The 57,671-nt window shown below is 42.7% G+C and carries 52 protein-coding genes and 3 pseudogenes (1 of these 55 running past the window's edge); 7 read left to right on the forward strand and 48 right to left on the reverse strand.

The annotated features are described in order from the left end of the window. The 8 genes and pseudogenes from JL57_RS09275 to JL57_RS09310 form a co-directional block, all read right to left on the reverse strand. Positions 1-1,596: efflux RND transporter permease subunit (locus JL57_RS09275; protein ID WP_291299891.1), on the reverse strand; the 1,596-nt coding region annotated here is incomplete at its 3' end. Next, complete coding sequence (locus JL57_RS09280; RefSeq protein ID WP_034141772.1) at positions 1,593-2,678, reverse strand: efflux RND transporter periplasmic adaptor subunit; 1,086 nt, start codon at positions 2,676-2,678, stop codon at positions 1,593-1,595. The genes JL57_RS09280 and JL57_RS09275, both read right to left, overlap by 4 nt. A 17-nt stretch (positions 2,679-2,695) precedes the next feature. Further along, entirely contained in the window at positions 2,696-3,247 is a 552-nt protein-coding gene (locus JL57_RS09285; RefSeq protein ID WP_034141773.1) for a TetR/AcrR family transcriptional regulator, read from the reverse strand. A gap of 316 nt (positions 3,248-3,563) precedes the next feature. After that, positions 3,564-3,806, reverse strand: a pseudogene (locus JL57_RS33975) (DUF3102 domain-containing protein); the annotation flags it as partial. A 351-nt stretch (positions 3,807-4,157) separates the two neighbouring features. After that, positions 4,158-5,033 (reverse strand): ATP-binding protein, encoded by an 876-nt coding sequence (locus tag JL57_RS09295; protein ID WP_034141775.1) that lies wholly within the window; start codon positions 5,031-5,033, stop codon positions 4,158-4,160. Next, positions 5,030-5,869, reverse strand: coding sequence for a 4Fe-4S binding protein (locus JL57_RS09300; protein ID WP_034141776.1), 840 nt, complete (start codon positions 5,867-5,869; stop codon positions 5,030-5,032). The genes JL57_RS09295 and JL57_RS09300 overlap by 4 nt, the downstream gene beginning before the upstream one ends. 7 nt (positions 5,870-5,876) lie before the next feature. Then, the gene (locus JL57_RS09305; protein WP_034141777.1) at positions 5,877-6,242 is read right to left on the reverse strand and encodes a NifB/NifX family molybdenum-iron cluster-binding protein; all 366 of its coding nucleotides are present in this window, start codon (positions 6,240-6,242) and stop codon (positions 5,877-5,879) included. A gap of 125 nt (positions 6,243-6,367) precedes the next feature. Continuing rightward, the gene (locus tag JL57_RS09310) at positions 6,368-6,748 is read right to left on the reverse strand and encodes a DUF134 domain-containing protein (protein WP_034141778.1); all 381 of its coding nucleotides are present in this window, start codon (positions 6,746-6,748) and stop codon (positions 6,368-6,370) included. Between the two features lie 379 nt (positions 6,749-7,127). Here JL57_RS09310 and JL57_RS09315 point away from each other — a divergent pair, with 379 nt between their 5' ends. Further along, positions 7,128-8,744, forward strand: a complete 1,617-nt coding sequence (locus JL57_RS09315; protein WP_034141779.1) for a (Fe-S)-binding protein — start codon at positions 7,128-7,130, stop codon at positions 8,742-8,744. A gap of 29 nt (positions 8,745-8,773) precedes the next feature. On the opposite strand, the gene JL57_RS33980 is transcribed toward JL57_RS09315, so the two are convergent. Continuing rightward, complete coding sequence (locus tag JL57_RS33980) at positions 8,774-8,902, reverse strand: hypothetical protein (RefSeq protein WP_291299892.1); 129 nt, start codon at positions 8,900-8,902, stop codon at positions 8,774-8,776. Between the two features lie 106 nt (positions 8,903-9,008). Here JL57_RS33980 and JL57_RS09320 point away from each other — a divergent pair, with 106 nt between their 5' ends. After that, positions 9,009-10,247 carry a M48 family metallopeptidase gene (locus JL57_RS09320; RefSeq protein WP_034141780.1) on the forward strand — a complete coding sequence of 413 codons (1,239 nt, stop codon included), beginning with the start codon at positions 9,009-9,011 and terminating at the stop codon, positions 10,245-10,247. Between the two features lie 178 nt (positions 10,248-10,425). Further along, the gene (locus JL57_RS09325; protein WP_034141781.1) at positions 10,426-11,226 is read left to right on the forward strand and encodes a ParA family protein; all 801 of its coding nucleotides are present in this window, start codon (positions 10,426-10,428) and stop codon (positions 11,224-11,226) included. A 206-nt stretch (positions 11,227-11,432) separates the two neighbouring features. Here JL57_RS09325 and JL57_RS09330 read toward each other — a convergent pair whose 3' ends face one another. The 5 genes from JL57_RS09330 to JL57_RS09350 all read right to left on the reverse strand — a co-directional run bounded on the left by JL57_RS09330 (position 11,433) and on the right by JL57_RS09350 (position 18,947). After that, positions 11,433-12,710, reverse strand: a complete 1,278-nt coding sequence (locus JL57_RS09330; protein ID WP_034141782.1) for a hypothetical protein — start codon at positions 12,708-12,710, stop codon at positions 11,433-11,435. A 119-nt stretch (positions 12,711-12,829) separates the two neighbouring features. Continuing rightward, the gene (locus JL57_RS09335; protein WP_034141783.1) at positions 12,830-14,086 is read right to left on the reverse strand and encodes a (Fe-S)-binding protein; all 1,257 of its coding nucleotides are present in this window, start codon (positions 14,084-14,086) and stop codon (positions 12,830-12,832) included. Then, entirely contained in the window at positions 14,052-15,464 is a 1,413-nt protein-coding gene (locus JL57_RS09340; RefSeq protein WP_034141784.1) for an FAD-binding oxidoreductase, read from the reverse strand. The genes JL57_RS09335 and JL57_RS09340 overlap by 35 nt, the downstream gene beginning before the upstream one ends. Positions 15,465-15,673: 209 nt before the next feature. After that, positions 15,674-17,134 carry an aminotransferase class V-fold PLP-dependent enzyme gene (locus JL57_RS09345; RefSeq protein WP_034141785.1) on the reverse strand — a complete coding sequence of 487 codons (1,461 nt, stop codon included), beginning with the start codon at positions 17,132-17,134 and terminating at the stop codon, positions 15,674-15,676. A 310-nt stretch (positions 17,135-17,444) separates the two neighbouring features. Further along, positions 17,445-18,947 carry a sodium:alanine symporter family protein gene (locus JL57_RS09350; RefSeq protein WP_034141786.1) on the reverse strand — a complete coding sequence of 501 codons (1,503 nt, stop codon included), beginning with the start codon at positions 18,945-18,947 and terminating at the stop codon, positions 17,445-17,447. A gap of 622 nt (positions 18,948-19,569) precedes the next feature. On the opposite strand from JL57_RS09350, the gene JL57_RS09355 reads away from it, so the two are divergent. Next, positions 19,570-21,402, forward strand: coding sequence for an LTA synthase family protein (locus tag JL57_RS09355; RefSeq protein ID WP_291299893.1), 1,833 nt, complete (start codon positions 19,570-19,572; stop codon positions 21,400-21,402). 218 nt (positions 21,403-21,620) lie between these two features. On the opposite strand, the gene JL57_RS09360 is transcribed toward JL57_RS09355, so the two are convergent. From JL57_RS09360 to JL57_RS33990, 24 genes and pseudogenes are all read right to left on the reverse strand, one after another. Next, positions 21,621-21,809, reverse strand: coding sequence for a ferredoxin (locus JL57_RS09360; protein ID WP_034141788.1), 189 nt, complete (start codon positions 21,807-21,809; stop codon positions 21,621-21,623). Between the two features lie 215 nt (positions 21,810-22,024). After that, positions 22,025-24,172, reverse strand: a complete 2,148-nt coding sequence (locus JL57_RS09365; protein ID WP_034141789.1) for an ATP-dependent helicase — start codon at positions 24,170-24,172, stop codon at positions 22,025-22,027. Positions 24,173-24,545: 373 nt separating this feature from the next. Further along, positions 24,546-24,968: a type VII toxin-antitoxin system MntA family adenylyltransferase antitoxin gene (locus tag JL57_RS09370; RefSeq protein ID WP_034141790.1), complete on the reverse strand. Its 423-nt coding sequence runs from the start codon at positions 24,966-24,968 to the stop codon at positions 24,546-24,548. A gap of 142 nt (positions 24,969-25,110) precedes the next feature. Further along, positions 25,111-25,809 (reverse strand): 4Fe-4S double cluster binding domain-containing protein, encoded by a 699-nt coding sequence (locus tag JL57_RS09375; RefSeq protein ID WP_291299894.1) that lies wholly within the window; start codon positions 25,807-25,809, stop codon positions 25,111-25,113. A gap of 44 nt (positions 25,810-25,853) precedes the next feature. Beyond that, positions 25,854-26,831 (reverse strand): tetrahydromethanopterin S-methyltransferase subunit H, encoded by a 978-nt coding sequence (locus JL57_RS09380; RefSeq protein WP_034141791.1) that lies wholly within the window; start codon positions 26,829-26,831, stop codon positions 25,854-25,856. Between the two features lie 6 nt (positions 26,832-26,837). Further along, positions 26,838-27,902 (reverse strand): MtaA/CmuA family methyltransferase, encoded by a 1,065-nt coding sequence (locus JL57_RS09385; protein WP_034141792.1) that lies wholly within the window; start codon positions 27,900-27,902, stop codon positions 26,838-26,840. 148 nt (positions 27,903-28,050) lie between these two features. Continuing rightward, complete coding sequence (locus tag JL57_RS09390) at positions 28,051-30,024, reverse strand: ASKHA domain-containing protein (RefSeq protein WP_034141793.1); 1,974 nt, start codon at positions 30,022-30,024, stop codon at positions 28,051-28,053. 88 nt (positions 30,025-30,112) lie between these two features. Then, complete coding sequence (locus JL57_RS09395) at positions 30,113-30,763, reverse strand: B12-binding domain-containing protein (RefSeq protein ID WP_034141794.1); 651 nt, start codon at positions 30,761-30,763, stop codon at positions 30,113-30,115. Between the two features lie 179 nt (positions 30,764-30,942). Beyond that, entirely contained in the window at positions 30,943-31,956 is a 1,014-nt protein-coding gene (locus JL57_RS09400) for an MtaA/CmuA family methyltransferase (protein ID WP_291299895.1), read from the reverse strand. An 85-nt stretch (positions 31,957-32,041) separates the two neighbouring features. Further along, on the reverse strand, positions 32,042-33,673 hold the full coding sequence (locus JL57_RS09405) for a methylamine methyltransferase corrinoid protein reductive activase (protein ID WP_034141795.1): 1,632 nt from the start codon (positions 33,671-33,673) through the stop codon (positions 32,042-32,044). Positions 33,674-33,680: 7 nt separating this feature from the next. Further along, complete coding sequence (locus tag JL57_RS09410) at positions 33,681-34,613, reverse strand: GTP-binding protein (protein WP_034141796.1); 933 nt, start codon at positions 34,611-34,613, stop codon at positions 33,681-33,683. A gap of 80 nt (positions 34,614-34,693) precedes the next feature. Beyond that, positions 34,694-35,437, reverse strand: a complete 744-nt coding sequence (locus tag JL57_RS09415) for a B12-binding domain-containing protein (RefSeq protein WP_034141797.1) — start codon at positions 35,435-35,437, stop codon at positions 34,694-34,696. Positions 35,438-35,464: 27 nt separating this feature from the next. Continuing rightward, positions 35,465-36,838, reverse strand: a complete 1,374-nt coding sequence (locus tag JL57_RS09420; protein ID WP_034141798.1) for a methyltransferase MtaB domain-containing protein — start codon at positions 36,836-36,838, stop codon at positions 35,465-35,467. 384 nt (positions 36,839-37,222) lie between these two features. Beyond that, a complete protein-coding gene (locus JL57_RS09425) occupies positions 37,223-37,777 on the reverse strand; it encodes a cob(I)yrinic acid a,c-diamide adenosyltransferase (protein ID WP_034141799.1) in 555 nt (184 codons plus the stop codon). A gap of 149 nt (positions 37,778-37,926) precedes the next feature. Continuing rightward, the gene (locus JL57_RS09430; protein ID WP_034141800.1) at positions 37,927-38,604 is read right to left on the reverse strand and encodes a corrinoid protein; all 678 of its coding nucleotides are present in this window, start codon (positions 38,602-38,604) and stop codon (positions 37,927-37,929) included. 78 nt (positions 38,605-38,682) lie between these two features. After that, positions 38,683-39,459 (reverse strand): helix-turn-helix domain-containing protein, encoded by a 777-nt coding sequence (locus JL57_RS09435; RefSeq protein WP_034141801.1) that lies wholly within the window; start codon positions 39,457-39,459, stop codon positions 38,683-38,685. Positions 39,460-39,517: 58 nt separating this feature from the next. Beyond that, positions 39,518-39,850 (reverse strand): DUF6951 family protein, encoded by a 333-nt coding sequence (locus JL57_RS09440; protein ID WP_034141802.1) that lies wholly within the window; start codon positions 39,848-39,850, stop codon positions 39,518-39,520. A gap of 521 nt (positions 39,851-40,371) precedes the next feature. Further along, positions 40,372-41,133 (reverse strand): B12-binding domain-containing protein, encoded by a 762-nt coding sequence (locus JL57_RS09445; RefSeq protein WP_034141803.1) that lies wholly within the window; start codon positions 41,131-41,133, stop codon positions 40,372-40,374. Positions 41,134-41,238: 105 nt separating this feature from the next. After that, on the reverse strand, positions 41,239-43,185 hold the full coding sequence (locus JL57_RS09450) for a sigma-54-dependent Fis family transcriptional regulator (RefSeq protein WP_034141804.1): 1,947 nt from the start codon (positions 43,183-43,185) through the stop codon (positions 41,239-41,241). A gap of 450 nt (positions 43,186-43,635) precedes the next feature. Continuing rightward, on the reverse strand, positions 43,636-43,737 hold the full coding sequence (locus JL57_RS36335; protein ID WP_366557005.1) for a methyltransferase MtaB domain-containing protein: 102 nt from the start codon (positions 43,735-43,737) through the stop codon (positions 43,636-43,638). 353 nt (positions 43,738-44,090) lie between these two features. Beyond that, a complete protein-coding gene (locus JL57_RS09455; RefSeq protein WP_034141805.1) occupies positions 44,091-44,600 on the reverse strand; it encodes an AmiS/UreI family transporter in 510 nt (169 codons plus the stop codon). Between the two features lie 485 nt (positions 44,601-45,085). After that, positions 45,086-45,467, reverse strand: a pseudogene (locus tag JL57_RS09460) (ferritin family protein). 413 nt (positions 45,468-45,880) lie between these two features. Next, positions 45,881-46,078: a hypothetical protein gene (locus tag JL57_RS33985; RefSeq protein ID WP_291299896.1), complete on the reverse strand. Its 198-nt coding sequence runs from the start codon at positions 46,076-46,078 to the stop codon at positions 45,881-45,883. After that, a complete protein-coding gene (locus JL57_RS33990) occupies positions 46,069-46,470 on the reverse strand; it encodes a hypothetical protein (RefSeq protein WP_291299897.1) in 402 nt (133 codons plus the stop codon). The genes JL57_RS33985 and JL57_RS33990 overlap by 10 nt, the downstream gene beginning before the upstream one ends. A gap of 347 nt (positions 46,471-46,817) precedes the next feature. On the opposite strand from JL57_RS33990, the gene atoS reads away from it, so the two are divergent. From atoS to JL57_RS09480, 3 genes are all read left to right on the forward strand, one after another. Then, entirely contained in the window at positions 46,818-48,650 is a 1,833-nt protein-coding gene (gene atoS, locus JL57_RS09470) for a two-component system sensor histidine kinase AtoS (protein ID WP_034141806.1), read from the forward strand. Between the two features lie 26 nt (positions 48,651-48,676). Then, positions 48,677-50,068 carry a sigma-54 dependent transcriptional regulator gene (locus tag JL57_RS09475; protein ID WP_034141807.1) on the forward strand — a complete coding sequence of 464 codons (1,392 nt, stop codon included), beginning with the start codon at positions 48,677-48,679 and terminating at the stop codon, positions 50,066-50,068. 441 nt (positions 50,069-50,509) lie between these two features. Next, positions 50,510-51,871 (forward strand): short-chain fatty acid transporter, encoded by a 1,362-nt coding sequence (locus JL57_RS09480; protein ID WP_034141808.1) that lies wholly within the window; start codon positions 50,510-50,512, stop codon positions 51,869-51,871. 96 nt (positions 51,872-51,967) lie between these two features. Here the strand turns inward: JL57_RS09480 and JL57_RS09485 are convergent, their stop codons facing one another. The 10 genes and pseudogenes from JL57_RS09485 to JL57_RS09530 form a co-directional block, all read right to left on the reverse strand. Then, entirely contained in the window at positions 51,968-52,828 is an 861-nt protein-coding gene (locus tag JL57_RS09485; RefSeq protein WP_034141809.1) for a carbon-nitrogen hydrolase family protein, read from the reverse strand. Positions 52,829-53,077: 249 nt separating this feature from the next. Next, a complete protein-coding gene (locus JL57_RS09490; protein WP_034141827.1) occupies positions 53,078-53,707 on the reverse strand; it encodes a 3-oxoacid CoA-transferase subunit B in 630 nt (209 codons plus the stop codon). 10 nt (positions 53,708-53,717) lie between these two features. Next, a complete protein-coding gene (locus tag JL57_RS09495) occupies positions 53,718-54,392 on the reverse strand; it encodes a CoA transferase subunit A (RefSeq protein ID WP_034141828.1) in 675 nt (224 codons plus the stop codon). Between the two features lie 88 nt (positions 54,393-54,480). Further along, positions 54,481-54,924, reverse strand: coding sequence for an ATP-binding protein (locus tag JL57_RS09500; RefSeq protein ID WP_034141810.1), 444 nt, complete (start codon positions 54,922-54,924; stop codon positions 54,481-54,483). A gap of 31 nt (positions 54,925-54,955) precedes the next feature. Next, complete coding sequence (locus JL57_RS09505; RefSeq protein ID WP_034141811.1) at positions 54,956-55,261, reverse strand: type II toxin-antitoxin system RelE/ParE family toxin; 306 nt, start codon at positions 55,259-55,261, stop codon at positions 54,956-54,958. Then, entirely contained in the window at positions 55,254-55,541 is a 288-nt protein-coding gene (locus JL57_RS09510) for a type II toxin-antitoxin system Phd/YefM family antitoxin (protein ID WP_034141812.1), read from the reverse strand. The genes JL57_RS09505 and JL57_RS09510 overlap by 8 nt, the downstream gene beginning before the upstream one ends. Positions 55,542-55,671: 130 nt before the next feature. Beyond that, positions 55,672-55,875 (reverse strand): hypothetical protein, encoded by a 204-nt coding sequence (locus JL57_RS09515; protein WP_034141813.1) that lies wholly within the window; start codon positions 55,873-55,875, stop codon positions 55,672-55,674. After that, positions 55,872-56,572: pseudogene (locus tag JL57_RS09520) on the reverse strand (response regulator transcription factor). Before JL57_RS09520 ends, JL57_RS09515 begins: the two are co-directional and overlap by 4 nt. A 132-nt stretch (positions 56,573-56,704) precedes the next feature. Then, on the reverse strand, positions 56,705-57,028 hold the full coding sequence (locus JL57_RS09525) for a hypothetical protein (RefSeq protein WP_034141814.1): 324 nt from the start codon (positions 57,026-57,028) through the stop codon (positions 56,705-56,707). A 227-nt stretch (positions 57,029-57,255) separates the two neighbouring features. Beyond that, on the reverse strand, positions 57,256-57,671 hold the 3' portion of the coding sequence (locus JL57_RS09530) for a DUF1638 domain-containing protein (RefSeq protein WP_034141815.1). Its footprint extends 238 nt past the window's final position; only the last 416 of its 654 coding nucleotides appear in the window; the start codon falls outside the window, past its right edge; it ends in the stop codon at positions 57,256-57,258.

The following is a 57,671-nucleotide window of genomic DNA, read 5'->3' on the forward strand; positions in this document are numbered from 1 at the left end:
TAAAAGAAGGGTCAGTTTCTTATACTTCATGCCGATCCTTAGGAAGCCTTGGTAGAAGCTTTTCACAGGGGATCGCTGATGAACTTTTCCCGGTTTGAGTTGATCAAAAAAGATATAAGCCAGGACCGGGGTAACAAAGATAGCAACTATAAACGAGGCAGCGACAGCCAAAATCACGACCTGAGGCAAGGCACGCAGGAACTCTCCCGCCGGACCGGGTACGAAGAGCATAGGGGTAAAAGCAGCCGCAGTGGTTAATGTCGCCGTGAATACGGGTAGGACAGCCCGCTTGGTACCGAGTACACAGGCGGACATTTTCTCCATCCCTTCGTCGATCAGCACCTGGATCGAATCAATAATCACGATAGCATCATCGATCAACATCCCTAAAGCAATGATCAAGGCCGCGATAGAGATCTCATGCACTCTGATCTGAAGGAGGTACATGGCGCAGAAAGCGATCAGGATGGAGATAGGGACGGCTGCAGAAGCGACAATGGCATTCTTTAGTCCCATACCAAGGAAAACCACCACTAGGACCAGGGCTATTCCTTCGAGGAGGTTTCTAAAGAAGTTAGTCACACTTTCATTGACATTAGCTGGTTGGTAGATGACCTCATCGACGGTTAAGCCGGGAGGCATTTGCTGTTGGAGCTGATTAAGCTTAGTCTGCAAGTCGTGGCCTATGAGAACGATATTCTTATTGTCAGAAAAAAAGGCACTTAACAAAATGGCCTTCTGGCCGTTTTCTCTGATCCGGGTCGTGGAATCTGACAACTGCCAGGACACAGTGGCAATATCCTTTAAATGCACGATTGCTCCGGTAGTTTGGGAGACTGACACGACGGAATTTTCAATGTCCTGAAGGGAGTTAAAACTGCCCGGGATGCTGACATTAATCTTGGTCGTTCCATTACTCAGGGAACCGGCGGGAATATTGACATTTTGGATCTTCAAAGCATTGACAATGTCATCCAAGGATAAGACAAATTGGTTTAGTCGGGCAGTATTGACTTCTACCTGGGCTTCTTTTTTTTGTACCCCATCCACTTCAAAACGGGCTAGGCCGTTGACTTTGCTTAACTCATTTTTATATTGATCAGCGAAGTCGGAAAGCTGTTCATAAGAATACTGCTCACCGGAAAAGCTGAGAATCATGCCGGGAGTACCCGCTAAATCCGTATCAACCTCAATCTTTTGGCATTCCGACGGCAGACTGCTTTGGAGCTCGTCCATAAAGCGGCGCAGATCGATCCAGGCTTTATCCACATCCGCATCATTTTGCAATTCCAAGACGACGATGGAAACGCTATTGCGGGAAAAGGAGGAGGAAGTCTTGTAACCTGGAACTTCGATGGTTTTATCTTCGATGACTTTAGTGACGAGCTTTTCCACATCGGCGGGTTCAGCTCCCGGATAGACTGTCTTAATAATCGCAAAAGGGGCATTTACATTGGGGCTTTCTTGTTTGGGTATGACATAATAACTGTAAAGTCCGAGCAACAGGATCACTAACGTGAAGAAAAGGGTAAATCGGCGATTATGAATGACTTGATAAATCAGACCCTTTTCTTTTTCTTTTTCCTTTTCCATCATTGCCCTCCTGCCGTCTGAGGAATCGTAACTTTCATGCCCTCACTCAGTTCCTTCATGCCGGAGGTGACTAGGTTATCTCCCGAATTAAGTCCTTCAACTCGCACATTAAAGCCCTGACTGTTTTTTAAGCTAATATTCTTTTTCACAGCCCGGTCAGCTTGGACAATAAAAACATAATCCTCGCCGTCATTCATCACTGCAGAGATAGGAATCCAAATGCCTTGCTCGGTACCATTAGCCAGTGAAACATCCGCTGTGGCACCAATAAAATAGGCCTGGGCCGGGATTTCTTTGGTTAATTTAATCTCGGTGTTATAGGTACGAGTCTCGGTATCCGGCACTTGATCGATGCGGGTTACTTCTCCCGTTCCGCTAAAGCTGCCGACTTTGACTTCAACTTGCGTCCCCAGCTTAATCTTCGTGACATCGGTCTGGTTAAGACCGACATTGATCACTTGCTTTTGGCTGCGGACGACGATAACAGGATAGCCAGCGGCTAAATTTTCCCCTTCCTTATAGAGGATATCCGTCACATAGCCCTCCATATCTGCATAAAGCTTCGTATCGTTGAGACTATTTTGTTTGGCTTCCACATCGACTTGAGCCTTCTGGTAAGCAGATTCTTTAACATCCCTATCCAGTTTGGCTTTATCCAGATCAATTTGGGCCATGGCTCCGGCCTTTAAGAGTTCCTGATAATTGGTATATTGGGACTGGGCATCCAGATACACTTGCTCAGCCTGAGAAAGGTTAAGTTGAGAATTGCGCAGGGCTAGGTAATGATCCGTCTGATCCAGGCTGGCGAGCAGTTCACCCTGATGAATAGCCTCTCCTTTGCTTACCTTCAGTTGTGCCAATTTCCCGGGGACTTTAAAACTGTACTTCTTTAATTCACCGGAGCCGATGACGCCTAAGTACTCCAACCTAACCGACTGGGACTGTTCGGTCAGCGCTGAAACCGTTACCGGTCGGGTAATCTCCACCGGGGTGGTGTCAGTCGGCTGAGAACTACAGCCGATTAAGAAGACGGGAAGCAGAAGAAAGGTTATGAAGACAGTAGTCAGCTGTTTGGTTTTTAACATAGTTTAGAAATTCCTCCTCAACGATTTAAGATGCCGTAAAACAAGAGCTTTTTCATTTGTTCTAGAAGTTGGTTAATAGTAATGTCATTAGCATTTAAAAATTGGTCTTCCATGGGTGACAGAACCGTCTTAGTAAACGTCAGCAACATGATGGCCGGATCAATATCATCCCGGATCTCACCTTTGGCGATGCCCTCCTCTAAGACAGTCATAGCCATCTCTTGGCGGAAACGGCGAATTTCTTCGATAGTCTCCTGTTCGGCGGGAAAATAACGCTGCAGTTCATTGAGGACGCGGAAGGGAATGGCTGGATAGGAGTATACGGAAAGGATAGCATTGAGCTTTTCAAGCCAGGTCGTACAGCCCTCGATTTCTTGCAGCACCCGTTGTTTTTCAATTTCAGCAGCTCTTTGTACAATTTCGGAAATCAGGTCGTTTTTGGAGGCAAAGTATTTATAGAGGGTTTTTTTACTCATGCTCAATTCGCCGGTGATGTCATCAAGAGTAAAGCCTCTTAACCCGTATTGTTTAATCAACTCAGTAGCGGTCTGGATAATTCGCTCACGCATGATAGTTCTCCTTAATTTCTTTGATAGGGTGAGTATCACTTTTAGGTTGGCACGGATAAGGTCTCGGAGGAAACTTTGCCAGTATCTTTAGTTTACTTCCGATTGTCTATGGGATCAAGAGGTCGGGGCAAGTCTTTTTTAACATGGACATAATTTTATAATTACCAGCTATGGAGGCTTTTTTACTGGATCACCAGGATCACTACGAGAAAGTGGTGACCTCTTATAATCGGTAATCGCGCTATTCCGAAATATACTAATCTCTCCAATGGAAAAAGGAGTCAACAGATTTTCTCCGTTGGCTCTTCATCTATACATGCTGCAGGATAAATTTCTCCCGCTCATCTTCCGGAATCCCCAGAAGGAGAAGGGCCAGGTAGTAGGTCAAATTCGTCAGCGCTGACGAATTTGACCTCCATGGGGGAGCAAGGCCTTGGCCTCCTTCAGGCGCTTGCCGACCTCCATGGCATTGGTAAGCATGATTTTACAAGTCTGTTGTTTGATCCCTATTAATCTTAGCCGCGATGCCGTTACCATGAGTTTCCAGGACCTTTTTCACTCTATAGGGTGCAGCGGAATAATATTCATAGGTTATTTTATACTCCCCCCGTCGGGGAAGAGAGGCCAAATGGTGCACCGGTGCAACATTTGATTTTAACTCCATGTACACGGTTTTTGACGCCAAAGGCTGTTTTTTCATGCACATATTTATTAAGAAACTACCCGTAAACCCTTGCAAAGTCTTGACTTTTCGATAAATTAGCAAGCCCTACCTAAGAGACCTTATAACGTTAAAATATAAGGTCTTTTAATGCAAAAACACCCACCACTAAAATACGTAGAAGGTGTTAAAGCCTATCTGTTACAGCTGTTAAAATTTTGGCGATTTTTTTGTTCAATTGATTCACCCTTACAACCCTAAACTATCATTGAATAAGAGTTTAATCGTCTCATCAAAAACAACTTTAGCAGCACGCCCTGCTGCGCAATCCATCTCAACAATACTCTGACCTTGATTGATTGCTTGCACAGCATCTGCGTCATAGGGTATTCTTCCTGCACAAGGTAAGTAGAGTTCTTCACAAAAGGACTCAATTTTTTTTGTTTTTTCAATATTAGTGTCGTATTTATTGATGCAAACTGCAATTCTCGTATGGAATTTTTGAGCAGTCTGAACGATTCTTCTCATATCACTAATGCCTGAGATAGTAGGCTCTGCAACTATCAAGACCATATCAACACCTGTAAGAGCGGCAATGACCGGACATCCTATGCCGGGAGATCCATCAATGATTGCTAGCCCCGCATCCTTAGCCGCTGACTTCATCTGCTTTTTCACCTCAGTGACCAGCATCCCCGAGCTGCCGCTCCCCATTTTAAGTTCGGCAGTGGAAAACACGGAATCCTTCAGATACAGCATTAATTCCCCTGCTCTGGCAGGTTTAAAGGATACGGCTCCTACCGGACAAACAGCTTCACAAGTCCCACAACCTTCACAGGCATAGTAATCAACCTTATAATCAAGGTCTGCCTCAATGGCATCGAAACGACAGTTTTGTCTGCACAGGTCACATTGCACACACAACTGGAGATCAATTTCCGCCTTGGGCAACCCATAATAGTCTGATCGTTTGGCTTCCGAAGCCTGATTCATAACCAAATGCAAATTAGGTGCATCCACATCACAATCTGCATATACATTGGCATTTGATAACTTAATAAAAGCACTGGCAATCGTTGTTTTCCCCGTACCGCCCTTGCCACTAAGGATTAGTAACTGTTTCACATTGCTACCTCCTTAGCCACAGTTTGAAGCATGGAAGAGAAGATTTCCCGATACTTCTGGTTCTCTCTGACTAATATCTGAGCATTCGAATTCAGCATTCCGAGCTTGCTTTCAAAAGGAATCCTGCCCAAAATGTTAATATTCTTTTTGAGGCAAAATTCTTCGGCAGGATTTTCTCCCTCAAGACATTTGTTAAGGACTACGCCATGCGGTTTGTCAAACAACTTAATCAGTTCATAGACCATGTTAAGATTATGAACACCAAACAAAGTGGGCTCCGCTACTAAAATGCAATAATCGGCATCTTTGATGCTTTCCATGACAATACAGGCACTTCCGGGAGGACAATCTATAAAGGCAAATTCTATCCCTACCGGGATGCCCTGTAAAAGCTTCTTGATAATGGGAACACCGGACCTTTCTCCAGTATTTAATACCCCTGTAATTACGACAACATTTTCAGAAACACCAATTTGAACCTCTCCGATGACTTTTTCTTTCTCGGATAAGGCTTTCTCGGGGCAAAACAGTACGCAGCCTCCACAGGAATGACAAACCTCGTCAAAAACAATCAACTTGTTAATAATATAGGCTAAGGCATTGAATTTACAAAAGTCAATACACTTACGGCAGCCATTACAAAGGGTTTCATCGACTACAGGAATCTTAATTGAGACTTTTTCAGTTTCAATATCCTGGGGTTTAAAAAAAAGATGCCCGTTTGGCTCTTCAACATCACAGTCCAAATAAATAGATTTCTTTGCCGCCGATGCCAGATTTACTGATACTAGTGTTTTGCCTGTGCCGCCCTTGCCGCTTAGCACAGCTATCTTCATACTATTATCAACCTCCATGCCCATGAAACCCAGGATGAATATCTTCCAGCAAGGAAAGCTTCCCTTCTATTAAGGCATCAATATTATCCTTAAGAGAAGCATTGACGGTCTTGAATAATTTGATATTGGCTGCCCTTAAAACTTCTGCTGCATTCTCTCCACATCGAGGAGTAAGTAAAGCACTCACCTTGTTATCTACAATTATCTGCGCAGCCTTAATCCCAGCACCACCCTGGCTGGCAACTGCACTATTATCTAAAAAAACACTTTCCTTTGATTCCGTATCATAAATAAGGTAAAAGGGCGTACGTCCAAAGGATTGGCATACATTCGTTTCCAAAGACTTATCATCGACTGGAATCGCAACTTTCATTGGGAATCCTCCTTAACACTTGTCTTAATAGTTTCATAATAATTATTAATAGCATTATGTAAAGCACTTACGCCAAGGTTAGAGCAATGCACTTAAGTGTTCAATTACTTTCTCAGAATACATACTTACTCACCTCCATCATCACCTTCCATAGAACCTCCATTGCATCTATGTCTAGGACAACCTCCACAACCGCATGTTTTTTCAAGGCCGTCACAAAGCTTGTAATCTCCACCCTCTATCCTAAGAACTTTTCCATGGACTAAGGATTCCGCAAGTTTTTTTCTCGCGTCATTGTAAATACGTTGAACGGTTGTGCGGGCAATTTTCATTTGGTCGGCGGACTCTTCCTGCGTAAATCCTTCTAAATCAATAAGCCGTATCGTCTCATACTCATCAATGGTCATAATTACAAAGTGTTCTTGATTAATCAGAGCGTTAAGTGGCCCAAATCGGTTGCTTTCCGGCAAGCAACACACTTTTCTCCATTTTCGTGGTCTTGGCATAATTCTTTCACCTCAATTAGCGGCAAATCTCCTCGCTTATTGACATATGCTCTTAATTGTTTAGTATACTTCATTTTAAACATATGTCAATAACTATATCTGCGCTATCATTTATGATTATATTATACCCTCTCTAGGAACAATTCGCTTGTCACTAATTATCTTTGAGGGATTTCTGGCCGAAACAGACTTGAACAGTTATCTGACAGTAATATTCTGTAAATTAATTATTGACATATGTTCGATACAATGTATAATAAGATTGAATGGGGCATATGTCAATAACCATCTTGTTTTCTTCATAATGTGCTACCGACACACACAAAGAATAATTAACAGAGTTTCGGCAGTTAACTTTGCGGAAAGAGGAGAGCTGAGTATGATAAATCAAAAGGATTTTCGTCCCAAGGATATGGGACGATCGGATGAGCAACTAATCAAACTCCAACCTGAAGATCTAATGCCTTTATTTCCGCCCTATGATAGATCGGATATGGAACCTCCACTAACGGATCCTAAGCCTGCCTGGAAAGAAAAATTCTGTACTTCTTTAGATGGCTACGTGGGTATCGATACATTAATTCGCCCAAAAACTAAAGTGGAAGAAGATGAATTTGTACGGAAATTCCTGAATGGCTTAGAAAAAAGTTTTTCTGACGCCAACAATGGTGCACTCCAACCCTTCTTATTGTCCTTTGAATATTGCGCAAAGTGTGACACATGTTCTGCTGCCTGTCATATCTACGAAGCGTCTGGCAATAACGAGTTATACCGTCCAATTTTCCGTTCTGAAGTTCTCCGAAAAATTGTTAAGAAGTACTTCACCACCAGTGGAAAGCTGTTAGGCCGTTTTGTTGGAGCAGATATCGATGTGAACTGGGAAACAATTGCTCGACTCGGAGAATTGGCGTATCGCTGTAATCTTTGCCGTCGTTGTGCTCAGACTTGCCCGCTGGGCTTAGATAATGCCATTCTCACGAAAGAGATTCGTAAGATTTTCAGCCAAGAGATGGGCATTGCTCCTCTTCCCCTGCATACCAAAGGTACGGTACTTCAGCTAAAAACTGGCTCATCTACGGGAGTCAGCAAACCTGCTTTCTTAGATACGATAGAGTTTTTAGAAGAGGATATCGAAGAGAAGTATGGTTTAAAGATCAAATTTCCGATGGACAAAAAAGGTGCAGATATCCTGCTGTTACATAATGCGGGCGAGTATATGGCTTGGCCGGAAAACCCAATTGCCTTTGCTATCCTCTTCGAAGAAGCTGGTTTAAGTTGGACCCTCAGTAGTGAAATCGCGGGATATGACAATGTAAACTACGGCATCTGGTATGATGATTTCCAGGCAAAATCCCTAGCCACACTGCAGATGAAAGTAGCCAAAGAATTAGGAGTCAACCGCATAGTTATCGCGGAGTGTGGGCATGCCCATAAGGCTTCGGCACTTATAGGAGATCGCATGGTGTATGGAGATGCTAAAGTCCCGGTTGAGAGTTGTCTCCCTCTTCTTTGGGATATGATCAAACGAAGGCGATTAAGGTTAGATCCCCGTAAGAACGATTTTCCTGTAACCCTTCACGATCCTTGTAATTATGTTCGAGGAATGGGCATTGTGGAACCTCAACGAAAGGTCTTAAAAGCTATTTGTCCTCAGTTTAGGGAAATGACTCCCCATGGAGTCGACAATTACTGCTGTGGCGGCGGTGGCGGGTTCGCCATTACTAATTCCATGAATTTCTCTGACTGGAGAAATAAAGTAAGTTCCCGTATGAAGTTTAATCAGATCCTGGGAGCCTTTCAAGATAGTATGGAAAATACTACTCTACCTAAATATGTCTGCGCACCTTGTTCTAATTGTAAAGGGGCTATTCGAGACATTTTGGAGTTTTACGAGGCAACGACCAAATTCAATGTTCAGTATGGTGGTTTAGTAGAACTCATGGTCAATGCACTTGTAAGTATGGAAAAACCCTTTATGGAGTTTTTAGAAGAATAAGTTTGTGTACTTCATAATTTGAACTAACCTTATAGTATTCTTCCCTCTTTTGCGGAAGGACTGTCATAGATGCGAGAAGCACGTTGAACTGGACAATCAACGTGCTTCTCGCGTTTTGTGTCAATAAGATCTAGACCAGGCTGATTAGTCTTCTTCACTGACCCTCCTGGGCAAGTAAAACATAAAATAACCCTGCATTGCACTCCAGATTGGGTCTATAATAATGAAAGGAAGATTTAATAATAAAGGTGGAGAATTCAAAAAATGAATGATCTAAATTATAGCTTACACCGTACTAAAATCGCCTGGCTTCTCCTTTCAGGATTGGCCGCGCTTTTCGCTCTTTTATATTTTTTGTCCGCCCTCTTTCCCGGACCTATCGATCCATCGGTGACTAAGTATTTTTCCCTGGCTATGGCTGATAAAGCTAGAATATTCAATTCAACTCCCCGCATTCTCTATATAATAAAGTTCTTTCTCCAAACCGTCCTTTTATTTTGGTTGCTCTTTAGTTCTATGGGACAGTCTTTCTTTCAGCGCCTTCAAAAGATTAGTAGGAATTATTGGTCTGCCTCTACTTTATCCATCCTGAGCATGTGGCTTCTATTTAAAGCTCTCTCCCTGCCTTTTTCTTATTACACCGGATATTACTGGCAAAAAATCTGGGGTTTTAGTACTCAAAGCATAGCAGCTTGGTGGATTGATTATTTGAAAAGTGCCGGAATCGATCTCTCCACTTCTCTAGTCGGAGGACTGATTTTTTTCTGGTTAGTCAACCGGTTATCGCGCTATTGGTGGTTGGTCGGTGCTACTCTCTTTAGTATCTGGCTCGTTATTGCGCAGCTTTTTTGGCCCATCGTCATCTCCCCTCTTTTTAACCAGTTTGAACCCTTGAACGATCCCGCTGTCGTTACCATGGTTGATGAGCTTGCTCAAGGAGCTGGACTAAACATTGGTGCTGTTCTCGTGATGGACGCCAGCAGACAGACTACAGTAGCCAACGCCTATTTTTCTGGAGTGGGTACTACTAAACGAATTGTCATTTACGACACTCTCTTACGCAATTATTCCTTACCAGAGGTCAAGGCCGTGATTGCTCATGAGATGGGACATTGGCGAAATAAGGATATCAGCTATGGCCTTTTCTACGGGGTGCTAGGCTGTTTCATTGTTTTTGGTCTATTAAATTTCCTCTTAAAACCTTGGTTCCCAAAAAACAGAAAAAAGCCGCCCCAGCTTTGGGCAGCCTTGCAACTGGCACTTATCCTGCTTTTCTTTGTCAGCAATCCTCTTCAGAATGCCATATCCAGAGGAATGGAGCTACGTGCGGATCGTTTTTCTCTCGAACTCACAGGAGACCTGACTGGGGAAATCCTGTTGCAGAAAAACCTAGCCAGCAAAAGTCTATCGGATTTGTCTCCCCCCCGCTTCATAGTCTGGTTTAGTTATAGCCATCCACCAGTGCTTACCAGAATAAACACCTTACAAAAAGAATCTCAGTAAGACTAACCAAGAATCCGTCTCCTTGTTTCTCCCCTTGTATCTCTAGTATATTAAATAGTCGATTCTCTAGGCAGAAACGCTGCATATTATATTAGCGTTTTGTCAACCTAAGTATTTACGCTTTTGGTATATTATGGTAAAATAAAGCATACATATTTAGGAAGGGGTTGTTTGTAATATGGCTAAACATTCTAAAACTAACAATATTACAAAAGCTACACGAATCATATCTGTTGCCTCACAGAAAGGTGGGGTTGGCAAGACGGCAACCGTCACAAACATGGCTGTAGGCTTAGTTAGTCTAGGATATAAGACAGCAATTATTGACATGGATGCCCAAGGTCACATTGCCTTATCCTTCGGAATCAAGAAGGCTGAACTAAAGAAAACGATTTACGATGTTTTAATTGGTGAAGCAACCATGAAAGACATCAAGCAAAATGCATTTGGGGTGGATCTGTACTTATCAAACACTTCGCTAACAAATCTTAGTCCAACAGTCATGGCTCATCTTAATGCCAAGCTATTCCCTGCCCCCAAATACCTTTTGAGAAAGGCAATTGCTCAGATAAAGACTCAGTACGATTACATTCTCATTGACACGTCTCCTAGCAATGACATGCCAACTTTGAATTCTCTATTAGCCTCCACAGATATTATCATCCCTGTCCTTCCCGAGGGGCTGTCAATTGATGGTATCTACGAGACAATTGTTCTAATCAAGGGTATTCAGGAACAAGGTACTAAGCTAAACATTTTAGGGATTTTGCCTACAATGGTCCAAGACCATACCAACCTTCATCATGTGATGCTCCAAGAACTACGGAAAGAATTTGCTGAGACCCCAGATATAAAGGTCTTTGACACTGTTATCAAACGAGCCATACGCCATGGATTAGCCCAGTCCTACGGTGAACCTGACATTAAAAAAGCACCCGAATATCTTTCTTTTGTAAAGGAAGTATTTGCCATAGCCTAAAAACAAAAGGGAAACAGGGGGACAGGTACTTTGTTTTGATCGCAATCAAAACAAGAAACCTGTCCCCCTGTTTCCCCCTTTATCTGCCAGTTTGCACGCAAAATGATCTCGAGTCCCATTTTCTATGAGTAGATGAGTAGATATTCCATATTGTCCTTCGGTGGGGGTAGCATCCTACAGGCGAAAGTATCCCTCTTGTCATTTTTTTAGAAGTCCCTTAGCAAATCTCCCCGCTCATTAAAGACCATCGGTTGGGGATCCCCCCTGATCTCTAGTCTAGAATCTGACCTCACTTGATCAAGGAGATGTTCGGAAATAAGAATTTCATCTAATTTCAGAGTATTTTTAATCCAGACTATTTTGATTTTGCTATAATCTACGTTAGAACAGGTTTGAATGGCTGCTTTAAGCGCAAGAATATCGTTCTCCATAACCATCGGAATCTTAGATGCCTCTGGAAGTCTGGAGGTCAAGGGATTAGGATAGGTTTTACTATAATCAATTTTTTCAAATACCCGCTTAGTGCACACATCAGCCAGGCCTAAGCCATGAAAATTTCCGTGTGTTTCATCGGTAAGGTCAAGAACGACGATTCGTTGCATCGAAGGCTCAAATTGCATAGCAAGGGTAGGAAATCTCTTGATGATGTTCGGATCCATACCAAGTCCACTGATGTTCTTGCCAATTTTGTTAACCATGAGGACATCGTATTTAGGAAACAGGATTTGCGGCAAATTAGTCCTAGCCTCTTCAAGGAGTTCTGGCTCTTGAGTCATGATTTCTTCCTTGGGGAGAGCCACGATCTTACAGGTCTCATCAAAGGCATTCTCAATAATGCCCAGCGCAAAAACTATATTTGTCTTCTCGATACACGTTTGAGCTATGTCCTCGATTCTTTTGGACATTTTCCCTGAACCTCCGGAATGGCAGCACTCGGCTCCTCGCTGTTTACCTAACCCTATGGCAATCATTTTAGCCAAGCCACTTTCAAATGATCCCCGAAAGGAAGTATGCGGTTTCACTCGGTTAATAATCACTGTAGCATCAGCCACGGTGGCGGCATACTTATCGAAGTAGACAGGCATGCCTCCTGCTGAGACTCCCACTTGTACCACATCCATAGTGGCCTGAATCGGAGCCCCTACCGATTCCTCAGTAATCCCTAAACTATGTAGGACCTCCACTTGCCCTTCGGCCGTCGCCCCGCCGTGGCTCCCCATAGTCGGTATAATAAAAGGCTCTGCTCCTATGGCCTTTAAATTAGCTACCACTTCCCGTAGTATAATGACAATGTTCGCTATACCTCTACTTCCGGCTGTGACCGCAATCTTATCACCGCTTTTTATCCGACCGAGAATTTCCGGTCGTTGCATTTCTTCCTTCACTGTTTTCGGAATATCGGTAAGCATGGGTCTAGCGAAATTCTGACGTACTCTAACCATTTTAGGGATGTGCACATGGGCAAGCAATTGTTCAAGGCTCATTCTTTTCCCGCCTTTCTACAACGAATAGATGATTTCGAATCTTTTTCCCCAACCACTCCCAGTTGGTCTTAGCTTTACCACCAAAACTACGTCAGCCCCGACTGTAGCGGCCTGTCTTTTTATTCATGCCCAGCCGAGTAGGCCTGACTAAGCAATTCAATCGGGTGCATTACTTTTTGTGTCAGATGTTTCTTGCGAACTCCATGACCTATCTGCATTTCACAGGCCGGACAAGCGGTAGCCACCACTTCAGCCTCAGTAGCTGTGATATTTTTAAGTTTTTTATCAAGGATCTGCATTGAGAGCTGATAATAAGATAGATTGAACGAACCTGCTGAACCACAACATTGGTTCGCCCCGTTCATTTCTTTGAGTGTAAGATCCGGAATTTTCTTAAGCAGTTCACGTGGTTCTTTTTGGATTTTTAGCCCCCTAATGGCATGGCATGGGTCATGATAAGTTACTGTGACCGGAAGGTTATTGATGGGAATCTTAAGTTCAATATCTTGCATCAGGAACTGGGTAATATCCTTGACTTTAGAACTAAATGCTTTGGCCTCTTCAGTCCCTAATTTCTCTCCATACTCTTTGAGAGCCATCCCACAACTTGGGCAATCGGTAATAATCGCGTCAACCTCTAACCGAGAGAAAAATTTCACATTTTCCGCGGCCAAATGCAACATCGTCTCCGCATCCCCACTTGCCTCTGCTGGTACCCCACAACACAGCTGCTCCGGAATGAAGACCTCCACACGGTTCTCTTTAAGCACCTTGAGTACAGATTTTCCAGTGTTTTGAAAAATGTAATTCGTCATGCAACCCGTAAAATAAGCGACACGTTTTTGGGGATTGTCCACGGAAATCCTTGGGGAAACCCCTTGGTGGAAAGGACGTCCGGCTTGAATATCCGGCAGAAGCTTCTCTTTAGCTTCTAAGTTGGAAGGGAAAGGTTTTAAGAGACGAGACTTTCGTACTAACCACCGCAATCCGGTGCGTTGGTAGACTGTTAATAACTTAGCGACAAGGTTTAAGCGTCCATTGGATTTAAGCAAGTGATGAAAAACCGTCTTTTTAATGAGAGGCAATCCATATTTACCGACAAGCTCTTGGCGAGCGGCCAAAACCAGTTGATCAGTCGCCACTCCATTCGGGCAAGTAGCCGTACAATTTTTACACAATAAGCATAGAGACATGGTCTCGGCAAATTTTTTGCTCAGCTCTAGATTACCCGCCAAATACTGACGAAAAAGAAAAACTCTACCCCTTGAACCCATGGTTTCTACGCCTAGTTCCCCATAAATAGGGCAAGCTACCAAACAACCTCCACATTTACTGCAGTGATCAATTTCCGTTTGGAGATGTGAATAATCCTTCACTTTCCTCACCCCCGAAAATCTTCCCTGGATTGAGAATGTTATGGGGGTCAAATGCCCTTTTGACTTCCCGGAAATAGTGCATTTCCACTGGGGTAAATTGGAGTTTCATGAAAGGAGCTTTCATGAGCCCGATTCCATGCTCTCCCGACAGCGTCCCCCCTAATTCCACTGTGGTTTTAAAAATTTCTTCTACCGCCTTTTCGACCCGCTCCATCTCCTCTGGATCTCGATGATTGGCTAAAATATTTGGATGCAAATTTCCATCCCCTGCATGTCCATAAATCGGCATTGGCAGGTCATACTTAGCGGAGATCTTCTTCAAGCGTCGAATCATCTCCGGAATCTGAGTCCGGGGAACCGTAGCATCTTCCGCAATTTTAGTCGGGTTCAACTGTACGATGGCGGTCGAAACTGCGCGTCGAGCTTTCCAGAGTTCGTCCGATTCCGCATCGTTACTGGCTACTCTAACCTCTGATGCTCCATTGTCTTGACAGATCTGAGCAATGATCGGCGCCTGTTTTTCAACGACCTCCTGGTCTCCATCCACTTCGATCAACAGAATCGCTTCTGAATCCCTCGGAAGTCCCATATGCAAGTGATTTTCTACACAGTTAATGGCCAAGTCATCCATAATTTCTAAAGCAGCTGGAATAATTCCTCTCGCAATGATTTGAGGCACTGTCTCGGCTGCCCCGTCGAGTTTAGGAAACATACTCAAAATTGTCTTTTTAGCTTCTGGTTTAGGAATGAGCCTGACTATAATCTGGGTAACCACCCCTAGTGTCCCCTCCGAACCGATAAAGAGCCGGGTTAAGTCATAACCTGCAACATTTTTAACGGTTCGACCCCCGGTACGGATTATTTCGCCTGCAGCAGTGACCACTTCTAAACCCATGACATAATCCCGAGTGACCCCGTATTTAATGGCCCTGGGCCCACCCGCTCCTTCTGCCACATTGCCACCCATAGTACAGGATTTCAAACTGGCCGGATCGGGCGGATAGTATAACCCTAAGGCTTCAACTGCCTTATGTAGGTCGGCAGTGATGACACCTGGCTCAACAATCGCCACCAAGTTCTTCGCATCAATTTCTATAATACTATTTAAGCGGGTAAGATCCATGACGATCCCCCCCTTAACGGGAACCGAGCCCCCACTTAAGCCCGTTCCTGCTCCTCTTGGGTAAAGGGGGATCTTAAGAGCTGCTGCTACTTTTACAATTTCTTGAATCTCCAGGGTATTTTTTGGCCTAACGATATAGTCCGGCAAAAAGGTTCGGAAGGTGCCGTCATAGGAATAGCACATTCGATCCTCCAATGTGAGATGGATATACTCCGAACCCACAATCTTCGTCAAGGCCTGAACAGTTTCTAACATTTTGTTACCTCCTCACTTCTTCCTTAACCCAAACACTTTCGTGCCTCGCAAATCATACCCCAAGAGCAAGAACATACCCTAAGAAAGCCCCCTTACTTTCATTATTGCTTTTATACGGGGGCCTCCCGATACTCGTGCAGAATTGCAAGATCATCCCATGCTTCCTCGACTGGAACAGAACAGAAAATAAATGGTTTTTGAGGGACAGCTCACAACTTAAACCATTCTTTGATATTCTCCTGATCAGGGGAATGTCTGTTTCTAAACTCGTTTAAGCTAGCATCGTAAGAGTAGTCATCCTGCCACTCTTTTATATTCTTAACGATCTGCTTCACCGCATCTGCAATAAACTGTACCTCTTGGTCTGTCATAATGGGATGTATTGATAATCTCACCCAGCCCGGTTTCTGAGACAAGTCTCCTGAATTAATAAAATTAGTAATTTTATAGGATGTACCTTTGTCAATGTTAAACAAATAATGTCCATAGGTACCGGCACAGGAACACCCTCCTCTTGACTGTATGCCAAATCGGTCATTGAGTATTTTTACCAAAAGATTATAGTGGATATTGTCTACATAAAAGGACAGTATTCCTAGCCGATCCCTGATATTTTCCGCAAGAATGTGAAGGCCCTCGACACTGTCAAGTTCGCTGAACAGTATATTCATTAGTTCCTTTTCTCTCTTCAACATATTCTCTACACCCATATCCTCTTTAAGCCTGAGACACAGTGCAGTCCTTATGGCTTGCAAAAAACCAGGAGTCCCACCATCTTCCCGGATTTCTATATCAGAAGAATACTTATGTTCTCCCCAAGGGTTTGTCCAATCTACGATGCCGCCACCCGAATTGTCAGGCACATTATTGGCATATAGTCTTGAATCAAAGACAAGTACACCCGATGTGGCAGGGCCGCCTAAAAACTTGTGTGGTGAAAAGAAAATGGCATCTAACTTTTCTTCAGGGTCATCGGGATGCATATCAAGATGAATATACGGGGCGGACGCAGCGAAATCCACAAAACAAACGCCATTGTGCTGGTGCATGATCTTGGCCATTTTATGATAGGGGGTCTGAATTCCGGTTACATTGGAACATGCCGTAAAAGATCCAATCTTTAATTTTCGATCATGATACTTTTTTAATAATATGTCCAGATTATTAACATCGATCAGTCCGTTTCTGTCAGGACTTATTATCTCTACATCGGCTATCGTCTCGAGCCACGAAGTCTGATTGGAGTGATGTTCCATGTGGGTGACAAATACTACGGGTTTTAATTCTTCCGGGATGTTTACAAATGGCCACAGTTTTTCACTTATCTTAAGCCCCAGTATTCTCTGCAGCTTATTTATAACACAAGTCATTCCTGAACCCGCCGTAATGATTACATCATTACAATCTGCCTTGACATGCTCCTTTATCCTTTGATGTGCAATATTGTAAGCTTGTGTCATCAACATTCCTGTTTCACTGGACAGGGAATGGGTATTTCCAACAAAGGGTCCAAACTTATTAATAATTTTGCTCTCAATCGGGCCATACATCCGACCACTTGCCGTCCAATCTGCATATACCATCTTGACATTGCCGTAATAGGTTTCAAAAACTTGATTATTACCGATAGTATTAGCTCTAAACTCTTCAAAGTAGTTTTGCAATTGCATTACCTAACCTCCGTCATTTGGTCTAATTAATATAGTTATATCGTAATTTTCTCGCCTTGAATATACTTTTTTTTCTCGCTTGAAGCTGTTTCGCTGCCAGATAGGTAAACAGAGGGACAGGTGCACTGTTTTCAGACTCTTAAAAGCGAGTCCAAAATCACATTCTAGATATAAAAAAATCCCAGATTTTTAAATCTAGGATTCAAAGTTAAAATATTTAGCTGAAATAGCAATTTGCTAACTTAGGAAATAATTCGTATTACCCAACTACAATGTTATGATCCTTTATGCAAAAATAGACACCCTATTCTTATTTGATTGTCTTGTCTTTTGCCTTTAGTGCCGCCAATTCATTTGCATAGGTTCTGGCAACAATCTTATGCCAGAGTTCAGCACCTTTAATACCAATTCTCTCTGGAACAAATACAGGATCTACGCCCAGCTTCTTCTGTGCCTCGTAGTCTCTTAGAGTGGCAATCCCCGGCTTGGTCAGCAGTATGATTACGATAACATTGAACCAGGCCATTGCACCAACCCCTGCGGAACCAAAGTTCCAAACCACGTCTGCCGACATAATTGTACTGATGAAAACCATAACTACAATACCAATTCTTGAAGCTGTGATCGCCATTTTATAACCGCTGCCGTTACTATTGTGTCTAAAGAGATAACCAACATTAGAATCCGTGTAGAATGCATAAGCTAACACCGTTGTGAAGGTAAAGAAGCCCAAGGCAATTGCTACGAAACCGCCGCCAATCCCTGGTATAAATGAATCAACAGCTGCTTGTGTAAAGTTTCCTTTTTCCATGCCCGGAACAAATTCTGATATGAAACCTCCCGCTGGGTTAGCGACATTGAACGTGTTTGTTGAAAGTATCATGATTGCTGTTGCAGTACATACCAACAATGTATCAACATAAACTGAGAAGGCTTGAACAAGACCTTGTTTGGCAGGGTGTGATACTTCAGCAGCACCTGCAGCCTGAGCGCCTGTACCTTGACCAGCTTCATTGGAGAATATGCCTCTCTTAACACCCCAACTGATGGCTAATCCGAAGACAGCACCATATACTGCGTTCATGTTAAACGCACTACTAAAGATTAAGCCGAAAACATAGGGAACCTTAGTGAAATTAACGGCTAAAATAATTACTGCCAGAGCCACGTAAGCAACCGCCATGAATGGAACAATCATCCCAGCTACTTTAGCGATTCTCTTGCCGCCGCCGAATACGATATAACCAAGTAACCCTGAAAATACAATAGCTACAAAGATAGGTTCAATACCAAAGGCCCCTTTTGCAGCAGTTGCAAAAGAATTGGATTGAATACCAGGAAGAAGGAGACCGCAAGACACCAAGGTAAGAACTGCAAAGGCCATGCCTAGGCTCCTACTACCTAATCCTTTTTCGATATAGTACGCTGGACCACCGCGATACTCACCATGAATCTCTTGTTTCCAAACCTGAGCTAACGCGGCTTCTATATAAGCTGAGCCTGCACCCAGGAAAGCTATAGCCCACATCCAGAAAACAGCACCAGGACCACCAAAGAATATAGCACTTGCAACACCTGTAATGTTACCAGTACCAACACGTCCGCCCAAAGCCATCGCGAAGCCCTGAAACGATGAAACGCCTTCGTCTGAACTTTTAGTTGCAAAAAGATTTTTGACCATGTCTTTAATTAAGCGCACCTGTGGAAATCTCATGAGTACTGAAAAATAAATACCGGCTGCCAAGCATAAATAGATCATGACTTTACCCCAGAAAAAATTGTCCAGACTGGCTGATAGATTTAATAAGTCCATAAAACAACAACCTCTCGATTTTTTTATTAATATGCAGTCATGTATAGTCAAACGGCCGTTTTGATTATACATAACTTGCATAAAAACCAATATTAGATCAATGACCTTGTTCCCCTAATTTGGACAGGGACTCTTTTTCAGATAATTAAAATCGAAACAGGGTCCCTGTCTCCTTGTTTCTTCCTCGGAGCAGATAGTTCTTTAGTATTTAAGAATACCTTTGTAATGAAGGTGCCGCGTTGCGGATGCGCTCTTTATGTTAGACCTGTGAATTTTTCGGTATATTCACTGATGATTGCAAATGGGCGACTATTTAATAAGGTTTTTAACATCCGCCTTAGCATAAATAATTCTGTGTATTTCTACCACGTGTTCGTGCTCTTTCACTATATAGAAAACGAGGTAGTTTTTTAAATTTATAGAAAACATACCTTTCGTCTTTATGTCATAGGATTAAACTGGATTATAAATAGGCCCTGAAGCCTTCAAGACGAAAGGAATTATGCATATGCGTTTTCCTCTTTTTCTCATCCTTTTTAGGGAAAGGGTTAAATTATTCACACTCATTATGATGTTTAAACTATATTTTTTGAGAAGTTTTTTATTCCCGGAGACTGCGGATTTGCAGATCATTGTGTTGGAGTTAGCTTCCGTAGTGATTATTTTTGGGCTACTAGAGCTAACAAAACCACGGACAATATTGTTATGGATCGTAAACTTTCTACTATCTACCTACTTTATGGCTAGTGTTATCTACGATAGTTATTTTGGGCAAATTCCCAATTTCCAAGCTCTCCTACAGCTCGGTTTAATTAAAGACCTTGGTTCAAGCATCTTTGAACTATTCTCCCTGGCCTACTTGATCTTCTACTTTGATTTCTTCTTGATCGTTATCCAACGCAATTTTTTAAAAGTTTCAAAGATACTACTTCCTCTTTCCTATTACAGAAAAGCTCTCAAGCTAAATATGCTTCTGCAGCCCCTTGCCTGTCAGCGCAAATCCGCTTCTGTTTATCATCAGAAGACAATCTTTATAACGACCTCCCTGGCTTTCGTTCTCACGCTCCTTAACATCTGGCTTTATCCTGCTAAAGATAACAGGATGGCCATGACCCGTGATGTAGGATTTTTTAATGCCCAAGGATATGAGCTCTATAATTATTTAGGTAAAAGCAACGCTGCCTCCTCGCCCAGCAGTCAGTTTAGCCAAGCTGCTATTAATCAGCTTAAACAAGTAAAACCTGTCCCCTGGCCAAAGTATTTCGGTGCCGCCTCAGACAAGAACGTTATCTTGGTACAATTGGAATCAACCCAAAACTTCCTTGTCGGGTTGGCAGTCAATAATCAAGAAATAACCCCCAATCTTAATCAGCTTGTCAAGGAAAGTATGTATTTTCCTCATTTTTATAGCCAGATCGGTCAAGGAAACACCTCTGATGCCGAATTCATTACTAATACTTCGATTTATCCCCTGCAAACAGGTAGTATCGCTAATGATTATGTGGATATCGATTATCCCTCTTTGCCCCGTCTACTTAAAAAACAAGCTTATACCTCTGTTACTTTTCACCCCAATGTTGTCACTTTCTGGAATAGAGATAAGCTTTACCCTTGTCTGGGCTTCGATAAATACTATGATAAAGAATACTACCAAGATCAAGACATGCTTGGTCTATGGGGCTCTTCTGATGAAATTCTTTACAAGAAAGCACTGCCGATCTTAATCGATCACCAGAAGAAGAATCAAAAGTTTTACGCCAGTCTCATAGCCCTTACCAATCATCATCCTTACTTCCTACCTGAAAGTAGAAAACGAGTCATACTTCCTCCTCAGCTTGAAGGGACTTCTATCGGAAACTACCTCACCTCTACAAATTACCAAGATTATGCCTTGGGGAAATTTATAGAGGATCTTAAATCGACAGACTTATGGAATAATTCGATATTTATCGTCTTAGGGGACCATTTTGGGATCACTAAAGCCATGGAAAGGGAATACCAAGATATTCTTACTCTTTTGTTAGGGAGAGAACATGATGCAATCGACAGCCTGAATGTGCCCTTCCTGATCAGAGTTCCCGGCCTAAAACCTCAAGTAATCGATACTCTCGGTGGGCAGATAGATTTCCTTCCTACCCTTGCTAATCTATTAGGCATTCCCTTAGAAAAACAGATAACCTTTGGCCAGGATATCTTGAACTCTGAGCAGAACTTGCTAGGGTTTCGTTTTCATCATCCTGACGGAACATTTATAACGTCAAACGTATTCCATCTCGCGGGGAGTAATATGGGGCAGAACTTAGACAATCGTAATAGTTCTAAAAATCAGGAGTTCTTCCTTAAAGAAGAGCAAAGAATAAAATCTTTGCTGCAACTTTCCGACAGCTATCTTCAATTTTTAAGACAAAACAAAAAGTATTTAAATATGAATTCTAATATAATAGAAAAAAACTAAAGACGTGTGGCCAGCCTAGAGATAATTCCCATCTGCTTCATCGCTTAAAACCCAATCTGACAAAAACACCTTGATCTTTAAACTTCTACCTTACCTGCAAGTTTCGCCACTGTTGGCTAGGGCATAAAAATACAAGTCATAAAGAACTAATAACGCAAAATAATTAGCGACATAAAAAAAATCGCCCGAGATTTCAGGCGATCATGCAACGCAACAGCTTATGTAATGATAATGCAATGTGCTGGGCAGCCATCGGCGGCTTCTTGAGCAGCTGCCTCAAACTCACTGGGAACCGGGTTTGTATAAGCAACGGCTAACCCGTCAGCCTCCATCCTAAATACCTCAGGGCAGAATTCAGGGCATGATTCACACCCGATGCACTCCTCTTGGTTTACTTCAGCAATCATAATCTTACCTCCTCCTCGAAAATTTCTCTTCCTTTATCAAGGAAGATTATCTCTAATCAGTTTATCATATACTGCCTTTTTTAGAAGTACTAACTATATATTTTAGTTCATTCCCAACATTTTCTTTAAGTATCCTTCATTGAGTAAATGTACTCACAGATGTTCCTTTTCGATGTTTTCTAAAGTCAGATTGATAAACTGTTTGAGTGGCCCGCTTAAATTGCCCAAATCAAGCTCTCCTTTTCACAGATGTCCTTCATAAAGGAACGCTGTGCACCGTTCTTGAAAAGAACCATAATCACATTCCCATCGTCTTTTACGATGACTCCTTCTCCAAAGGCCTTATGTTGCACAACCAATCCTTTGACCAAATCGCTCTGTTGGTTTTCTACGCCTTTGGCGGTGATGTCTAGTGGATTTTTACCTTGACTTACAAGATTAACTTCGCGGAGGAAACGAGACGCTTTCACTCGTTTATGATGATAATAACTCATGGAGCACAGGGTTAACTGGCGTTTGGCCCTGGTCATCCCTACATAGAAAAGGCGTCTTTCCTCTTCTAATGAATCGCTCTGCCCACTTTGTTCCGCCTTGATCGTCTCTCCCTCGGGAATAATCCCTTCCACAAGATCAATTAAATATACCTGTTCCCATTCTAAACCCTTTGCAGAATGGATTGTGGAAAGGGTCACGGCGTTATTGTGCTTGTTTTTATATGAAGACATCATCAGCTTTTCAAGATACGTTAAACGATTGGCAAAATCCACGATCGTCCGTTCATTCTGGGCAATTGTGCTGAGAATATCCAAGAGACCTCCGACGTACTCTTCGGAAAAGCCTAAAGACTCGCAGATTCTCTTCATCGCTTTATCATATTCCAACTGGTTTCGGATATAATCAATGGCCTTAGTGGGTGAAAGTGTATTAAGCTCCTTAAACCGTTTTTTCAGATCTAAGTACTCACTTTTCCCCTTTGACGTCACCCCTGGTTGTTCAGCCAAAATTTCGAAGATGGAACGATCAATGGGTACTTGCTTAAGTAAATCGAGATGTTGCTTTCGAATCGGACAACTCAGTTTAGACCATATCCGCTCTAAAGTAGGCAAGCTTTTATCGCTAAACGAGAAGCGCAGGAGATTTAAAATATCGTTAATCGCCCAGTGGGAGAAAAACCTCTGTTTACCCGACTCTCGCATATAGAAGACAATATTGGCCCGATCTAACTCTTCTGCTAAACAAATAGCGGATAAATTATTACGATACAGTACTCCTACCTTCGCTAAATTGTTTTGGTTCTTAAGGTTTTGGACAATAAACTGATTTTGCTCTTTAATTCCTGCAAATTGGCCCATCTGCAGGACGTCTCCCTTGGGATTTTCCGTAAACATGTCTTTATCAAAACGCTGTTTATTAGAACGAATGAAGCCACAAGCTACCTCTACAATTTGCGGAGTGGAACGAAAGTTTTGCTCCATCCGGAGAATTTTCGCACCCGGGTAAGTCTGTTCAAACTCTAAAAGATACTTTGGTTCAGCCGCTCGAAACCCAAAAATTGATTGGTCATCATCCCCCACCACGAAAATATTGTCCTTAGGTTTAACGACCATTTCGATAATTCTATGCTGTAAAAGAGACGTATCCTGGCTCTCATCCGTGAGGATATGGTCAAAGCGCTTGCGATAAACCTCTAAGCACTTCTGGTTTTCTTTTAACTCCTGAAACGCCAGGGATAGCATATCGTCATAATCAATCAGCCTCGGATGGCTGTTTTGTTTATAGTTTTCATAATCGTTATAAATCAAAGAAAAATTTTCAATCTCACTCTTGGCAAGCTCTTCGGGTTTGCATAAGGTATTTTTTACATAACAAATGGCATTCTGTAACCCCTCTAGCTGCTCGTCGGTAATCGTAGAAAGATTATACTTTTCATAAATTCTACGCAGAACCCCCATCTTGCTTGCAGCGCCTGTTTGTTCCTCAATAATTTCGAATCCGATCCCTCTTTGACGAAAAGCTGTCCGAACTACTTCATAAGCAAAGCTGTGGATCGTAGAAAAATGAATTTTTTTATGAAGTCCTTCCGTTTGGCCGCTTACCATGGTCCCAAAGTTCATAACAAATCGTTCCCGCATTTCCTTGGCAGCTGCCCGCCCGAAGGTTAGACAAAGAATCCTGCGAGGATCTACATTTTCTACAAGAATTAAGTAAGCTAAGCGAACAGTTAGAACGGTGGTCTTACCTGCGCCGGGAACAGCTAAAAGCATGAGAGGACCCTGATTATGAACCACGGCCTGTTTTTGTTGTTCCGTCAAATTAAAGCCTCTAGCCTTGATCTCTGCAAAGAAATCCTTCTCGTTAATCAACTTAAATCTCCCACTATCTAAGCCATATTATTATAATTATATCAGGAACTATGGTTAGTCAACAACTTCCGCAGGCAAAGGCCTGCCCTTCTTATCCCTCCAAGTCGTTCACCAACAAAAACACCCTCAGAAAGCATGAATTTCCAAAGGGTGTCTATAACCTTCAATAATAAAATCCTCCATGTTTTGTGTTAAAAAAAAGTGCGCAGAACAGCATGGATAAAACCTTTAATATCATCCAGATTTTCCTGCAAAATCCGATAAATCTCTGAGTCATCAACTAGCTAAAAAATCCTGTCGTTCCATAAGCTTTAACGTCTCTAGATTACGCAATTTTAAATCTATGAAAGAAAGTTTTCGCTGCATGATATCCTTATCCACCATGACTGTATTCCTCCTTAAGAGCTAGCTCGTAATCTCGAGAGAATATTGCATACTTAACAGCATAGTCCGGATAGGTCTTAATCACACATTCAATAAAATCGCTATGTTCTATATAGTCCCCTTCGTAAACAAGTATACCTTCCTGGAGTGCGCGAAACTGTAACGCAATAGAAACACGATTCAGATTTACTAAATCTATTCCATCATGACCAACATGAAGGCTTAAGGCTCCATCTAGCTCCAATTCTTCAGATAGTGTAACTGGGCGATTAAAAATTACTCCCAAATCGATATCACTTTGCGGATGTTCAAACTCAGTCCCAAGTGAACCAAATAAATAAACAGCAGCTATCTCAACTCGCGCCTGAAAAAATTCTTTCCAAGATTGTAACTCCACGGGCAGTTTTCGCATAGACATTACCCCCTTGACGCATTATATCATGCTAAATACTTATATAAAAGGTGTATGGTAATATTTTACTGAGCATTGAATAAAGATCGAGTATTGGTCGAAATGCCGATGGGCCTGTGTTGTCACACAGGCCCATGGTTGTTCAAATATCGTGACCACGCCAGCAGATCTTAATACAGTTACCGCAGGCAAGTTCGCCGATAGTGATTCGGTTATTCTCGAGCTGTTGCGCACAGGACACGATGTCTATCATCGTTTCGTAATTAGTGCCTCTACTCCACTCTTTCCCGGAAATCGCACCAGCCGGACATGCTCGAACACAGGCGTTGCAGTGTCCGCACTGTCCATGGATGTATGGTTTTCCAGTAGCCCAGTAAGGAGCATTGGTTAAGACTGTTGCCCAACTGAGCCGCGGCCCGTGATCGGGATTAATCAACAATCCGCTCTTACCTATCCAACCTAGACCGGCACAGGTTGCAGCTGTCTTATGAGGAAAAAGAGGGTGGATCCTGGAGATCAATCGGTCCCGTTGTTTGCTGGTGTCTGTGGGGATCTCCAAAAAGCGCCAACCATCATCCCTGAGCTGTTTGGAGATCTTTTTCTGGATATACTCAAACTTTCGCTCTATTTCTAAAAAACGGTATTCATAGATTTGGTCTTCAACCTGCTGTTCAGGATGAATTAGAGCGAGGGAGATTGCCGTGGATAGACCTTTTAAGTCAGGCGGCAAACCATTACTGACATCGCCTATGCCTACAATCTCGCATCCCCAATCCTTGATCTTTTTCAATAGACTGGCTGGATCCAGTTTATCCTGGGCTAGATGCTCCAGTTGGCACACACGCCAACACCTCACTCTCACCAAATAATCCCGTATCTTTTTAACTACTGAGCAATTCCGCCATGTTCCAATTCAACCTGTTCCCCATCACTTAATTTACCGGCGAATGCTCCGAAAAATTTGTAAATAGGGTGATTTTTATTTTCCGGCAAGCGTTTTGTTTCCTCAAAAGCTAGGGTCGCTTGAAATAGAGAAGCCGAAACGACTGCCGGGAAAATCCTGGGAGCGATGGATATAGGTCCATAAAAGATGAAGTCACTCCAGAGCAGTGCAGAGATTGCTTGACCAGCGGCATCCATTCCGGCAAAACCGTTTTGGCCCCACAGTTCTCTAGCTTCCTTCCACATAAACGTACCATTCGAAGAAGCCACTCCCGCAGGCCAGCCATGCTTTTCCTTAATCAGTTTATTACCCAGACAGGAAAAAGCTGTTGCAGGCAGGTTCATGACAGCGGTATCAACAAGGATTGATTGGAACCCCCCTTGACCCACTACTTCCATCAATTTTTCAAAGGAAGTTAGGCGACCGGAAGACTTTTGGTCGTTCTCGTCAAATGCTTGGACCACGACGTGTTTGACTCCCATTTCGCGTAGGGCTTTCACCTGATCAGGTATATCCTTATCCCAAGGTGTAATACTGTTGTAGAGAACACGGTCCAGCAGTCCTTTGGAGGCTGCGTATTCCATAGCTTCGAGGCGAGGTTTTTGTACCCACATGTCAATTCCGAAGGGAAGGTCACTATGTTCCGTGAAAAAGTCAATGTAGTACTTCATTTCTTCTGTCGAACTAGCAACCATGGCAACGAGCGCCGGTATTCCCGTCTGTTCTGAGAGTGCCTCTTGCTGTTTTAAGAATTCCACCGCTTTGGCATGATCAAATTTATGATCTTTGCGGCTTTCCAGGATTCGGTCTCCGTTGTGGAACATAGAAGAAATAAGGAGTGGCGGGTTCTCTCCAAACTGACCTCCCACTTTGAAAGGTCCGATTTGACAAACTTTTTGGTTCCCTTTTAAAGTGAACATACTTTATCACCCTCCAACATTTAAGTTACGTACCCAGCGACTAGCACCGTGTTCTCTGACGGTTTCTACCATAGCTTTTAGATTTTCTAAGGGCGCGGTGGGCCATATATCACAACCCGGCCAGACAGCATCAACTCCTGCGTCTAAACTAGCAAGCACTCCTTTAACTACATCCTCGGGGGTTCCGGTGACAAGGACATTATAGGCATCCACTTGCCCAAAGATCAAGGAATCCGGACCGATTTCCGCCCTTGTTTTTGCCATATCGTTCTTGAATTCAAGGCTCATTGCAGCGGCTCCGCACTTATTCATGTTCCCGATAACGCTATTGGTCCCTCCACAAATGTGCAGAACATTGTTTCCTGGTAGGCCTGCAAAAATCTTTTTCAGATGTGGGGCTATAACTTTATTAAAGGCCCTGGGGCTCAGGATATCCGTAGTTGCTCCCATTTCCCGCACGGTAATATAGTCCGCTCCAGCCTCGTAGAATTTTCTCCCGATGGCGATCTGAACATCTGCTAAACGGTCCAACATTTGATTTATTTTATCGGGTTTTTTAAAAGAAAGCTTGAAAAGGTCGTTGAGGTCCATGAGTTGCCCTGCCAGGGTAAAAGGTCCCAATAGATAAGTGCCAATGGCCACGTCCTGGCCGATATCCTTTTTTAGTAAGCGAATGGCTTCGCAAATAACATTGATTCGACCACGCTCTAAAAAATCATCCGGTATGGGGAACGTTGTTATTTCTTCCTCAGTGTGAATGGTCTTCTCTTTAATTGTAGGGTAGAGAAGTTGTTCGACATTGTCATAGGGATTCATAGCACATCCTAAGGCCTCTGCTTCCACGCATAGGTCAAATGGAATCACGGCGCTCTCGTAGCCAAACAGGTGGTAGGAACTGGCTCCTGCTTTAGCCATTTTTTGGGCGTCTCCGTGCAGATCCTGGAACTTACAACCTATTTCCTCCAAGGCGACAGTCGTTACGTTCCCCATTCCACTGTAACAGGCAGGACGATCCACTTCTTTACCGGCAAAGAGATTGAGCACTCTTTCCCGCGGTGTTAGTGTCAACATTATTCCATCTCTCCCTTACCTTTTATTCGCATCAATAATCACCCAAGTTTCTACTTTAATAGCCAATATTTCCGCCTTACGATAACCTTGTATATTGGATTAGGACAGTCAAGTGTATATTGATTCTTAATACTTAGCCTATTTCGAGTTAGCGAGCGGTCTGCCTTTTACCTCGCTTAGGAATCCGGTCAAGGATATGCTGAATGCTTGGGAAAGCATCGTGGCTATGAGGGAAAGCCATAGCGTCTGAAAAACGTTGTTGGAAATCTGATTCAATGGCTGTCTCCACAAAGAAGACTTCTTTTGCCACTCGATCAGCTTCTACACGTTTTTCTTTGTTCAGAAGGGCAATCTGCGCTCCATCGCCCGCTGCGTTCCCCACTGCTTTAACTTTCTCAAGATTACAGTTCGGAAACATACCAATGACCATCGCACTCTCGACATCGATAAAGGAACCAAACGCTCCAGCCAAGGTGACGCTATCGATATGTTCAACGCCCAACTTCTCCATCAGGTATTTTGCTCCTACATAAAGAGCAGATTTAGCCAGTTGAACGGCGCGTACATCACCGATGGTGATAGAAATGTCCTGGCCTATGGATGTTTCATCAGACCAACAAATAACATATTCCATCCTGCCGTCCGAACCTTTACGAACACGAGGGAACTCTTCAAGGCCTTTGTTAAAACGGCCGCTGGGGCCGATGATGCCCGCTTTGAACAGCTCTGCTATGGCGTCAATGATTCCAGAACCACAGACTCCTTTCGCTCCGAGTTTTTTGTCCTCTGGATACCACACTTCGTTCCCGATGACTTTGTAGCGAGGTTCGAGCGTCTCTGGATTGATACGAAGATTTTCGATAGCTCCTGGTGCCGCCCGCATACCAAACTTGATCTGCGCGCCCTCTAGAGCCGGCCCTGTGGCACAGGAGGTTGAGAGCATATTATGTTTGTTGCCAACGTCAATTTCACCGTTGGTTCCGATGTCAATGACTAGGCGCATCTCATCATGTTTATAGGGTTCTTCGGCAATCAGAACCGCCATATTGTCGGCTCCCACAAAGCCTGCTTCAATCGGAAGTACGTGAATATTCCCGCAGGGATTGATCTCGATTTTTAAATCACGTGCTTTAATATCCATGGACTGTTTGATGGCGGGGGCAAATGGGGAACGGCCCATGAATTTGGGATCGATGTTCAGGGCTATATGATGCATCACAGTATTGAACACCAGTACGATTTCCTGTACATCAATCGCTAACAGACCTACTTCTTCTGTCATTTTCCGGATCAGAATGTTAATGCTTTCGACCATCGTGTTGTGCATTTTTTCCAGGCCATTATCTTCCATCATTGAATAGCTGATACGAGAGAGTACGTCTTCTCCGTAACGCACCTGAGGGTTCATCATAGACTTCTTAGTCAGTACTTTGCCTGTATGCAAGTCGCATAAATAGGCTGCTACGGTTGTCGTTCCGATGTCTATGCCGACTCCGACGATCTTTTCGTTAAAACCTGGTTCGATATCAATGATCTCTCGACCTTGCCAGATCGTAACGGTGACCTTCCATTCGCCTTTACGCAAAACCAGAGGTAATTTCCTCAAAACAAAATAATCCATCGCCAGATTCTCGCCTAGCTTTGAATATTTAGCAGAGAGAGCCTCACGCAGACGTTCAAAATCTCCTCTGTGATCTTCTAAGGTGGCGGGTTCTAACTCGACATAGTATTTGCGAACGGCAGGGTCTAAGGTGAACACCCGCTCTTTGCCCGTCTCTAGAACGATTTGCTGAGCTCCTCGGCTTTCTTCAGGGACAAAAACCAAGATATCACCATGAACTTCCGTAGCACAGGCAAAGCGGTAATTCTCCTCGATCTCTTTAGATTTCATGTACTTTTGCTCTTGTTGGGTCAGTGGGCTGAGATGGCTGACGCGAGACTCAATGCCGAATTTTTCGAAATAGCCTTCCTCAATTTTAACTTTGCATTTACCGCAAACTTTTGAAGAACCACAAACTGATTCTATATCAACTCCGAGTTCGTGGGACGCCGTAAGAATAGTTTTTCCAGCTTCAACTTTGCCGCGCCGGCCTGATGGTTGAAATATTACGTTGAATTCCAATGTTTGTCCTCCTCTCCATAAACTTTTAGGTTACTATTTGAACACCTCAGTCTTAAATGTCTTCAAAAATATTCATCGAGATACTTTCCTAAGAAATACTTTTCAACGAGGCAATCATATTAATGGCATCTTTGAGCGCATTGTTGGCATCCCGGGCATAGCCGTCAGCACCCCAACGCGAAGCTATATCACTGGTTACCGGCGCCCCGCCAATCATAATCTTACACTTGGGATTCTTTTCCTTGATCTTTTCAATAATTTCTTTCATCCCCACCATCGTCGTGGTCATCATGGCCGAGAGACAAACCATATCTGAATCCGTTTTCAGTTGCTCCTCGACAAACTTGTCTAGAGGTACGTCCCTTCCAAGGTCATGAACTTCGAAGCCGGAGGCATCAAACATCATGCGAACGATGTTCTTGCCTATGTCATGCACATCGCCCTGGACAACGCCCATAACGACAACCCCTTTTGAGGCACCTTCTTTTTTAGACATATGGGGTTTGAGAATGTTCAGTCCAACGTACATAGCGTCAGCGCACATTAACATTTCCGGTACGAAATACTCTTGTTCCTCGTACAGACGACCGACTTCAACCATGCCAAGTACCAGTCCGTCAAAGACCGCTGAATGTGGATTGACGTTTTGGGCCAAAGCTTCATTGGCAGCATTACTGACTGCATCCTCGTCGTAATCGATAACCCCTTGTTTTAGCCGATCCAAAATTTCTTGGGACATTGTTTAAACAACTCCTTCATTAATTATTTAAAAAACAAATTAATCTAAAGGACCTTTAGTGTAAACTGTTTTTTCTGTGGCTAAATATATAGGCAAAAATTAACCCCGTTACCGGGTCAGCTTTTATTTGAAGCGGCCTGCATTTATATTCGCCGGTTTGAAGTATAAATCTAAACTTGCTACTCGTTAACGGTATCCACCATAGCTCTCAAATTTGCTGTTAAAGTGGCTGGCGGTATGGCACATCCAGGTGAAATCATAGAGAATCCTATAGAAATTGCATCTCTGACCTCTCGTTTGATATCTTCTGGTTGACCGGTAAACAGGGTTTTAACAGGATCAACACCCCCTACTATCGGAGTTTTAATCCCCTCTAACTTGAACTTATCCAACGCTTCAGGAACATTAACATTGGACTCAACACTGATAGCACCGCAACCTGTTTTGGCGATATCCACTATTATTGGATCCACCTTACCACAGATATGGATTATCACAGGTACACTCAACCCTTCAACCTGTCTCTTTTCGTATTCCCACGCCAAGTTTCGATAGATCTTTGGACTAATCATATCCATTGAGGCCATCATGTCCTCCACACAAATAACATCTGCTCCGGCTTCTACCATTGCCTTAGCAAGCATTGTCCCTGCACGCTCACCTAACTCAATATAGGGAATTAGGTCATTTGGTTTTTTGAAAGTTGCCTTTAGAAAAAGCGCGACGTCAAAAAACAAACTGGCAATACTAAATGGACCGATAATACCTCCCATGATAATAACCTTGTCACCATAATCACGTTTTAAAATCCGAATAGCTTCCAGCAACGCTGGTATACGTCCCCGGCTTAGAAAATCATTAGGAAAATCAACCTTGTCCCCTATATGATAGGGATGTATATCTACGCTTGGTAACCCTGCTTTACCACCATATTTCAAGACAGCCCCAAAAGCTTCAGCTTCATGAGTCTGACAAAACGGCACTCTTACAGCATCAAAACCCAGCATTGAGTGGGCACCACTAGCTAATTTAGCCATTAGACTAGCATCATGAAAGGCCTCAGGCCAAGAACTTTTGAGTTGTTCCATTTGGTCATAAGTTGCGTGTTGGCAAACGCTGATCACTGGCAAGCGGTCTACAGGTTGAATGTTTAGGGCTGCCATAACCCTTTCACGACTGGTCATTGTCTTCATAACTCTTGTTCCTCCATTATCTTAATGAAATTTTTATCAATAACCATTAAAAAAGCTTTTTACATAAAATTCTAAAGTGGGATGATTAGATCTTATTTAAACCTATCGCTGCAAAGTTATATACTTTTTCAGGACAAGCCCTTACACACTTCAGACAAGCAGTACCATTGCACAGATCTAGTCTTAAGACAAGGACGTTCTCTCCTTTATCTGACTCCAGTGATAATGCTTCTTCTAAGCACTGACTTGTGCAAGTTCCACAACCAGTACATCCTGGGAAGGCCTGGTGCCGCTCTAAACCAACCTTTTCGATCACCATAAGCCCCTCCGCTCCCAAATCAGGAATATCCCGTTCGTGCCATTTTAAGACCTCGGCCTCCTTAGTAAACTTCGGTAGAGGAGACAAGCCGTAATTTCGGCAAAAACGCAGATATAAATCTCGCGGCATCCCTTCATCCCAATAGGAGAGTTCCAATAAATAAGCCTGAGAGAAAGGTTCGTAATCACCAAACATGCAGTGGGTTGCGCGTAAGTTCACTGCTAGTTTTTTCAACTCTTCAAGTTCTTGTGGCTGAAAGACCAAATCCCGGGCTAAAGCTAAAGAAGTATTCCCAATCTGGTAGATTTTTTTCACTGTGGGTGGGACCAACCCAATACGTTGAGCTTTAAGTGCATCAACATAGGTTCCTGATGCGCCGGCCATATAGGCTACCTCTATTTGATCCACCTCGATACCAGCAGCCTTACACAAGGCAATGTAACCCGCTCTGATGGCACCAATAGCTTTGCCAGCCTCGCCCAGGTCCTGTTCACTAAACCTCACATTGTCTGTCAGATGTATAAGGTGATCCTTTGTTTTAATTCCCGGTAACTGAACATAACCATTGTTTAGAGCCAGATCGATAAGGGAAATAACCCCAGTACCAGTAATCCCTTTGATACTTCCCTTGGTCAACCTTCGAGTTATTCCTGTTAAAAGATCAGTTTCAACGACTGTTTCAGTTAGCATAGCGGAGTTTAAAACGGATACAGCATAATGTTCGCCTTTTGGGTTAAGGTCAGAGATCGCACCCGGCCCTGCAAGCATTCCAGACCGGATATGTTGTCCTTCCAATGCAGGCCCGGCTGCGCAGGAACCAGTAATGATTTGACCACGCACTCTCAAGGCCATCTCGGCATTGGTACCATAATCGGTTACTAAGGCAATTTCCTTCCGCTCCAACATCCCCGATTTAAGCATCATTGCTAAGGCATCGGCACCAATTTCATGTTCAACCGCCGGGGGAATCACTACTTCCGCTGTTGCGGGAAGATTAAGCCCCTCGATATCTCTCGCCAATAGCAATTTACCGTCCCGGTTGGGTTCAATAATCCCCATTGCCTGTTTTTTCCTTTTACCAGCATAGGCCAAATCCCTTACCTCAATCCCTTCGAACAGGGAAAGCTGGATCGGATTACCACAGACGGCTAGACGTACCACATTGGGACTGATGTCACCCAAGGCAGTCAAAACCTGGTTTACGGCATCAATCAGGATATGATGAGCGGAGTCAAGTCCAACCTCAATCGCGTAAGTCAGGTGATCCATGACGTTGGCTCCAGGTAAAGGATGTCGGGCAGTAATTACTGTTTTAATAATCTGCCCTGTATCAAGATCAATTGCCTGACCGCGAAGGCCACTCGTTCCCAAGTCAAGGGCTACTCCAAGGTTTTTCATCAGTTATTCAATCACCCTCTCTTACCTGACATGCAACGATAGCTGTATTCATGAGATCTTGATTCAATTCCTTACCGATAACTGTCAATTTATTTTCACTATAATTTTTCCCCTCTGACCACTCTTGATTAATGTGTCCCTGGACAAAATCCAGAACTAGCCACCTGTCCTCCTCTGTAAAAAAGAAACCTTTAGCACGGACAATTTGGCCGAAACTACTCTCTTTGAAATTGCCAAACAACTTCAGTAATTTTCCCTTTGACACAAAGCCTTGCCAAGTTATTCCTATGGATTGATAGTCATCAAAAAGGGCTGCATCGTCTGCGTTATCGTCCGACATAGTTTTAATACTGCCTTCCCGGTAATCATTTACTAGAGCTTCGATAGCTTCTCGACCGTATCTAGCTTGAATAAGCTGCACTTGGGGATTAATTCTTACCACTCTACTGCTTATTTCGCTGATAACCTGTGGCAAAACCAAGTCACTTTTACTTAAAACAACTAGATCAGCTAAAGCAATCTGACTATCGATGAATGATAACATTTTCAATTTTGAGTCAAAAGAAAGGCAATCTAAAAGCAAGGTAACCCGGATGGTTGTAATAAACTTTTCAAGACTTAAACTCCTCAAAATATTTAAAATACTTTTAGTGGTGGCTATCCCAGTTGGCTCAATCAACAGGCGCTCAGGCTGATAAGTCCTGGCAAGGTTAGTAACCTGTGCTTTAAGATCGGCATTTAGAGTACAACAAATACAACCGCTGGACAATTCCACTACTTCCGTTCCCCGCCCAGCTAAAAGGGTTCCATCAATCCCGACTTCACCAAATTCATTAACTAACACCGCCAATTTTTCCTTACCAGACCAGCCATCAATCAAGCCTTTGATCAATGTTGTTTTACCGGCCCCAAGGAAACCGCCGATAAGTTCAACTTTCACAGCTTAACCTCCACAATTTGGTCAAGGTATGAGGGCTGGAAAGACATGACTTTTTCAACCCTCACCCTGATACCATACTCTTAGTTATATTTCTCTCTCAGTTCCTGCCAACTAAAGCCATTTGATACATCAGATATCATTTTAGGAGCTTGCTGAGCATCTTTGCCATAGACCCCTAACTTGTAAGCAGTAACGTACTCGTTAGATACCGCGCCACCGCCGCAAACAAACGGTATATCGATACCCGCATGAGTCAATTGGTTCGATATTTTCTCAAAAGCAGTCATTGTGGTGGTCATTAGGGCTGTCCCGGTTACCATCAACGGCTTATATTTCTTGACCGCCGCCACTACGTCATCCACCGGCACATCCTTGCCAAGGTCTATAACCTCATAACCATTGGCTCTAAAGAGAGCATTGACGATCTTTTGCCCCAAATCATGGATATCTCCCTCGGCTGTATGGGTTACAACGACACCCTTTTTCTCCATTTTTTTGCCTAGTTTGGCTTCGCAAAGGTCAATTCCCTCCAACATTGCATCAGAAGCTATAATGACCTGAGGCAGATAGTACGTCCCATCGGCCCACAGACGGCTAACCTCTCCCATTCCTTTGATCAAGCCTTCATCAATTACCTTCAAAGGATCCATATTAATCAAAGCCTTTTCTACTAAACCACCAATCGCATCGGTATCCCCTTCAATAACACACTGCATTATTTCCTGTATCACTGTATCTTTTGAAGTTACCTTAATTTCCTTGACCTCACTGGCTCCGATCAAATCATAACGTGTTAATATGTTGGCATAGCTTGCTAATGTCATCTTATTCTTCCCTCCTTATCTCGAACCTTATAGGCCGTAATTCTTGGGTTCGAAACCCTTAACTTGCTTTTTGTATAGTTCCACACACTCGGAAATGAAATCAGCCTCTTTATCTGGCAAACTTTCTAATGTCCGCATTGAGGAATCAAGCGCTTCCCGCTCGAAGGAAGACATGATCAGCTTGCTGTCTTGCTGCATTAATTCACCAGCTTTAATAGCTGCAGCCCTTGCACGTGCATAATAGGATTGCGAATTAGCGACGATAGCCTGACCAATTTTATAAGCGTTATCAGGAGCCAGAATAAACCCGTGCATACCACGGTATTTATCGGAGGCGACCAAGATATCTTGTAAATCTTTGGCCTTGCCCAAATCAATCGCCGAGTTCATCATGGCTACATCATAGCCAAGGATTTCAGTAAAGACAGCGACTGTTGTCCCGCCGAACATATCGTGGTATTCAACCGCCTCGTTACTCCACAGGTCACAGCAGGCTGCTGCTAAGTTACCCACTAAGTCACTATGCGCGCAGGCAGAAGCTTTTCCTTCCATAGCAATTGGCACACCACTAATGGCCTTAATAATGGGATCCTCATAACCACAGTCTTTGCTCGGTCCTTTTGCACCCTGCTCGTAAGCAACTAGTGAGCGTGCTGCGGCAATTGACCGGGTCAACGCAGCAAACGTATGCGGTACGGATCGATCTTGATATCCACCAGCCATGAACATAGCCACATTAGCCTGCGCACAGTTTGTATCTCCACCAGGAGTTGCCCCATGTTTTTTTGCAATCCCTACAATTTTTGACCATACATGTTCCATATCCAAGCTGCCTAAGACCCCAATGCCAAACAAAACACCACGAATATCTTGACGAACGATTGTGTAATCGGTAACTTCTTTGCCACCCACACTTTCTAAGGACAAATTATCAGCTCCACCAGCTGCACTAGCTTCGAAGCTTTGTAACATTACCCTCAAAGCCTCGCTATCCCATATTTTTTCTTCATCAGGCTTGCGATAATCAGCAATAGTCGCCCGAATGGCGCTTTTTAGGCCATATTTACGGTGATAATCCTCCATTAGCCGCTTTGTTTGGGCGGCAATTTCCCCTCCCCACGTCGGGTTCCTAGTCATCTGATACACATGTTCAAGCTCAATTTGGATACCGGGAATTCCTATGGCGACACAACGGTCAAGAACATCGATCACCATTTTCTCATATTCCTTAACCAGTGACTTTTGTGACTTTTCACTACCTGGACGTGGATGGGGTACTAACTCGGGATAAACATAACCTGCGCCAACCGAAAAACCCCGGCCATAGGTTATTGGATTTTTGGCTGAACCGAAAATCATTTCGGCTGCACTGCCATAAGCCATTTTGTCATACCTTGCCATTGTTTCATCTCCTCAACATTTAATTTCGACTAAACTTTAGGATTCAAACGTAACGTAACGTCTTTAGCTGCTTCACCTCCATTTGGTTTATGACTCGGTCCCTTCGACTCTTTATACATGCAATGTTTATGCCAATATTCTGAATTATTAAACCATTGGTAACTCCTAGCTTCGTCTAATCCTAAAAAACAAGGGTTGTTCCGCAATGGAACAACCTTTGTAAGTTAACGCCGAAAGTGCCTTATTATCCCATCTTCGTAAGAAGTGTTCTAATATGTAGCAATTATCCATATTGGAACACCCGTACTCACTCTGAAATCTCATATCCCAAGAATTTTTCGATGATTTCACCCTGATGCCCTTCACTCGCCAGATGCCCTTCTATTAATATTCAATCCCTCTACGGCTTGGTACCCCTTGTTGATAGGGATGTTTATGTGTTTTTAACTCCCACCAAGAATCGGCACACTCGTGAATTTCCTGTGGCATTCGACGTCCGGTTAAAATCCAATGAGGATAACTATTTTTAATTAATCCAAGAAGTATTTGCAAATCTAAAAAACCATGATTAAGAGCGTGGCTTATCTCGTCCAGAATAATAACCTGATATTTCTTTTCTTGAAGGACTTGAGAGATATAGTTCAAGGCTTCTTGAACCAGTTCAATAGCAACTTCTGGGTCTCGGTTGACCTGAAAACATTCGCCACAATTCATACAGTGTTTCAAACCACTACGTATCATACCAGCCCAACGGCACCCAACTCCAAATTGGATTAGTGGAATTCCCAAACGATATAGACCTGTTAGTTCGCCACTATAGGTGCTACCTTTAAGGAATTGAATCATCAGGATCTTCTTATCAGGTGCTAAAGATAATAAAGCCTCTCCTAGCGCAGAGGTAGTTTTACCTTTGCCATCACCAGTATAGACCGTAATCATAGTCAGAACTCCCCTCTAAACACAGAATTTTAAATTCCTCTGTAATATCAGGATTCTCCCTTTCCCTCTTTTCGTTGGAGATTTATTCTTCTTAATTCAGCCCGGTAACTGCATTAAGAAGACTCCTTGTTTCAGTGGCGAAGTTACCCTTACTTTTTTTGATTTAAGCAACGAATTATATTAATAGCCTCTTGAACTGCATGAGATGCATCCCTGCCAAAACTGTCCGCTCCCCATCGAGATGCTAATGTCTCATTAAGAGGAGCACCTCCGACCAAAATCTTAATATTGGGAAAGCGTTCTTTCAGTTTGCGGATTGCATGTTTAATTTCGAATGCCGTCGTAGACATCATGGATGAAAGACAAATGATATCCGCATTACGCTTTTCTTGTTCCTCGATGAAATGTTCTAACGGGACATCTCGGCCCAAATCCCAGACAGTAAAGCCCGAAATGTCAAACATCATACGTACAATATTTTTACCAATGTCGTGAATGTCTCCAGACACTACACCAATAATAACTTGTCCCTTCTCTTTATGTAGGACTTCCAGTTGTTGCACCTTTAGATGAGGTCGCAACAATTCCAAGCCTGCGTACAAGGTGTCTGCACACAGAAGCATTTCCGGCACGAAGTATTCCCCTTCCTCGTAAAGACGACCTACTTCTTCCATCCCTGCCACTAGCCCTTCGAAAATACAGCGAGAGACGTCGTACTGCCCTTCTATTGCATAATGACAAGTTTTCTCTACTTCCTGAATATCAAAACTGATTACAGCTTGATGTAGACAGGCAAGGATTTCATTTTCTTTCGGTTTTTGAGTCAAGGAAATTCTCCTTTCCCATACGATATAGCTATGGCCGTTTCACACGCCATAGACTAGAATATATTACCCACCGGGATATCATCGTAATAGGTTACGGTGGCGCTTGAAAAACTCTATGTAGTTAAAGAGATATTTTACCTCACCGCTGTCAAAATCGCTGATGATTCGCAGCACTGCCTGAACGGTAGAATCACTGAGCAAGTCCAGAACACCGGGACTCAAAGAGGAAAGAAGTTCCTCCAGATCTTCCTTCTCTATCCATATGTATGAAAGAGCAATCCCTATAGCTCCTGCTATTGCTTCCAGAGTTTCAAAGGAAGGTGTCGTAAGGTCGTTTTCAATTTGACTTATCAAGCCTGGTGAAACTCCGGCTTTATCTGCTAAGGCGGTAACTGTCAATCCCTGAGCTTCGCGAATAGAGCGAAGACGATCACTAAGCTTATATACTTTTTTTCCTTTACTAAGTAAGTAACTAATATTAACATTAAGAGCGTCGCAGAGCTTTTCTATATCTGATAAGCTCAATCTCCTGTTGCCTTCCTCGCATTCAGTTATGGCATTAATTGGCAAATCGCTGATTTCTGCCAATTCTTCGATAGTCAGGCCGCGGGCGATACGTATCTGGTGAATACGGTTGCCCTCGTCTTGGGATCTAGGCAAATTTTCCTCTACCAAGTAGGAAACTGGTACGTTAACAGCCACGCTTAACCTATTTAGAACGTTAATGGATGCCTTTTTTACACCACGTTCGATACTGCTCAAAAACGAAGGAGATATGCTAGCCTTTTTTGCAAGTTCAGTTAGCGTTAAACCTCGCTCCTTACGGAATTCCCTGATTTTACTTCCGTAGCTCATGAACAGACACCTTCCCTCTTAAGGCTAAACGGATAGAATAGGCCAGTTCAATAAGTTTTTAAACTAGTTTATTATCAAACTTCTGGATTCGGATTTTAACGTCTTTGGGAACTGCGGCGCCAATCTCCACTTGGATAGCCTTGATGATAGCACATGGGACAGGGCAATCAGTATGTTTTATATGTTCCCCTGCCGATCGGTAAATTACCGATTCAGTAATCTTATCAAATATGCCCTTTTTCCAGTCCAGTTCAGCGATATCCTTGTTCATACTCCTCAACATCGTACAGGCAGAAATAATCCTAACCTTAACGGTGGTTTGTCCCCCAGACTGAACTTGTATTACACTTGTGAAACCACAGGCACCTGCGAAGACCTTAACCTTCGTCAACAGTTATTTCCTGGTTTCTAAATACTGGACAAACCTATACATCCAGCATTTTCACTTCGCCGACTAAACAAAGTGGTAGCATCACAGGATTCTGCTACTAAAGTCAATACTCTCGTATTAAACGCCCATAACGCCTTAATTGAGTTCACCAACTAAGTACAACAGACGTGCGACGGTTAGTCGCCCCTAAAAACAACTCCGCACAAGCCTTTCAACTGAGGGTACTTGTGCAGTGGTTAATTCTAAGTTCATCGCTAAGCAATCCCTAGTAGTTCTTTCCTACCCACTAACCATAAACCAGGTGTATTCACTTCCTTTCGTTTTCTGAATAGGTTAGTGAAGCAATCGTCTGTCTTGCCGACTCCACTGCGTCTTTAGCTTGCCAAATATTCAAGTGGTACTTATGCACCACTATAGTATGAATATTCTGATTATTTTTTATAGGAGCTAATACGAATTGGAATAATATCGAAGGCTTTTTCATCCCTGCTCCATAACCGCTTCACGGCCTATGGGCTAAATTACCCATTATACTTTCTCCTTAACTCCAACCAACTCTTACCCGCAAGAGCGTCTTCTGCCATTTGTGGGGCCTGGGCTGCATCCGCTCCGTAAATCCCGAATTGAAAACTCGTTACAAAGTCTGCTGTGACTCCACCACCACCACCACAGACAAAAGGCAATTCTAAACCCCGATGGCTTAACTCCTGCGAAATTCGTTCAAACGCGCTCATGGTTAAAGTTAATCCAGCCGTTCCCGTTAACATGACCGGATGATATTTTTCCACAGCTACCAAAACCTCTTCAACTGGTACATCTTTGCCAAGATCTATTACTTCGAAGCCATTGGCCCGAAGCAAGGCATTAACAATTTTCTGACCTAAATCATGCAAATCTCCATCTGCTGTATGGGTAACAACCACCGCCTTTTTCTTATAAGAATGACCCATCATCGCTTCGCAAATTTCTATACCAATTTGCATGGTATCAGAAGCGGCTAAGGTTTGGGGAAGATAGTAAATCCGTTCTCCCCAGAGATGGCCAACCTCTTCCATACCCCTGATCAATCCCTCCCTAATCACTTCAAGTGGCGTGTGCTGCTTTAGCGCTTCTTTGACAACTTCTGAAATAGTTTCGTTTTCACCAGCTATTACCGTGTACATAACTGCTTGTAAGCTGCTACGTGGTAACTTAGTTTTACTTTCCTTTGATCTTGAATCCTTATGTAAAGCATTTAAGTCATAACGAACAAATATATTTGAAAACTCTTGATTAGGTTTCACATGCACGCCCCCTGTCTATTAATCATCAACCCCAATGTCTTTTGAACTAATAGAATTTCCATACTGTTTTTTACCGAGGTGCATTAGTGCGAAGATAAATTCGATTCAATTAATGCTGGCATTCTGGCGTAATTTACGGTACAAAGTGTTACGCCCAATACCCAAGATCTTAGAAGCTTGGCTAACATTATCATTGCACATGGTTAAGGTTTTGCGAATCATGTCGGCTTCGTATTGACGTAAAAGCAGCCCATTAGCAGGATGAAGAGTTGTTACTTGTTGTCCGGTTATTCGGGCTGGTAGATGCTGGGGCAGCAAGAGACCACCATCAGCAAGAAAAAGGGACTGTTCGATCACATTTTCAAGTTCCCTTACATTACCAGGCCAAGAATAGCTTTGTAACGCCTCGTAAAATTCTCGAGAAATTTCCGTACCATCTAGCTCGAGTTTTTTACCTATTTTTTGCATTAAATACTTTGCCAAAATACTGATATCACAGCTGCGTTGCCGTAAACTTGGTATTGTTAGGGAAATTACGTTTAGTCGATAAAAGAGATCCAACCTAAAGTTTCCTTTTTCTACCTCTTGGGCTAGGTTTCTATGGGTAGCTGCAATGACTCTAGTATTGACAGGGATAGCTCGTTCACTTCCAATTCTGCTGATTTGTCTTTCTTGCAAAACCCTTAATAAGCTAGCCTGAATTTCAAGAGGCATGTCACCAATTTCATCCAGGAAAATGGTTCCACCACTAGCCAACTCAAACTTACCCGGACGCCCACCTCGACGTGCGCCAGTAAACGCCCCATCTTCATAACCAAAAAGCTCGCTTTCGACCAGTCCTCTGGGTATCGCGGCGCAGTTAACAACTACAAATGGACTATTTTTGCGGGCACTATAATTATGTATAGCTTGAGCAAAAAGCTCTTTACCTGTTCCGCTTTCTCCTTCAAGTAAGACAGTACTCCCGCTGCGAGCTACTTTTTGAGCTCTATTAATTGTTACAAGTAGTTTGTCATCTGAACCTATGATATCATCAAATGTTAAGCTTGCTTGAGCTCCAGCTATGCTATTAGCCAATCTGTGAACCGTATTAATTTCACGAAGCGTAGCTATAACACCATTAACTGAACCGTCAGTAACGATAAAGGGTTTGCAGTTTAATGTAAACCTTCGGTGCACACGACCGTTTTCCCAAGCAACCTCTCGTTCGGCGATGGTCCGACCAGTCTTTAATACATCCAAAAGAATAAAATCTTTACCGAAAATTTCCTCAGCTGGACGACCGAGGCAATTTTCGGGGTTGAGACCAAGGATTTTACCTCCAACGGGATTCAAGTTAACAATTATACCTTCTCCGTTAATATAAATTAAGCCCTCAGACATAGTTTCCATAATTGTTTTGACATGACTATAAGCAAAAGCTAGCTTGCTAACTTCAGTATTATATAATATTTGATTTTCAATAGCTCGAGCTGCTGCTACTACTATACCTAGACTATGGGGATGGTAATCCAGGTAAATGCCGAATAATACAAGCACTCCCAGTAATTCTTTATTTGGTCCTAAAACAGGTGCTGCCGCTCCGGTCAAATCATGAAAGACTCGGCAATAGTGCTCAGTTGCGAAAACTTGTAAAGGTTTCTTTTCAATGAGAGCCAAACTAATTGCGTTAGTACCTATTGAGATTTCACTCCAATCTACTCCTTTTGCAAATCCCAGGTGTTTTACCTTTTGCTTCACTACCGGATCACCCAAGACCTCTAGTAACACTCCGCGGTTGTCAGCTAAAATAACCAAAAAGCCCGAACCTTTAACGAAATTATACAAATTATTCACAAAAGGCGTAGTGAGTGAAATCAGTTCTTGCTGTGGTTTAGCCGATATCTCTTGCTGATTAAGTAACTGATCAATTTGTGCATAAGGATTAAGCCGTCGGTCCCAACAGCGCTGCCAAGAATTCGCAACGGCTTCTCTAATAATATAAGGTTCAATTTCAGAATTTTCAACGAATTTTGACCAGGCTGATTTTATTCTCTCTGCTTTATGTCTCATGTTAGCACACCGCACTTACTTAAGATTCAACTCCACTGCCTAAGAAAATTAGAGATGATAAGTATATTTTATCATATAAAAAATACTTTTGTTAGAAATTAGGCAAATTTTCAGAAACTATGGTAAATAATAGTAATCGATAATTCTTTACTATTTTGAAGAGAAACCTTTTTCATGATCATAAGGCTCTTAACGACTTCACTGAACACATCCGCTTTCAAAGTCATTTTGAGTGTGCAACAATATATGCGAAAAGAACCCTATCTCAATGACCCCGCAACAACTCCTTCATTTAATAATTTAAAAAGCAAATTAATCTAAAGGACCTTTAGTGTAAACTGTTTTTTCTGTGGCTAAATATATAGGCAAAAATCAACCCCGTTACCGGGTTAGCTTTTATTTGAAGTAGCCAGGTCAAGGTATTAGGGCCGGAACCACCACATGACTTTTTCAACACTCAATGTTACCTGAGCCAACCGAAAAACCCCGGCCATAGGTTATTGGATTTTTGGCTGAACCGAAGATCATTTCGGCTGCACTGCCATAAGCCATTTTGTCATACCTTGCATTGTTTCATCTCCTCAACATTTATTTTGACTAAATTTTTGGATTCAAATTTAACGTAACGTCTTTAGTTACTTTCACCTCCATTGGGTTTATGACTCGTCCCGTCTACTCTTAATACATGCAATGTTTATGCCAATATTCAGAATTTTTAAACTACTGCTGGCCCTGATCTTTGACTAACCCTAAAAAACAAGGGTGTTCCACAATGGAACACCCTTTCCTAACGCGCTCTTAAATTTCCTTATTATCCAGTCTTTGTAATAAGTGTTCCATTATGGAACAATTATTCATAATGGAACACTTCTTACGTCGCTTTTCATAATTATTTTTAACAAAATTTAAAATGGAAGCTTTCCAAAAACCATTAAATTATAAGCAGGAATCCAAAGTCCAACCACTGTCCAAGCAATTAAAGACCAAGCCAGACCTTTGGCAGGAAATTTACCATAGGCATTTAACCAGACTTCTAACGTCAGAACCACATAACCTACGCACGCTAAACCTAAATAGTTACTTTTTGCTACTAGACTTGATCCACTAAAAAATATTATTGCATAAATGCTAGAAATTATTGCGACAGTTAAGGCAACATTACCTATAGATCTCATGTCTTCTAAACCCGTCAAAAGCGCATAAGAAACAGATAAATAAAATACCGCGTGAGCAAGAAGCAATCCGCCTGTCAATGGATCTTTAAAGTACGATGACTGAATTATAGCTCCAATGACAACTATAATTCCTACAAAACTAGTAGCCGCACCAGTTCCTTTTGGCTCACCATAACCCAAAAAGAGTAATGCAACAGGCAACCACATAACACCTATCAAAACTAATAATGCTGTTGTCATACTAATCTCTCCTTTCTCCTACTTAGGGATGCATCTTTGCCATTGTTTCATCTCCTCAACATTTATTTTGGCTAAACTTTAGGATTTCAAACGTAACGTCTTTAGCTACTTTCACCTCCATTTCTTTATGACTAGTTCCTTCTACTCTTATACATGCAATGTTTATGCCAATATTCTGAATTGTTAAACTATTGTAGGCCCCGGTCTTTGTCTAAACCTAAACTAACAAAGGTTGTTCTGCGATGGAACAACCTTTGTTAGTTAACGCTTAAAGTGCCTTATTATCCTGTCTTCGTAAGAAGTATTCAAATACGTAGCAGCTATCCATATTGGAACACCAATTTAGCCGCTTGTCCTTATAGTTCGTTTTCACCTAAGTAAATAAAAGAATCCCCACCCAGTTAAAGGTGAGGATTTGAGACTAGGGATTACATCTTAACTTGTATAAAGCAATCATGTGGCAGTTCATCCATTGAAGCCAATTTCTAATACTTAATGAATTTGGTTCCCAAAGTACCGCAAATAAAACATCTTTCGGGCACTACCTTCTCAATGTTTCCGCAAATAGGACAAAGATAGTAGAATACTTCTTCCTCCTGCTCCAGATTATCTAGTGCTTCTTTATATAGTCTTGCATGAACCTCTTCGGCCTTTAGAGCATATGTAAACGTTCGCACTGCAGCTTGATTTCCTTCTTCTTGTGCCACTTTTAAAAATTCTGGATACATGCTTTGGTATTCATGATTCTCTCCATTAACTGCATCGTTCTGCTTCAGCTTTTTTAGAGTAAGCAATATATTTTCGATTAGCCTGAGATTCTCCAGCAAAAGCTTCCATTAAATTCTCTAATGTTTTTTGGTTATCCATAAAGTACCCTCCCATATAGTTCTTAATTATCGTTGATAAATAATATACTACAAAACAAACGTAATTGACTAATGGCTCAAGGGAAAACAAGGGGGAAGGAAAAGAAAACAAGGGAACAGGTTAGTTGTTTTGGCTTCCAAATCCAAAACACTGAACCTGTCCCCTTGTTTCAACTTTGTGGTGCAAAATCGCACCCACAAACCCTTGCCATTTTTATGAGCTGTCAAGGATGAGTTCTAAAGCAAATTCACGATACTATTTACGGTTTCTTTGTCTTCAACAAATTTAACGCTGATCGTTTCACCGATTTTCAGGAAGGGTAATCTTTCTGATATGGAGATATTCGCAGTAAAGACATCCGCCTGTCCTTCTAAGAGGATATAGTAATAGGTATTCCCTTCGATAACGACATTTTAGATATCTGTAATCTTAGCCCTTACTTCAAATACTTCTTTGGATTCTTGTGCCTCTTTTTCTGTTCTTACAACACTTTTATTCGTAAACTTTTCAACTGTTTCTTGTACTGTAATATCTGTGATCACTTTTTGATAATCCCCTGCATCGACTAAAGCATACATCTTAATAAGCCCTGCTTTATCTTTTAAAGCCATGAAATACGTTGGTTTTCCGTCCCACCGAAAAGACCGATTTTCTTTTCATGCACAGCTACAATCCAATAAGGTGTTCCTTCTTCATCTAATTCATAGCTAAAGTCTCCGAAAATATCGGTCCTATAATTAAATCTTAAGAACCTTTTTAGATTACGTCCAAATCGTTCGCTTTCAGAATACATGATATTCTGTTTTGGTTTTTCTAGAGTTACTTCTCCATTAATCATATCGACCATAATATTATTGGGAATTCCGGCTTGCTTATTATTGAACCATTTGAAGAATCCCGCATATTCCAAAGGAGATACTCTAACCGGTTTTCCTTGGTAGTTAATCTGCGTGTAATCCGAAGCTACGCTAAATTGTGAGACCAATTCAACAATCTCACCCATTTTTCTATCCCCTAGTCTTTGCGCTGTATCCCTATCAACTGTTGGAATTTGATCAAACGCTATTTCAGTAACATCTTCTGCAAAAGTTTTGTTCCTTTCCTTTGTCAGCTAAGTCTTTTTGGGCACCATGCTCTAAGATTTAACGAAGGTTTATTTTAGCTATGCACTTAAGGATTTCGCTAAAAGTAGTAAAAGTCTTTTTTATGTCCTGAAAACTGTAGTGCAAATCGTGCTCTCGGCAGAACTAAGTTCCCACTGAGTGGGTAATGGCTGCCTGGTCAAAGGAGGAATTACGACCTTAATAAAGAATATTAATAATTAAAAACATTCTCTAATAACGAGGTATTATGATTATTAATCTGAACTTGCGGATAAAATTGATGATTATTCTGGCTCTAGCAGTAACACTTCCTCTTATAGGGAGTAGTTATGTTCTCATTAACCAGGCTGAAAAGGCATTAATGCTCGAAAAGGAGTCTAAGCTCTTTGGTATTGCCCAGGCGCTGGACAATTCTCTGTCTCAGGATTTCGATGTCCTCCTTAAACCGGAGGAACAGATTTTCACCCGTGAGGAAAAAATTCATTTGCTTAATACCCGGCTGGCTAAAGTAACGGACGAAATTGTTCTGGCCAATCCTGGGGTAGGTGCTGGCTACTACTCTTTAGAACTCGATGCAATTATAACCTACGGTCCGAGTTCCGAATACAGCTATACAATCGGACAGAGTATAGGGCCAGAACATAGGGGCCGGGAAGTAATGGCTAGGGGTACCCCTTTGGCTGTTACTGGGGCGATGGTACGGGGAAATATTCTTAATGCAATGGTTCCCTTGATCCGTAACAGGCAAGTCATTGGTTACACTTGGGCTAATGAACTGACAGAGAGTATCTGGAAACAAATAATGACCATGACAACTGTAATGTATCTAGCTTTAGGTATTGCTTTAACAGTAGGGTTAGGTATCGCTTTACCTCTCGCTAACCAGATCTCCAATTCCGTTCAACGTATTATCACTGGTCTTAGGAGACTCCGTGATGACTTAACCTATCGCTTGCCGGAAACTTCAGCCGAATTTGGCGAAATTACCCTGGCTATTAACAAAATGGCTCAAAGTATAATGAATACCCGTTCCCATACCGAAATCATCATGCAAAGCATGGCTGACGGTATTATTACCGTAGATGTTGAAGGCAGAATTACTGCCCTTAATGATGCTGCCTTTACTATCACCGGATTATCCAAGGATTCCCTAGGCGAGAAATTAATAAATTTTTTTGGGTATAACATTTCATTTAGTGACCCATTGCTTGAAACTTTAAATAAAGGCAAAATTTTTATCGGCTACCAAGTAGAACTCTCGCGTCCCGATGGGGCTGCCGTCCTCATTAGTGTAAGCACGTCCCCATTGAAGAATGGAACGGATATTCTGGGGGCAGTGGTCGTATTTAAAGATCTGACAGAGCGCAAGAAACTTGAAGAAAGGGTCAGTAAAATTTCCCATTTAGCCGCAGTCGGGGAATTGGCAGCCGGTGTAGCTCATGAAATCCGAAATCCACTTGCAGCTATCTCAGGGAGCGTTCAAATAGTTTTAGATGAATTACCCCCCGATAATTCTTCCCGGGTTTTCGGAGATGTGATTATCAAAGAGATAAATCGCCTTAATTCCATCGTGGAGGACCTTTTGTACTTTGCTAAGCCCTCAAAAAACAATGTGACCATGGTAAACCCTAATGAACTTTTACAGGAAACCCTTACGTTACTAGCGCCGATTATGAAAAGAAACTCAGTATTATTACAGCAAGAACTTGACCCCTCAGTGAGTTGGGTTTATGTGGATAGTGAACATATCAAACAGGTGTTGGTTAACTTGCTATTGAACGCTGTTCAGTCCTTGCCAAATCAAACTGGGAAAATTATCGTATCTTCTGTTTCCGCTGCGGAGGGTGTGAAAATAAACATCGAAGATAACGGAACCGGTATCTTGTCGGAAAACCTACCCCGGATTTTCGATCCTTTTTTCACAACCAAGGATCGAGGAACGGGTCTAGGATTGGCGGTAAGTTCCAAGATCATAGAAATCCATCATGGACATATTTGGGTTGAGAGTAAAGTAGGTGAAGGAAGCACCTTCTATGTGTTTCTTCCCTATGGAAATGAGGACGAACACCCTATTACCTAAGTACATAAGTAGGGGGAGGTAACAGAATGTCCGGGCAATCAAGAATTCTAGTCGGGGATGATGAAGAAAGCCTGCGCCTTGTCCTGTGGACAGCGCTTACTAAAGCCGGCTATGTTGTAGATACGGTTGATGATGGATTGGCGGCAGTCAAACAAGTACAGGAAGTAGAATATGATGTAGTTATTCTGGATGTGCGCATGCCTAAAATGGATGGACTTAACGCTTTCCGCGAAATACATCGATTATCTCCTGATTTGCCGGTAATTTTAATGACAGCCTTTGGCAGTGCCGAAATTACCGTCGAAGCTATGAAACGGGGCGCGTTTGACTATTTAACGAAACCGTTTAATATTAATGAAGTTAAGATTTTAATTGAACGGGCCATCCATATAAGAAAACTAACCCAAGATCTCGAATACTTAACCGAACAGGTGCGTACATTGAGCCGGGTAACGGCCGGACCGGGTCAGCTAATCGGCAGAAGCCCCAAGATCCAAGATGTTTATAAAAGCATCGGTAGGGTTGCTGCCTCGAAGGCCACTGTTTTACTTACCGGAGAAAGTGGTACGGGTAAAGGGATGGTGGCGCGAACAATACATTATAACAGCGATCGCTGGCAAAAACCCTTTATCCAGGTCAACTGCGGGGCGATTCCGGAAGGTCTGCTGGAAAGCGAATTGTTTGGTCATGAAAGAGGGGCTTTTACCGGCGCCATAACCCAGCGCCCTGGTAAGTTTGAATTGGCTGAAGGAGGCACACTTTTTCTCGATGAGGTAGCTGAACTTGGCCCTGCCCTCGAGGTCAAACTCCTAAGAGTTTTACAGGAACGGGAATTTGAACGGGTAGGTGGAATCAAAACCTTCAAAACAGATGTTCGCATCATTGCCGCCACGAACCGTGATTTGCCTAAAGAAGTTGAAGAAAAACGCTTTCGTTCAGATTTATACTATCGCCTGAATGTAGTCTCTATCCATCTTCCCCCCTTACGCGAGAGGGACGACGATATAGCCCTCCTAGCAGATTATCTGCTTTCCCGTTATGCTATCGAGATTGGAAGACAAGGTGTCGTTTTTATTCCGGAAGTTTATACGGTTCTAAGCCGTTATTCCTGGCCAGGCAATGTGCGCGAACTGGAAAATGCGATTGAACATGCTCTGATCATGAGTAATTCTAAAATCATTTTACCGGAGCATCTTCCCTTAGAGATCAGCAAGGAAGACGTCGGAAAGCCCGCCACTTTGCCTGCGACAGAATGTACAACATTTACTCCCCTGCGAGAGGCATTAGCAGAAACAGAAAAAAGGCATATCGCAGAAGCACTCAGACTAACCCATGAAAACCGGGTTCATGCAGCCAGGCTATTACAAATTTCCCGGCGCGGTTTACTTTATAAGATCCAGGAATATGGATTAGCGTGAATCGGAAACGCTTGCCCATTTTGACACGGACAGCGGAAATGAAGTACAGAAAAGACGCGCGCAGTGGAAATGCTGCGCGCCTTTCTTGTACCATATGAAATCAAATACTTTTTATGTTATAAGTGCAGAAAATTGCGCAGCGGAGCTGCATAATTTTTCACACTTATTTTTTTTGTTAGCTGTTTCTCCTCTCTTAATTACCCACGAAGAGAGAAAATGACTAATTATTGTTCCATGAATATCAGAATGGATTAATGGAATAAATCTTGCATATATGATATAAATACTCTGAAAATTCTTAAGATAGTGACTCTTTTTTGAATCCGAAAGCCTTTAAGAGTTTTTAGCTTCAAGAGTTTTCTTACGGAGGTGATGATTAAACGAATAAATTATTAAGAGTCTTATACAACATGATGAAATAATGCTAAAGGAGGTTGTTCAATGTTAAATAAAATGTCTAAGTTTTTTGTTAATCTCGTTCAGAAGTACTTGCCGGATGCTTATCTGTTTGCCATTGTCCTTACGTTTATTGCCTATCTTCTTGCTTTGCTCCTAACCGGTAAAGGTCCGTTGGACTTGATTGGAATGTGGGGTGATGGGATCTGGGGTATTCTGACATTTGCCATGCAGATGATCCTGATCCTGGTTACTGGACATTCGTTGGCTTCCAGTCCTCCGATTAAGAAGATTCTATCGTCCGTGGCCTCCATTCCCAAGACCGGAGCAGGTGCAGCGTTCTTAGTCGTTCTCATTGCCGGGATGGCCAACTTCGTGAGTTGGGGTTTTGGCTTGGTCGTCGCTGCTTTGCTGGCAAGAGAACTCGGCAAAAAGGTTAAGGGGAGCGATTACCCCTTGCTTGTAGCAGGAGGGTATGCCGGCTTTGTAGTTTGGCACGGAGGCATTTCCGGTTCAATCCCTTTGGCTGTGGCCACTAAAGGACACTTGGTTGAAAAACTGACTGGGATAATACCCATGTCCCGTACAGTTTTCTCAGCTGAAAATTTAGTCATCACTTGGTTTCTTATTCTAACTATGCCCGTACTTTTCTACTTAATAGCCAAATCTAAAAAAAAGGAAGACGTTATTTCGCTTGATCTCGATCTCGTGGCTGCCGAGGAGGCCAAAGCCCAATTGGCAGCAACCGCAGAACCTCATCTCGCATCGACTGGCCCTACTTTTGCCAGCCGGCTGGAAAACTCAATCATTATCAATATGCTCTTTGCCCTTGGCGGTGTGATTTATCTAGTCCGTCATTTTGCCATGAAAGGCTTTGATCTCAATCTGAATATCGTAATTTTTATTTTCTTTATCCTTGGCGTAATACTCCATCTTAGACCTATTAACTATGTCCGTGCCATCAATGAAGCGATCAAAGGTGCAGGCGGCATCGCTTTGCAGTTCCCTCTCTATGGAGGGATTCAAGGAATCATGGTTACTTCCGGCTTAGCAGCCATCATCGCCAACGGATTTGTTTCTTTTTCCAACGAGATTACTTTCCCATTATTTACGTTCCTGGCCGGCGGAATAATTAATATATTTGTCCCGTCCGGTGGGGGCCAGTGGATTGTTCAAGGGCCAATTAACATTCCTGTTGCGCTAAAACTTGGTGTTGATCCAGCTACTGTCGCTATGAGTATCGCTTACGGCGACCAATGGACCAACATGATCCAGCCGTTTTGGGCTTTGCCGCTTCTCGCTATTGCTAAGCTCAATGTCCGCGATATTATGGGATACTGCGTGATGGCCCTAATTTGGGCAGGAATTGTCTTTAGCGCCGGGTTGTTGATTTTTCGGTTAATATAAAGGGAATTTAAATCATTTCCACTCAAAAAAACCACTTAACCAAAAACTCCGTATCATTTTAATATGATGCGGAGTTTTTTTTGGCGATCACATTTTTCAGTTTTCCCGTTTCAAACATATTTCACCATAGAATTCAGGCCGGCGGTCTTTGAATATATTAAACTCATACTCTCCAGGTTTGATGATGGTTTGCTTACAGCGGGCTCTTCCCACTTTGATGTCAGCATGAATTATTTCCTCCTGATTCGAACCGGCTTGGGCCAGAAACCTGCCGTAAGGATCCACGATGGAACTGGCCCCGATAAATGGCATCCCTCTTTCCATACCGACCCTGCTGGATGCGATCATAAATACCCTGTTCTCTATGGCGCGGGCAGGAAGCAAAGTATCGATAAAGCTTTCTGAGCCCGAGGGTAAATTGGTAGAATTAACAATAATATCAGCCCCTTGCAAGGCCAACACCCGACTGGCTTCGGGAAACAGGAGGTCGTAACAGATGATTAATCCAATATTGCCAATAGGGGTGGAATAAACAGTATAGGGTATATCCCCTTTCTCTGAGAATCGATCAGCTCCGAGGTAGATCCGGTGAGTCTTACGGTACTTTCCAATGATTCCCTCAGGTCCGATTAAGACGGTTGTATTGAATAATTTATCCTGGAAATGTTCCAATAACCCGACTACCACGTAGATATCATGCTCGCGAGCTTTATTAATTATTATTCCAGTGCTTGGTCCGGGAACTTCCTCAGCGAAGATTTTAGCTTCGTGGAAGTTGTTAAAACAATATCCTGTCAGTTCAGCTTCAGTAAAGGCAATAAGTTTAGTTCCATTTGCCGCCGCGGCTTCCATCGTTTCCAATACTCTGGCCAAATTATTAGCTTTGTTTCCAATACGGGGATTTGACTGAACTACAGCACACTTGAAAACCTGGTCGGTCTGAATTCCTTGCCTCATATTATTTATTGAAACACCACTTTCTGCCTCGTTTCTTTAGACAAGTCTCCCACTTCTATAAGTGGTCGCTTCTCGCCATCCTGCAAGTAGGTTAATACGTGCGAAGACAGTGTCTTCGGGCTATAGCGACACAGGTCGTCCATGACCGTCGGGAGCTGAATTCTGCACAATTCATTATTATACCTTCTAATTCAGTGGGGGAGGGTAGAGACCCCCACTGAATTATCGAGCGAAGCGAGTTCGCTCAAACTAATACTTTTCCGGTATGATTAGTATAGGCTCTGTACAGGCTTGCACTTCCTCGAAAGTTAAACCCGGTGCAATTTCTTGAAGCACCAAACCTTTGGAAGTCACTTCGATAACCCCCATATCCGTGACAATCAGATTGACCTGTTTTGCTGCTGTCAAAGGTAATGTGCACTTCTTCAGAACTTTCATTCCACCATTTTTTGCAACATGCTCCATTGCAACAATCACGCGTCGTGCACCAACTACAAGGTCCATTGCTCCACCCATTCCAGGAACCATCTTGCCCGGAATCATCCAGCTTGCCAAATTTCCTTCTTCATCCACCTGAAGGGCTCCTAACACTGTAGCATCCACATGACCTCCTCTAATAATGGCGAAGGACATGGCACTATCAAAGCTGCAACCGCCCGGTAAGATGGTAGCATATTGCCCTCCAGCATTAACCGTATCCGGATCTTCTTTTCCAGCTTCAGGTGCAGGACCAACACCCAAATAGCCGTTTTCAGATTGAAGGATAATACTAATTCCTTCGGGTAGGGCGTTAGCAACTTTAGTAGGGATCCCGATCCCTAAATTGACGACATCTCCCGTTTTAAATTCTTGAGCCACTCGTTTAACAAGCCAATCCATTCTTGCTTCCTTATCCAACGATAGTCACCTCCCGCGGCTGTTTCTGAACCAAATAATCCACAAATATACCCGGGGTCATGACTTCATCTGGGTCGATTTCCCCAACTTCCACGATATGGTCCACTTGAGCAATAACAAGGTCTGCGGCCATTGCCATGATTGGATTAAAATTTCGAGCAGCACGACGATAGACAAGATTTCCAGCCTTATCCGCTTTATAGGCATTTAATAAGGCTACATTAGCGCGAACAGGGAGTTCCAGAAGATATTCTGTACCATCGACTACAAGCTTCTGCTTCCCTTCCTCCACAATCGTTCCAATCCCAGTTGGAGTCAAAATTCCTCCTAACCCCGCACCTGCTGCCCGAATTTGCTCGACTAACGTTCCTTGGGGTACCAGCTTGACTTCAAGCTCATTGGCCGACATTTGCCTTCCGGTTTCTTTGTTAGTGCCGATGTGGGTTGCAATGAGCTTACTAACGCAACGATTCACGATGAGTTGAGACATCGCATCCCCGAGGATACCCGTATCATTGGCGATGAGGGTCAGCTCTTTGATTCCCTTCTGACATACTTCTTCCAGCAGTCGGCTTGGAGCTCCACATCCAATAAACCCTCCGACCATTATGGTCATTCCATTCTCAATCTTACTGATAGCTTCTTCAAGACGTATTACTTTTGTCATTTTGCCAATTTCAACCTCCCTTAGTCCTCCCATTCTTGTCCCTATGCATTAGATGCAATTACTATGCCAACTAAACATCGATTTGCTCTCATGTACTCATTGGCGTTTCATACAGTACAACATCGCTATCTACATCAATTCTTGCATTATGCTGATTTGCAATGCTATAGCAAGTGGCTAGTCCTAGCCCAGTACCATTTTCTTTTGTAGTAAAAAACGGAGTTCCCAATTTATCCAAATACTCTATTGAGATACCACACCCCTCGTCTTGCACAGATAATACCAGATGTTCACCCTCAATATATGTACGAATAGTTAAAGTTCCACGCTCATGCATTGCCTCTAAACCGTTACGACACAAATTAAGCACCAATTGGGAAATTTCTTTCGCGTCCAATTGGATTTTATTAGACCAAGGGAAATCAGAACCGCCACATCTCTGTGACGGCTTCGGTTTGGAATATCTATAAGTCTGTCTGATTATTTCATCCAGCTTACAGTTCGTTGTATAAATTTTCCCTTGTTTGAGCAAGAAAATCCATTATAATCTTAACCGCTCTTTGCTATTTAATGATGTCTTTAATATCCATCTTTGCATAAACAATTCTGTGTATTTCTACAACATGTTCTGTCACAATATAAAACACCAGATAATTTTTTACAGGTAGCATTCTATATTCAGTTTCGAGTGGTTTTATCGATTGATATACCTTACAAGAGTAAGGAAATTGTTGAAGCCGACATATAGAATTGTCAAGGGTATCAACCAAATCCATTGCAACCTTTGGTACTTTAAGTTTGTCTGCAATGTAACTTGTAATATTCTTTAAATCCTTTTGTGCCAAAGGTAGATATTTCAGCTTATACATTACCCTCTCCTACTTTATCCGCAAGACTTGCCCTCAAATCTGAAAATATTTCTTCATGCGTATAGCGGACATCGGTAGATTTAGCCTCCAGTTCTGCGTCTTTCAACTTAAAGTAAATTTCACTTTCAAATAACTTGCGTTCATAGGCCTCAATGCTCATAACAACCATATCTCCATACCCATTTTTGGTCAAGAAAACTGGTTCTGATGTTTCATGAACAATCTTGGAAATTTCAGCAAAACTATTGCGTAAATCTGAAACTGGTCTAATCTGGGGCATAAAATTCACCTCTTATTATCATCTTAGCATAATACTATCATAATTACGCTAAGATTTCAATCTGTCGAAAATCCGGCATTAACTTGATAGTCTAGAAATGTCAAGTGATATACAAAGGTCTATTGTGCGTTTACCACAGGGCGGAGACATCGGCTGGGTTGGCTCCCTGCTCCAACAGGTAGCCCGCGATCTTGTAATCATGGGTAAGTAGCTGCGCTTTAAAATCGTGAACGATTACTTGAGAAAAAATTAGTCCCGACAGGAGAAACAGGATCAGGACAGCCGTAACTTCCCAAAAGAAGCGGCGGATGTCTTTGTTCGCAAATAATTTCATCGGTTGCTCCCATATCGGATCACGTTCCACTTATAACCAATTCCGCGCATGGTGAGAAGCATTTGCGGATGGTTTGGATCGTCCTCTATTTTATTGCGCAGCCTGCGAATATAGACAGAGAGCGTGTTGTCATCGATAAAATCCCCGTTACCGTCCCACAGTTTATCGCGTATCGTTTCCCGGCTTAACACGACATTTGAATTTTTCATCAGCAGAGCAATCAGCTTGTATTCCACCGCAGTCAGTTCCAAAATCTGGTCATATTTCAGGGCACGGTTGTTTAAAAGCTCAATCCTGATGCCGTTAGAATTCAATTCAGGAGTTTCTCCCTGAAAAGCCTTGGTCCGGCGAAGCAGCGCCTTGATACGGTAAATCAGTTCATCCAGCCGGAAGGGCTTGGTGATGTAATCGTCGCCACCCATATCAATCCCATCACCACATTCACTTCCTCGTCGGAGGCAGTAAGAAAAATAATTGGCACCGTGGAGGATTCCCTTACCTTTTTACAGATGTCAAAGCCAGTCCCATCGGGCAGCGCCGGATCCAAAGCCAATAAGTCATATTTCTGATCTTCATATAGACAAAAAGCTTCTTGCACTGTTCTAGCAACATCAACATAAAATCCATTTTTTTTGATCGAATACTCCAAACCGGCAATTAGATTTAAGTCATCTTCAACAAGTAAAATACTACTCATTTTATCCCCCTCATTTTCCTTTGGCCTGAGGTTTTTTAGGCTGTCGAGATTTTTTCACTATGAAATTCACATCGGTAGCCAAACCGTTAGAACCGGCTTTGTTGTTACCGGGTGACTGTGGATGAAGTCTCATCATATCCTCTCCCAAATGGGCTCACCATTGTAGGCATCGATATATCTTAGTCCTCGATTACGGCCAGCGCCCAAGGGAAATTCGTCTCGAAGAGTAGTTGTAGGCTCATAGAGCAACCGATAAACCGGCAGATCCTCATCCTCCAAGTCTTTAAACCATCTAAGTCGGAATCTGATATACTCACTGTATCGGCCAAACGCCTTTTCTGGTGTCAGAGTCGGATAGAAATTACGCTCTTCCAGCTCGCGAATCAGATATAGGATAATGCATAGTGAAATAAGACGGTAGTGAGTAGAAGCATAGGTATATATGACAAATGTCATGTATATAGCTAGTACCCATCATATTCGTTATCCAATATATCCCTCCCATCCAATAGACGAATTGCAGTTTATGCAAAAACAAGGTTGAAAGCCTCATGCTTCCAACCTTGTTTCTATACTTCCTGTATTTCAATGATTCTCTATTTTCTTTTTCGGCCATAGTATACTACTAATCTCCCTAATATTTCGTACAACGTCCTCAACATCTCGTCCAGCTGCCTACAATTTTATAATCTATCCTCTTCAGTCATCGCACTGACTAGGACTTCTTTCAAACGTTCCAATCCTATGGTGCGGGCTTCTAATGGTATAGAGGTCCAATCGGAAAAGTCTAGGATCTCCTCAACATGTTCCATAGCATAATCATCAAAGAACCCTATCGGATCAAGCATAATTGCTCCGCCGGTATACTGTGGAAAATACTCGTTGGCATTTGCTTTATCCCAGCCTTTGAATACCATATCACGGTATTTAAGCCACCCTGGGGTACAAAACCAAACCTTTTGTCCTTCGCTCAAATTCTCTCTCTCATTTCCACTGGCCAACATGTCTAGGCAGTTTTCAACCTCAGTTCGAGCAATGTAGTACCCCTCTTCTCGCATTTCCTCAATAACCGTATCGATGGTTCGGTACGGATCGCGAA

The organism is Desulfosporosinus sp. BICA1-9 (assembly GCF_000802135.1).

Excerpts from the sequence above, each read along its gene's own strand:
- JL57_RS09280 (WP_034141772.1), bottom strand. The coding sequence starts at position 2,678 with ATGTTAAAAACCAAACAGCTGACTACTGTCTTCATAACCTTTCTTCTG.
- JL57_RS09285 (WP_034141773.1), bottom strand. The coding sequence starts at position 3,247 with ATGCGTGAGCGAATTATCCAGACCGCTACTGAGTTGATTAAACAATAC.
- JL57_RS09300 (WP_034141776.1), bottom strand. The coding sequence starts at position 5,869 with ATGAAGATAGCTGTGCTAAGCGGCAAGGGCGGCACAGGCAAAACACTA.
- JL57_RS09305 (WP_034141777.1), bottom strand. The coding sequence starts at position 6,242 with ATGAAAGTTGCGATTCCAGTCGATGATAAGTCTTTGGAAACGAATGTA.
- JL57_RS09310 (WP_034141778.1), bottom strand. The coding sequence starts at position 6,748 with ATGCCAAGACCACGAAAATGGAGAAAAGTGTGTTGCTTGCCGGAAAGC.
- JL57_RS09315 (WP_034141779.1), top strand. The coding sequence starts at position 7,128 with ATGATAAATCAAAAGGATTTTCGTCCCAAGGATATGGGACGATCGGAT.
- JL57_RS09320 (WP_034141780.1), top strand. The coding sequence starts at position 9,009 with ATGAATGATCTAAATTATAGCTTACACCGTACTAAAATCGCCTGGCTT.
- JL57_RS09325 (WP_034141781.1), top strand. The coding sequence starts at position 10,426 with ATGGCTAAACATTCTAAAACTAACAATATTACAAAAGCTACACGAATC.
- JL57_RS09330 (WP_034141782.1), bottom strand. The coding sequence starts at position 12,710 with ATGAGCCTTGAACAATTGCTTGCCCATGTGCACATCCCTAAAATGGTT.
- JL57_RS09340 (WP_034141784.1), bottom strand. The coding sequence starts at position 15,464 with ATGTTAGAAACTGTTCAGGCCTTGACGAAGATTGTGGGTTCGGAGTAT.
- JL57_RS09345 (WP_034141785.1), bottom strand. The coding sequence starts at position 17,134 with ATGCAATTGCAAAACTACTTTGAAGAGTTTAGAGCTAATACTATCGGT.
- JL57_RS09350 (WP_034141786.1), bottom strand. The coding sequence starts at position 18,947 with ATGGACTTATTAAATCTATCAGCCAGTCTGGACAATTTTTTCTGGGGT.
- JL57_RS09360 (WP_034141788.1), bottom strand. The coding sequence starts at position 21,809 with ATGATTGCTGAAGTAAACCAAGAGGAGTGCATCGGGTGTGAATCATGC.
- JL57_RS09370 (WP_034141790.1), bottom strand. The coding sequence starts at position 24,968 with ATGCGAAAACTGCCCGTGGAGTTACAATCTTGGAAAGAATTTTTTCAG.
- JL57_RS09380 (WP_034141791.1), bottom strand. The coding sequence starts at position 26,831 with ATGTTCACTTTAAAAGGGAACCAAAAAGTTTGTCAAATCGGACCTTTC.
- JL57_RS09385 (WP_034141792.1), bottom strand. The coding sequence starts at position 27,902 with ATGTTGACACTAACACCGCGGGAAAGAGTGCTCAATCTCTTTGCCGGT.
- JL57_RS09395 (WP_034141794.1), bottom strand. The coding sequence starts at position 30,763 with ATGTCCCAAGAAATTTTGGATCGGCTAAAACAAGGGGTTATCGATTAC.
- JL57_RS09400 (WP_291299895.1), bottom strand. The coding sequence starts at position 31,956 with ATGAAGACAATGACCAGTCGTGAAAGGGTTATGGCAGCCCTAAACATT.
- JL57_RS09405 (WP_034141795.1), bottom strand. The coding sequence starts at position 33,673 with ATGAAAAACCTTGGAGTAGCCCTTGACTTGGGAACGAGTGGCCTTCGC.
- JL57_RS09415 (WP_034141797.1), bottom strand. The coding sequence starts at position 35,437 with ATGACATTAGCAAGCTATGCCAACATATTAACACGTTATGATTTGATC.
- JL57_RS09420 (WP_034141798.1), bottom strand. The coding sequence starts at position 36,838 with ATGGCAAGGTATGACAAAATGGCTTATGGCAGTGCAGCCGAAATGATT.
- JL57_RS09425 (WP_034141799.1), bottom strand. The coding sequence starts at position 37,777 with ATGATTACGGTCTATACTGGTGATGGCAAAGGTAAAACTACCTCTGCG.
- JL57_RS09435 (WP_034141801.1), bottom strand. The coding sequence starts at position 39,459 with ATGAGCTACGGAAGTAAAATCAGGGAATTCCGTAAGGAGCGAGGTTTA.
- JL57_RS09450 (WP_034141804.1), bottom strand. The coding sequence starts at position 43,185 with ATGAGACATAAAGCAGAGAGAATAAAATCAGCCTGGTCAAAATTCGTT.
- JL57_RS36335 (WP_366557005.1), bottom strand. The coding sequence starts at position 43,737 with ATGGCTTATGGCAGTGCAGCCGAAATGATCTTCGGTTCAGCCAAAAAT.
- JL57_RS09455 (WP_034141805.1), bottom strand. The coding sequence starts at position 44,600 with ATGACAACAGCATTATTAGTTTTGATAGGTGTTATGTGGTTGCCTGTT.
- JL57_RS33985 (WP_291299896.1), bottom strand. The coding sequence starts at position 46,078 with ATGGCTTTAAAAGATAAAGCAGGGCTTATTAAGATGTATGCTTTAGTC.
- JL57_RS33990 (WP_291299897.1), bottom strand. The coding sequence starts at position 46,470 with ATGGGTGAGATTGTTGAATTGGTCTCACAATTTAGCGTAGCTTCGGAT.
- atoS (WP_034141806.1), top strand. The coding sequence starts at position 46,818 with ATGATTATTAATCTGAACTTGCGGATAAAATTGATGATTATTCTGGCT.
- JL57_RS09475 (WP_034141807.1), top strand. The coding sequence starts at position 48,677 with ATGTCCGGGCAATCAAGAATTCTAGTCGGGGATGATGAAGAAAGCCTG.
- JL57_RS09480 (WP_034141808.1), top strand. The coding sequence starts at position 50,510 with ATGTTAAATAAAATGTCTAAGTTTTTTGTTAATCTCGTTCAGAAGTAC.
- JL57_RS09485 (WP_034141809.1), bottom strand. The coding sequence starts at position 52,828 with ATGAGGCAAGGAATTCAGACCGACCAGGTTTTCAAGTGTGCTGTAGTT.
- JL57_RS09490 (WP_034141827.1), bottom strand. The coding sequence starts at position 53,707 with ATGGATTGGCTTGTTAAACGAGTGGCTCAAGAATTTAAAACGGGAGAT.
- JL57_RS09495 (WP_034141828.1), bottom strand. The coding sequence starts at position 54,392 with ATGACAAAAGTAATACGTCTTGAAGAAGCTATCAGTAAGATTGAGAAT.
- JL57_RS09505 (WP_034141811.1), bottom strand. The coding sequence starts at position 55,261 with ATGTATAAGCTGAAATATCTACCTTTGGCACAAAAGGATTTAAAGAAT.
- JL57_RS09510 (WP_034141812.1), bottom strand. The coding sequence starts at position 55,541 with ATGCCCCAGATTAGACCAGTTTCAGATTTACGCAATAGTTTTGCTGAA.
- JL57_RS09515 (WP_034141813.1), bottom strand. The coding sequence starts at position 55,875 with ATGAAATTATTTGCGAACAAAGACATCCGCCGCTTCTTTTGGGAAGTT.
- JL57_RS09525 (WP_034141814.1), bottom strand. The coding sequence starts at position 57,028 with ATGACATTTGTCATATATACCTATGCTTCTACTCACTACCGTCTTATT.